A 55,940-nucleotide genomic window follows, 5' to 3' on the forward strand; every position below is an offset into this window, starting at 1 on the left:
CCCCCCCCCCCGCGCCCCCCCCCCCCCCCCCCCGCGCGGCCCCCGCCCCCCCCCCCCCCCCCCCCCCCCCGCGGCCCCGCGGTTTTCCAAACACACCCCCACAAAAAAAAACCGGGGGCCCCCCCCCCCCCCCCCCCCCACCAGCCTTGGGAGGCTTTAGCTAGCGGGCCGCGGTCCAGCCCTTATAGTCCTTCAGGTTCTCTGCCGTGATCAGCTGCGGGTCGAGCAGCACCGTGGCCTCGGCCGGCTTTTTGCCGGCGAGCACTTCAGCTGCCATCTGCAGCGATTGGCCGGCCATGACGTAAGGATCCTGCGAGGCCGAGGCCTTGATCATCGAGGTGCCGGAAGAGAGTTCCTTCTCGATGTCGGGCGCGCCGTCAACCGCGGTGAAGATGAACTCCGAGCGGTTAAGCTGCTTGGCCGCAAGCTGGGCGCCGATCGCCGTCGGGTCGTTGATGGCGAACACCGCGTCGATCTTGTCGAAGCGGGTCAGCAGCGACTGGAACACCTTCAGGCCGCCGTCGCGCGAGCCTTCGGCATTCTGGTCGTCGGAGAGGATCTTGATGTCCGGGTGTTTTGCCAGCACATCCTTGCAGCCGTTCACCCGCTCGAGGATCGACGACGATGCCGGCCCGTTCAGGATGACATAGTCGCCCTTGCCGCCGGTGTGGTCGACCAGATACTGGCAGGCCGCTTCGCCGGCCTTGACGTTGTTGGTCATCACGGTGACGTCGGCGCCCGGCGCCGAAACGTCGAATGCGGCAACCACGATGCCGGCCGCCTGCGCCTTCTTCACCGCCGGCGCGATCGCCTTGGCGTCGACGGCGTTGAGCATGATCACGTCGACGCCGGCGGCGATGAACGAGTCGACCTGCGAGACCTGCTTGTTGAGGTCGTAGTCGGCCGACACCGACGTCACCTCGACATTCGGGTTGATCTTCCTGGCGGCGTCCTCGATGCCCTTGATGGTGGCGACGAAGAACGGGTTGCCGAGCAGGCCGACCGAGATGCCGACCTTGTTCAGGTCCTTGGCCGAGGCCGGTGCGACGGCGACGGCGACGGCCGCGAGGGCTACGCCGCAGAGCAGTTTAGCGATGGTCTTCATTGTTTTCCTCCTGATGCCCCGCGCCTCTCACGGTGCGTTAAATGAAACCGGGTCGTTGACGCCGGCGACGAAGGTCAATCACGTTCTTGCTCCCGCCTGGAGCCTGTAGCGGTCGAGGGCGACCGCCACGATGATGACCAATCCCTTGATGATGTACTGCCAGATGTCCGAAACACCGGCCAGGATGAGCCCGTTGGAGAGCACCGCAATGATCAGGCCGCCGATCAGCGTGCCCCAGATCGAGCCGACGCCGCCGACGAAGCTGGTGCCGCCGAGAATGACCGCGGCAATGGCGTCGAGTTCGTAGGACTGCCCAAGCTGCAGCCCGTTGGCCGCATAGAGCCGGGCCGCCGACATGGCGCCGCCAAGGCCGGCGAGAAGGCCTGAAACGCCATAGACGAAGAGCAGCACCAGGGGCACCTTGATGCCGGTGAGGCGGGCGGCCTCGGCATTGCCGCCGACGGCATAGATCCAGGTGCCGAGCACGGTGCGCTTGAGCACCAGCCAGGACAGCACCACGACCGACAGAGCGATGATGACCAGCCAGGGGATGCCGAACAGCGACCCGTTGCCGATGAAGTCGAACGGCAGGTCCGAGTTGAACACCGTGGTGTCCTGGCCGAGCAGGCGGGCGACGCCGCGCACGGCGGTCAGCGAACCCAGCGTAACGATGAAGGGCGGCAGCTTGATATAGGCGACGAGCAGCCCGTTGATGACGCCGAAGCCGAGGCCGACCAGAATGGCCGCCGGCACGCCGAGCATGCCCCACTCCGGCACCAGCGACACCATCACCGCCACCATCGCCGAGGCGGCAAGAATGGAGCCGACGGACAGGTCTATGCCGCCGGTCAGGATGACGAAGGTCATGCCGGCCGCGAGCACGATGTTGATCGATGACTGCTGGGTGACGATCAACAGGTTGGTCTCGGTGAGGAAGCGCGGGTTCATGATCTGGAAGCCGGCCGCCAAAAGGATCAGGACCGGCAGCATGCCAAGCGCGGCGAAGGCGGTGCGCAGCCGCCGGCTCCTGCCGACCGCGTGGTCACCCGCGCTCATCCCGGCTGCCTTGTCGGTCATCCCCAGGCCGCTCTTGTCGGTCATCCCCAGGCCGCTCTTGTCGGTCATCCCTTGGCCGCTCCCGTTGCGAGTTCCATGATTGCCTCCTGTCTGAGCGGCTGGCCTTCGGATGCCGTCACCTCGCCAGCGATAGTGCCGTCGCGCATCACCAGCACGCGGTCGGCGACGCCGATCACCTCCGGCAGTTCGCTGGAGATCATCAGGATGGCGATGCCCTTTTTGGCAAGATCGTCGATCAGCCGGTAGATTTCCGACTTCGCCCCGACATCGACGCCTCGGGTCGGTTCGTCGAGGATGAGGACCCGCGGCTCGGTTTCGAGCAGGCGGGCAAGCAGCACCTTCTGCTGGTTGCCGCCCGACAGCGAGCCGGCATTGGCCTGCACCGACCTGCTGCGGATGGAGAGGTCGGAAACGGCCTTGGCGGCGCGCCTTTCGGCCGTGGCGAAGTCGCGCAGGCCGCCGGCCTGCGCGTCCCTGGCGAGCACGCCCATGCTGATATTGTCGGAAATCGACATGTCGAGGAACAGGCCGAGTTCCTTGCGGTCTTCGGTAAGATAGGCAATGCCGGCATCCAGCGCCTCGCGCGGCGAGCCGATGGCTACCGGCTTGCCGTCGAGTTCCAGCGTGCCTGATGTGTGCCTGTCGGCGCCGAAGATCAGCCGCGCGAGTTCGGTGCGGCCGGAGCCGACCAGGCCCGCCAGCGCCAAGACTTCGCCCTTGTGCAGGTCGAAGGAGCAGCCTTTCAGGAGATTGCCGTCCGACATGTCGCGCACCGACAGTGCGATCGCGCGTTTGCTGTCCGGCGGGCGGTGATCCTTCTTGTAGAAGGCGGACAGGTCACGGCCAACCATCATCGAGACGAGGCGCGAGGCGTTCAGATCGGCGCGTTCGAGCGTGCCGACATAGCCGCTGTCGCGCAGCACGCTGACGCGGTCGGCAAGCTGGTAGACCTCCTCCATGCGGTGGCTGATGTAGATGATGGCGATGCCCTGCGCCTTCAGCGTCGCAATCACCTCGAACAGCCTGTCGGTCTCGCGCGAGGTCAGCGAGGTGGTCGGCTCGTCCATGACGATGATGCGCGCGCTGGTCGACAGCGCCCGGGCGATCTCGACCATCTGGCGCTCGCCGAGCGACAGGCTGGAGACAAGGGCGCGCGCCGAGAAGGAGACGCCGAGCCGTGCGATGATTTCCTTGGCGCGCCGATTGCACTGGTCGCGGTCGACGATGCCGAACCGTCTCGGCTCGTTGCCGAGGAAGATGTTCTGCCCGACCGTCAGGTTGGGCGCCAGCGACAGCTCCTGGTAGATGACGGCAATGCCGTTGGCGCGTGCCTTGATCGGATCGCCGGTGGCGACCGGTGTGCCGTCGATCAGAATCTCGCCGCCGGGATCAGGCCGATAGGCGCCGGACAGCACCTTCATCAGCGTCGACTTGCCGGCGCCGTTTTCGCCCATCAGCGCGTGCAGTTCACCGGCGTGAACGGTCAACGATACGTCCTGCAAGGCGCGAATTGGGCCGAACGTCTTGGAGATGTGCCGCATCTCCAGCACCGGCTGGCGCACGGTTTCGATCCGGGCAGCGGCGGTCATCGCGCGCCTCCCGCTGCGGCATCAGCGACGCCTCGGTCGGCGGCGAGGCCGCGCCAGCTATCGCGATAGAAGGCAAGCCCGGTGAAGCTCGAGGCGCGTACCGGCTCCGGCGCCTCGGGGGCAAATTCGCGTCCAACACTCTCGAAGGCCAGAGCCGCCGCTCCGGTGGCGCTGCCCTCCAACGTGGCGCCCTGCATGAAGGCCTGGCCGGGACGCAGCTGCGCCAGCAGGCTGGCAAGCAGGCCGCCACTGTTCAGCCCGCCATCGACGATCACCGTGTTGTTCGAATGGATCAGGTCGAGACACAGATCGACCATCAGCGCGACGTAGAGCAGCGCCACGGCCGCGCGCTCCTCCGCGGTGGGTGCGCGCCCGACCAGTTCGCCGCGATGGCCAGGCATCGGCCCACCTGGCGCGAAGCTCGGCAGCGCCATGATGCCGGCGCCGATCACCTGCTGTACTGTGGAGCGGTCGATTGCGCCCTCCCAGCCGGCGCTAATCGTCGCGAATTCGCGGCCGCCCATGAAGCGGATGGTCGGCACCGGGCCGCCGTCGACATCGACATTGACCAGCATGTCGCGGTCGCGATCGAGCGCGTCGAGCGGGCAGTGCGGATTGAGCACGACGACCCAGGTGCCGGTCGAGACGACGGTGACCGGCCCAGGCGCCTGCCGGCGATAGGCATGGAGCGCGGCATTGCTGTCATGGACACCGTTGTGGATGGCGATCGGCCGTGTCGCCTCGCCGAAGCGCTGCTCGCCGATGACCGCGCCGGCACGCTCGAAGGCGGGCATCTGGCGGCGCCATCCCTCGGCGTCGACCAGCTTGGAGAAATCGCGCTTGCGCGGCGCCCACAGATGCGAGTGGCAGCCGAGATAGGACACCTCCGAGACCGCCCGGCCGCCAAAGCGCCAGCTCCAGTACTGGGGATAACCGAGGATCGATTTGACGGCGGCGAACACGCTTGGTTGCACCGTCTTCAGCCACAGCATGTGGCGACCATAGTTGAAGCCGAGCGGCAGGCGCGGCGAGAAGGTCTCGGCGAAATCCGGAATGCGGCGATCGATCTGCGCGGCAATCTCGGCCGGCGGCTCCTGCTCGTAGTCGAGTATCGGATGCGTCAGCGTCGCATCGTCGACCAAGGCAAAGGTGCAGCCATGGCCCGAAACCATCAAGCCCTCTATGCCATGGATGTCGACCGCTTCGCCGACGGCGCGCGCCGCCCAATCGTGAAGCGCGGTTTCGTCAAGCACGCTGAAGCCGCCTTCGCGCGTCCAGTTCGGCTGGGTCCGGCGCTCACCTAGAATCTGCCCGTCCTGACCGAAGACGAACAGCTTCGAGTTGGTCTTGCCGAAGTCGAGGACAGCCACCTTCACTGGACGGCTCCCGAGGCAGAGGCGATCCGCACCATGACGCCGGCGTTTTCGAGCATGCGTGCGTCGGCATCGGAAAGGCCGTCATCGGTCACCAGCGTGCCGATGCGCGACAAGGGCAGCGCGACGTTGCGCGCATGGATCGACAGTTTGCGGCTGTCTGCCAGCACCACGATCTGGTCGGCGCACAGGCTGAGCTCGGCGATGGAGCGGACCAGCAGCGGATGCGATTCCAGCACGCCCTCCGGGCCGATGCCCTGCGCACCAAGAAAGAACTTCGATGCGTAGAAAGGCACCGTCTGGGTGAGCGAATGGATGATGCCAGGCTCGCGATGCAGTTCGCCGCCGGCAACGGTCAGGCTGCAATGGCCGTGGTCGCTCAAATAGGCGATGAGCGGCATCGAGTTGGTATAGAGCCGGATGTTGCGGTCAGCGAGCTTTACGCCGAGATGGAAGCAGGTCGAACCGCCATGCACGATGACGGCGTCGCCATCGCGCACCATGGTCGCCGCGAGAGCGGCGATCTGCCGCTTGGCTTCGACCGCGAGATCGCGGTTCTCGTCGTAGGGCCGGGCATAGGCGACGCCCGCCTGCGCAGCGCCATCGAGCGCCGAGATGCCGCCATAGACCTTGCGTGCTTCGCCGGCCTCGTCGATCTTGTCGATATCGCGCCGCACAGTCGCCGCCGAGACACCGAGGCGCTCCTGCAACTCGCGCACCGAGGCGAAGGGGCGATCCCGCAACAGCTCGACGATCTGACGCTGGCGGCCGGAGTCGCTCAACGGATACCCTCCCGAAATGCCATTTTGCCACGGCAATTGGTGTAAGTTACTCAGCACGGATCAGATTGCAAGCTCGATTTGGTGGGACAAGATCACTCTTGACGTAACTTACTCGCATCTGCAATACCAGCGTCACTCGTCTGTCCCGGCTACCGGGATCCAAAGCCGTGGCCTAGGCGGCCGGTTTGTGAAGGAGTTTCGATGGCAATCAATGCGGATGCGCAGGAACTGGCTGCTTTGCGGTCGCTTTCGGCCAGCATCGGGCGCGACCCGCACTTGACCCAGGCCGCGGGCGGCAACACGTCGCTGAAAGCCGGCGACACTCTCTGGATCAAGGCTTCCGGCACCTGGTTGAAGGACGCGCTCGCCGAGGACATCATGGTCCCGGTGGCGATCCCGCCGCTGCTCAGGGCTGTCGAACAGCGCGACCCGGCCGCCGATCAGCCACAGGGTTTCGCCATCGAGGCGCTCAACGCCCGCAAGCTGCGTCCTTCGATCGAGACCACGGTTCACGCGCTGATGCCGCAGCGCGTCGTTCTGCATGTCCACTGCGTCGATACCATTTCGCTTGCCGTGCAGGCCGACTGCGAGGCTCAAGTCGCCAAGCGCCTCGATGGCCTCGAATGGGCGTATGTTCCCTATCGCCGGCCCGGCCTGCCGCTTGCCCAGGGCATTGCCGAGCGCCTTCGGCCTGGGGTCGATGTGCTGATCCTTGCCAACCATGGCCTGGTCGTCGCAGCCGAGACCGTCGCCGGCGCCGAGGCGCTGCTGCGTCGCATCACACGACTTCTGGCGCGGCAGCCACGCGAGGTGGCGGAGCCAGACATCGCGGCATTGACGGCGCTCATCGGACGCAGTGGTTACAGGCTGCCGGCGGATGGCGAAGCGCATGCTGTCGCGATCGATCCTGAAAGCTGCAGCATGGCGTCAGGAGGCAGCCTCTATCCCGATCACGTCATCTTTCTCGGCCAGGGTTCGGTCGTGGCGAGAGCCGGTGAGGACGTGATGCGTGTCACCGAACGGTGCGGCACGGCACCGGTGGCGATCCTGTTTCCCGGGCTTGGCGTGCTGATGCGCGGCGACGCCAGTGCCGGCGCCAATGCCATGCAACGCTGCCTCGCCGACGTGACGGCGCGGGTCGACGTCGAAGCGAAGCTGAACTATCTGACATCAGCCGAGAACGACGAACTGATCAACTGGGACGCCGAGCAGTATCGCCAGAAACTCAATGCAGCCGGCAGCTGAGGTGGCGTTGTCAACCGGCCCGCTTTCGATCGGAATCGACATCGGCACATCAGGCGCCCGCGCCGTCGCCATGCGGCCGGACTTTTCGATTGCCGCGCGTTCCGCCGTTCCACTCGACAGATTTGGCCAGAATGCCCGCGACCCGTCCGTATGGTGGTCAGCGGTCGGCGCGGCGCTGACGGAACTGCTTTCGAGCATCGATCGTGCGGCGGTTCGGTCGATCGCCGTCGACGGCACTTCCGGCACGCTGCTGCCGGTCGACGGCGCCGGGCGGCCGCTGGCCGAGCCGTTGATGTACAACGACAAGGTCGACGACGACGCCATTCTGGCGATGATCGCGCGCGAGGCGCCGGCCGCGAGCGCAGCCCGTGGGCCGACGTCCGGTCTCGCCAAGGCGCTGTTGTTCCTGCGCCTGCCCGGCGTCGCCGCGGTGCTGCATCAGGCCGACTGGATCGCGGGAAATTTCTCCGGCCGCTTCGATATCAGCGACGAGAACAATGCCCTGAAGACCGGCTACGACGTCGAGGCGCGGCGCTGGCCGGACTGGATCGCGGCGACCGGCATGCGCATGGAATTTCTTCCTCGTGTCGTCAAGCCGGGCGTCGTCACGGGAACGCTCACCGCGAGCGCCGCGGACCGGTTCGGCCTGGCGCGCGACGTCGCCGTGGTCGCCGGCACGACGGATGGCTGCGCGTCGTTCCTGGCGACAGGGGCTGCGGCTGTTGGCGACGGCGTCACCGCGCTGGGGTCCTCGCTGACCATCAAGATCCTCTCCGACCGGCCGATCTCGGCGCCGCAGTTCGGCATCTATAGCCACCGGCTGGGAGATGCCTATCTGGCGGGTGGTGCGTCGAATTCGGGCGGCAAGGTGCTGGCGCAGCATTTTTCTCTTGCGCGCATCATCGAATTGAGCGCGGCAATGGACCCCATGACCGAGACCGGCCTCGACTATTATCCGCTTCCCGCGGTTGGCGAACGCTTTCCCGTGGCCGATCCTGCTCTGCCGCCACGCCTGACGCCGCGGCCGGCCGACGACGCCGACTATGTGAAAGCCATGTTCGAGGGCATCGCGGCGATCGAGGCGCTCGGCTATCGCCGGCTTGCCGAACTCGGCGCCCCCAAATTGACGTCGGTCAGGAGTGTCGGCGGCGGTGCGGCAAACGCCGCCTGGACCGCGATCCGGCAGCGCAAGCTGGGTGTCGATTTTCTGCCGGCGCTTTCGGACGAGGCGGCCGCCGGCACGGCGCGGCTGGCGCTGATGGGCGCAATCGCAGCGGGGCTGTTGTGAGCACGAAACCAGTCGACCATCTCGACGGCATCGGAGCGCTGGTCGAGCGCTATCAGGTGTTCCTGCTCGATCAGTTCGGCGTACTGCACGACGGCACGAACCCCTATCCGGGCGCCGTGGAGGCGTTGTCGGCGCTGAAGCGAGCAGGCAGGACGATCGTGCTGGTCTCGAATTCCGGCAGGCGGGCGCGGCCCAACGAGGCCCGCTTGCTGAAGCTCGGCTTCGAACCAGGAAGCTGGGATCGATTTGTCTCTTCCGGCGAGATCGCGTGGCGGTCCTTCCACGAAATGGCGATATCCGGAAAGCTGCGCCCAAACACAAAGTGCCTGCTGATCAGCCGCGAAGGCGACCGCTCGGCGATTGAAGGCCTGCCTTTCGTGTTGACCGGGGGCGGCGACGATGCCGAGCTGGTGCTGATCGCCGCCAGTGAGGGCGATCGCTACGACATCGAGCACTATCGCCGGCTTTTTGCGCCGGCAGCGATGCGGCAGGTGCCGTGCTTCTGCACCAATCCCGACAAGATCATGCTGACGGCAGTCGGGCCTCGCTTTGGCGCCGGCCAGCTTGCGGATCTCTACGAGAGCCTCGGCGGTAGCGTCACCCGCATCGGCAAGCCCTACACGCCGATCTTCGACGCCGCGCTGGCGCTGGCGGGCAACCCGGACCGCAGCAGCGTGGTCTGTGTCGGCGACAGCGTCGAACACGATGTCGCCGGTGGAATTGGTGCCGGCGTGGCGACAGCGCTGGTCTTGTCCGGAATATTGGCGGATACCCGTGACCTGGCAGAGCTTTTCGACAGTCTGGATGCCTACCCCGATTACACCACGGACAGTTTCAGATTCGCTGATTGAGATCGGCAGCTTCCGAGGGTTGAGCGCTGCCATGGTGATCGTTCCGTCGTTGGTGCTGCTTTCGCTGGTGCAGCCCTTTGGCTGCTGTTGCCAGTTCACATCTGGTTGGTCGGAGGCTATTGAACTGCATGCGTGATTTCCAACTCCCCGGACGGTCGCCGGTTCGTGCGACGGAAGCGATGGCCGCGACATCGCACCCTCTGGCGACATTGGCGGCGATCGAGATGCTGCGGTCCGGCGGCAATGCAATGGACGCAGCCGTGTGCGCGGCGGCGGTGCAGGCGGTGGTCGAGCCGCAATCGACGGGTATCGGCGGCGACTGTTTCGTCCTCTATTGTCCCAACGGTCAAGGCGAGGTTCTGGCCTTCAACGGCTCCGGCCGCGCACCGGCAGCAGCTGAGGCGCAGTGGTATCTGGACAAGGGGCTCGACGAACTGCCTGAGTCCGGTCCGCATGCGGTCACCGTGCCGGGCGCCGTCGACGCCTGGTGCCGGCTGCTCGAGGATCACGGCAGAAAGGGCATCGACGCCGCGCTCGCTCCGGCCATACATTACGCCGAACAGGGTTATGTCGTCCAAGACCGCGTGGCCTTCGACTGGGCCGAAAGTGCTGCCTTGCTGGCCGCCGACGAACATGCCGCGCGGATCTTTCTGCCGGATGGAAAGGCGCCGCTGGCCGGCGAGCTGCACCGGCAGCCGCAACTGGCCGAGACCTTGCGCATCGTCTCGCGCCGTGGCCGTGCCGGCTTCTATGAAGGCGAGGTCGCCGACGACATGGTTTCGCGTCTGCGCGTGCTTGGCGGGCTGCATGCGCTCGAGGATTTTTCGGCGACGAAGGGCGACTATGTCAGGCCCGTCGGCACATCCTACCGAGGCTACGACATTCATCAGATGCCGCCGAACAACCAGGGGCTGACGGCACTGATCATGCTGAACGTGCTGTCGGGCTTCTCGCTCGGTTCGCTGGAACCGAACGGCGCCGAGCGCTTTCATCTCGAGATCGAGGCGGGGCGGCTTGCCTATCAGGACCGCGACAATTTCATCGGCGACCAGAACCAGGTCCATGTCCCCGTGCAGCAGTTGTTGTCCAGATCCCATGCCGATCAGCTTCGCGCCGAGATCGATCCGGCGCGCGCGATGACGCATCTGCCACGGCTGGAGCTTCAGCCGAGCGATACCGTCTACATCTCCGTGGTCGACCGCGACCGTAATGCGGTCAGCTTCATCAACTCGACCTTTGGTTCGTTCGGCAGCGGCGTGGTCGGCCCCAGGACCGGCGTCGTCCTGCAGAATCGCGGCAGCAGCTTCCGCCTGGCCGCGGACCACCCAAACCGCATCGCACCGGGGAAACGCCCGATGCACACCATCATGCCGGGCATGGTGACAGCCAAGGGCAGGGCAGTCATGCCGTTTGGCGTGATGGGCGGCGGCTATCAGCCGTTCGGCCATGTCCATTTGCTCACCAACATGATCGACTTCGGCATGGACCCGCAGGAGGCGCTGGATGCGCCGAGAGTGTTTTACCGCCAGAACGCAGTGGAGGCCGAGCGTGGCGTTCCGGCCGAGGCCATCGCCGGCCTGCGCGAACGCGGGCACGACGTGTCCATCCCAACCGAGCCGCATGGCGGCGGCCAACTGGTGCTGATCGACTGGGACAAGGGCACGCTTACCGGCGCGTCCGATCCACGCAAGGATGGTTGCGCGCTGGGTTACTGACGATCGGCCGCGTCGCCCTGCGTGCCGGTCCTGTTCAGTCTTGGCGCTGCCGCCACCAGCGCCTTGCCGATCGCCGACTGCGGGGCACCGATGACCGCACGGGCCTTGCCGCTTTCGGCGACGCGGCCGGCATCGAGAATGACGACACGATGGGCGATGGCGCTGATGACGCCGAGATCATGCGAAATGAACAAATAGGCGATCCGTTGCTCGCGTTGCAGATCGAGCAGCAATTGCAGGATCTGCCGGCGCACCGATACGTCGAGCGCGGACACCGCCTCGTCGAGGACGATCAGCGACGGGTTTGAGGCGATGGCGCGCGCGATCGCGATGCGCTGGCGCTGGCCGCCCGAGATCTCGTGGATGGCACGAGCGGCGAGATCAGCGCTCAGGCCGACGCGCTCCAGCAGAGCAGCGATACGGCGCGGGCGTTCTGATCGGGCTGCGATGCCATGGATGCGCAAAGGATCGTCAAGCACGCGCGCCACGCTGGCGCGCGGATTGAAGGCGGCGAGCGGGTCCTGGAAGACCATTTGCACGCGCGCGCGCCGGGCGCGCAACGCAGTATCGTTCAGGGACAGGAAATCGCCACCTTCGAACTCGATGCGGCCGGCGTCCGGTTCGATCAGCCGCAGCAGCAGCCGCGCGACCGTCGACTTGCCGCTGCCGGAAGGGCCGGCCAGCGCCAGCGTCTCGCCGGCCTCGATATGAAAGGAGACATCATCGACGGCGGCTATTGTTTTGCCGCCGCGGCGATATCGTTTGGTCAGGCCGGAAACAGCCAGCAATGGACTGCTCACCGCGACGCTCCTGACTGCTGCAGCAGCGGTTCGGCGTCGAGGCCGAGATGGGCGTTAAGCAGCGCTCTTGTGTAGGCGTGGCGCGGACTAGCGACGATCTGCGCCGTCGTGCCGAGCTCGACCAGCTCGCCGTGCCGGAACACGGCGATGCGCTCGGCCAGCTCGGCGGCCAGCGCGATGTCGTGGCTGACGAACAGCAGCGTCATGCCGTCCTCGGCCACCAATTGCCGGATCAGCGCGACGATCTCGGCCTGCACGATGGTGTCGAGCGCGCTGGTCGCCTCATCGGCGATCAGCAGTTTCGGGCCGGCCGCGATCGCCGCGGCGATCGCCACGCGCTGTTTTTGGCCACCGGAAAGCTGGTGCGGATAGGAGTGCAAGGCGGCGTCCGGGTCGGGCAGGCGGACGCGTTCGAGCAGGGTTTTTGCCTTGGCATAGGATTGCGACCAAGTAAGACCGAGATGCGTGTGCGCGACTTCCGCGATCTGCTCGCCGACTGCCATTACCGGATCGAGGCTGGCCGACGGGTCCTGGAAGACGAAGCCGATGTCGCGACCTCCGAGGGGGGTGCCTTGGCACCAAAGGATGGCAAAAACCACTCGATCGAGCCTCCAACCTTGGAAGAACCCGGCAGCAGCCCGGCAATGGCCAGCGCCAGAGTGCTCTTGCCCGAGCCGCTCTCGCCAATGATGGCGAAGCGCTCGCCGGCGTCGACATCGAGGCTGACATGGTTCAGCGCCGCCACCTCGCTGCCGTCGCGGCGATAGGTCACCGTCAGATCGCGGATCGAAAGCAGCGTCGTCACGACAGGCTCCTTCTCACCGCAGCCGTTTCGACGACGCCTTCGCCGGCGAGGTAGACGCCGAGCACGGTCAGCACGAGTGCTATGCCGGGAATGATCGACAGGAAGGGCGCGATGCGCAGCACGGCGCGGCCTTCGGCGATCATGCCGCCCCAGGTCACGCGGTTGGGGTCGCCGAGGCCGAGAAACGAAAGTGCCGCCTCGGTGAGGATCGCCGCGGCGACGATCACCGACGACAGCGCCAGCACCGGCGGCAAAGCGTTGGGCAGCACTTCGCGAAAGGCGATCTCCAGCGGATGCATGCCGATGACACGGGCGCCGGCGACAAAATCGCGCTCGCGGATCGACAGCACTTCGGCGCGCGCAACGCGCGCCGGCCCCGTCCAGGCGCCGAGCGCGATCGCCGCGACGACGACGCCGAGCGACGGCCCGACGACGCTGACGAAAGCCAGCGCCAGCAGGAAGCTCGGCACGGTCTGGAAGGCGTCTGTGATGCGCATCAGCACCTCGTCGACGAGGCCGCCGGCAAAGCCGGCCAGCGTGCCGACTATCGAGCCGACGGCAAGGGCTGCGGCTGCCGCCGCCAGCCCGACCGCCAGCGAGGTACGGGCGCCGTGAAGAAGCGCCGCCAGCACGTCGCGGCCGAGCCGGTCGGTGCCGAGCGGCAGCGACCAGTCCTGAAAGGGCGGCAGCAATGCCGGCCCGGCAATGGCTTGCGGATCGCCGGGAAAGAACAGCGGCGCTGTCAGCGCCATGGCGAACAGCGCTACCAGGATGATCGCGCCGGCGACCGCTTCCGGCGTGCGAAGAAAGCGGCGAAGCCGGCTCACGCGCTGGCCTCGCTGGCGCCGACGCGCGGATCGAGGAAGGCGTAGCCGATGTCGACAAGAAGGTTGATAACGATGACCAGAACGGCGCTGACCAGGATGATGCCGAGCAGCAGCGCCGTGTCGCGCGCTGCCACCGCTTCCTGCGCCAGCCGGCCGAGCCCGGGAACGGAAAAGACGCTTTCGATGACGACGCTGCCGCCGAGCATCTGCGCCGATTGCAGGCCGAGCATCGTGACGAGCGGCAACAGCGCGTTGCGGGCAACGTGGGCGAGCACGATGCGGCGGCGGGAGAGCCCTTTGGCGCGGGCGGCGAGGACAAAATCCTGTCGCCAGACCTCGGCCATGCCGGCGCGCATCATGCGCAGATAGAGTGCCAGATAGATGAAGCCGAGTGCCGACACCGGCAGCACGAGATGGCGGGCGATATCGGCCGAGCGGTCAAGGCCGGTCTTGCCCGACGCGATGCTCTCGATGCCGCCGATCGGGAACCAGCGCAGGTCGACGGCAAAGACGATGATCAGCACCAGCCCGAGCCAGAAGCCGGGAACGGCATAGAGCGCCAGCGAGCCGATCGACAGCAAGCGGTCGCGAAAGCCGCCGGGCCTGGCGCCGGCATAGATGCCGAGCGCCGAGCCGAGCCCGAAGGAGAGCGCGGTGGCGCTGCCCATCAACAGCAGCGTGTTGGGCAGGCGCTCGAGGATGACGTCGCGGATTGGCCGCGAAAAGGTCACCGACTGGCCGAGGTCGAGATGCAGCAGCGCCCAGAGATAGGTCGCCAGCCGCGTCAGCGCCGACTGGTCGAGGCCCCAACGATGGCGCAGCAATTCGATCATGCCGGCGTCTCCGCCGGTCGAGACGATGTAGGCGTCGACCGCGTCACCGGGGGCGGCTTCCAGCAAAAGGAAAGTGCCGATCACGACAATCAGCAGCACGAAGACGCTGCCGACGAGCCGACGGCGAAGGAGGAGAAGCGCGCGGGTCATGGCGGCACCGGCTGCTTGGCGATGTGCCGATCGTGAGAAATGCCCCGCCCAGGCACCCCCCTCTGTCCTGCCGGACATCTCCCCCGCAAGGGGGGAGATTGGCTGGCCGCAACGTCGGCTCGTCTGCCTGCTGCGTTGAAGATTGGCGAAATCGCCGATGACATCCGATCTCCCCCCTTGCGGGGGAGATGTCCGGCAGGACAGAGGGGGGTGTGAAGGAACTCGGCATCTGACCAAGTTTCCACACAGACTTCGCTGCGAATTCTCATCCGAGCGAGTGTGTCACGATTCCAAATAAGTGTCCGCCCAGTTCGACACCGCCCAGCGTGGGTTGTTGGCGACATTCCCAACCGTGTCTCTGACTACGCTGATGAAGCTCCATTCGGCGACGTTGATCAGCGGCAGATCGGCTGCGACCTTTTTCTGAAACTCCTTGTAAAGTTCCGTGCGCGCGGCGGGGTCGAGTGTCTCGGACGCCTTGGCGATGAGGGCGTCGAGTTCGTCGTTCTTGTAGCCGCCCTGGTTGGAGAACGGCACCCCGTCCGGGATGCCGCTCTGCACCAGGATGGTGGTCGAGATCGCCGGATCGCCGCGGAACACCGGCGGCCCGACCGCAAGGTCGAAGGCGTGGTCGGTGTAGACGGCCTTGATATGCGCGGCCGAGTCGTTGTTGACCAGCTGGGCTTCGATGCCGATGGCGGCGAGCGCCTGGCGCAGATAGTCGCCGAACTGCCTGGTCTCGTTGAAATAGGGCGCCGGCAGCAGCTTCAGCGAAAAGCGCTTGCCGTCGTCACCCTTGCTGTAGCCGGCTTCGTCGAGCAGGGCGTTGGCCTTGGCCACGTCGAAGGCATAAGTCGGCACATCGGCCGTATAGAACTGCGGATCGTTTTTCGGCACCGGGCCGGTGGCGGTGGCGGCATAGCCGAGGAACACCGTCTTGACGACGAAATCCTTGTCGATGGCGTGGGCGATCGCCTGGCGCACCTTCAGGTCGGCCAGTTCCTTGCGGCGATGGTTGATCTCGACGACGAGCTGATAAGTCAGCGCCTCATAACCCTTGGTGATCACCTTGAGGCCAGGCACTTTTGAGATGCGGTCGAGATCGGCCAGCGGCACCGCGGAAAAGGCGGCGAGCTGGATCTCTTCCGCCTCGAGCGCGCTTGCCGCCGAGGTGCGGTCGGGCAGCACCTGATAGATGATCTCGTCGAGGTAAGGCTGGTCCTTGCCCCAATAGTCCCCATTCTTCTCCAGCCGGTAATATTCGCCTGGCTTGTGTTCGGCGAATTTGAACGGGCCGGTGCCGATAGGCGCATTGTTGGCCGGGTTCTCCTCGATCTTGCCTGTCTCGTAGATGTGCTTCGGTACCACGCTGGTCAGCGCCGGCAAGGCGTTGCGGATCAGCTGGAATGGTGTCGGCCTGGCGAATTTGAACACCGCCGTCAGTTCGTCCGGCGTGTCGACCGTCTCCAGATCCTTGAACACGGTGCGGCCGAGATTCTGCAGCGGCTTCCAGATCTGCAGCGCCGAGAACGCGACGTCGGCGGAGGTAAAGGGTTTGCCGTCATGCCATCTGACGCCTTCGCGCAATTTGAACGTTACCGACAAGCCGTCGGCGGCGCCCTCCCAGCTTGTCGCCAGGCGCGGGTCGAGCCCGTCCTTGCCGTCAAAGGACGCCTCGGCCAGCGGTTCCACGATCTTGCTCGAAATGAAGAAGACGCCGTTGGACGCGACGATCGCCGGATTGAGGTTGCGCGGCTCGGAATCGGCGGCGACGACCAGTCGCCCGCCTTTCTTCGGCGTCTGTGCCCAGCCGATCGTCGGCTGCGCCGTCGAAGCCAGCAGGAGTGCCGAACCGGCAAGCACGCTGCGTCTGGAAATTGTGACCTCTGACATGATCGAACTCCGTCCCTCTCAGCCACTCGGCCGCGTGGCCACTACCCTCGGACGCCGGACGGCATCCTTGCAAGGGTGATTATGAGCCTTGCCGAGGGTTTCGCCAGCGACGGATTTGGCGCATCCTCATGTGGCTTTGAAAATTTTGTCCGCTGGACCAGTTACAGGGAAGCGGTTCAATCCGACCTTATCTGGTAGGACCAGACTTGTCTCGGCAAGACCAGACTGGAGACTGCCGCGATCCGATCGGCCGGTCAGGGAATTCAGGGAGAGAAAGATGTACGTCGTTCCGGGCAAGAATGCCGTCAGCACCATCCCGTTCGATCATGCCAGGGTCGACCGGCTGATGGAGGAAGCCGGCATCGATGTGCTGCTCGCCACCTCCAAGCACAACACGCAGTATCTGCTTGGCGGCTACAAGTTCATCTTCTTCGCTGCCATGGATGCGATCGGCCACAGCCGCTATCTGCCTATCGTGGTCTACGAGAAGGGCGGCCCGGACCACGCCGCCTATATCGGCAACCGCATGGAGGGCGCCGAGCACCAGAACAACCCGTTCTGGACGCCGACCTTGCACGCCGCCTGCTGGGGCACGCTCGACGCCGCCAATCTCGCGGTCGAGCACCTGGCGAAAATCGGCAAGGGCGACGCCCGCATCGGCATCGAGCCGGCTTTCCTGCCGTCGGATGCCTACACGCTGATCCGCAAGGCGCTGCCGGATGCCAGGCTGATCGATGCGACCGATATGCTGGAGCGGATGCGGGCGATCAAGACGGATGCGGAGCTGGAGAAGTTGCGCATCGCCTCCGAACTGATCACCGATTCCATGCTGGCGACCATTGCCTGGGCCCGCGAAGGCACGACCAAGACCGAGATCATCGAGCAGCTGCGGCGCGAGGAGACCAATCGCGGCGCGCATTTCGAATATTGCCTGCTGACGCTCGGCTCCAGCCACAACCGCGCCGGCTCGCCGCAGGCCTGGAAGAAGGGCGAGGTGATGTCGATCGATTCCGGCGGCAATTATCACGGCTATATCGGCGACCTCTGCCGCATGGGCATTTTGGGCGAGCCGGATGCCGAACTCGAGGATCTGTTGGCCGAAGTCGAGGCGGTGCAGCAGGCGGCCTTTTCCATGGTGCGCGCCGGCACGCTGGGTGGTGAGATGATATCCTACGCGGAAGGCGTGCTGAAAGCGTCGAAGGTCGCGCCGTATACCGATTTCTTCGCCCACGGCATGGGGCTGATCACCCATGAAGCGCCGTTCCTGATGACCAATCATCCGGTGACCTATGAGGGCACCTATGCCGAAAAACCGCTGGAGAAAAACATGGTGCTCTCGGTCGAGACGACGATGCTGCACCCGACGCGCGGCTTCATCAAGCTTGAGGACACGCTGGCGGTCACCGATAGCGGCTACGTCATGTTCGGCGACCGGGGCAGGGGCTGGAACCGGGGCGGGGTTTGACAGCACTGCAATGAAGGCGCTGCCCCCTCACCCGGATTGCCAACCGAATTGCAAAGGGCAATTCGGGACAATCCGACCTCTCCCCGGAGGGAGAGGAGATCGCCAGCGACGGCGTCTATCTCTTCTCCCCTCGGGGAGAAGGTGGCCGCGAAGCGGCCGGATGAGGGGGCAACTACAAATGCGATTAGCCCTGCCGCAAACAAGGAGGCGGGTGTGCAGAGATCACTTCCCACCCGGCGGCAGCAGCCTGAAGTCCGGCAGGTCGCGCAGCGCCAGTTCCGGCCCGGCCGGCGAATAGACGACGAAAAGCTGCATGGGCGCATCGCCGGTGTTCAGTGTCGAGTGGAAGCGGCTTTCCGGCACATAGATGGTGCAGCCGGGGCCGACCTTCTCAACGACCGGATTGCCGTCCTCGTCCTCGACCATCTGCTCGCCATTGCCTGATATGACGAAGATGATCTCTTCCGCGCCCGGATGGTTGTGGCGCGTGTGGCCCTTGCCGGACGGCAGGTCGACGACGCCGCCGGAAAAGCGCGCAGCACCATTCACCTCGGGAGCCACCGTCAACGACAGCCTGCCCCAGTCGAAGCCGAAGGCGCTGACATCCTTCGGGTAGACAAACACCTTGCTCTTGTCGGTCATCGTCTCATCCCTTCTTTTTCTTCGCGGTCGTCTTGGCGCCGCTTTTTTTCGTTTGCGCATCGGATTTTCCCAAAACCGGTTCCGACTTTTGGGTCCGATGCTCCAGCGAGACCGCCTTGAAATCGGCAGTCTGCCTGGCGATCGCCGCTTCCGCCGGCAGCCGCTCCATCGAGCTTGCCCCGTAAAAGCCGTGCAGGCCCTTGCAGCGTTCGAGGATATAGCGGGCATCGTCCGGCATCGAGATCGGCCCGCCATGGCAAAGCAGGATGACATCCTTGCGTACCGCACGCGCCGCTTCAGCGATGGCGTCGATCTCGGTCACGCAGTCGTCGAGCGATTTGGCCGACGTCGCACCGATCGAGCCGCCGGTGGTCACCCCCATATGAGCGACGACAATGTCAGCACCGGCCTTGGTCATGGCGCGCGCCTCATCGGGGTTGAATACATAGGGCGTCGTCAGCAGATCGAGTTCGTGTGCCGCGGCGATCATGTCGACCTCGAGCCCGAAGCCCATGCCGGTTTCCTCAAAACTCTGCCGCATCTGGCCGTCGAACAGGCCGATGGTCGGAAAGTTCTGCACGCCGGAAAAACCCATCGTCTTTAGCTCGGCCAGCAGCAGCGGCATGATGACGAAGGGATCGGTGCCGTTGACGCCGGCCAGCACCGGCGTCTTCTTCACCACCGGCAGCACCTCATAGGCCATTTCCTTGACGATCTCGTTGGCGTTGCCATAGGCGAGCAGGCCGGCAGCCGAGCCGCGGCCGGCCATGCGGTAGCGGCCGGAATTGTAGATGATGATCAGGTCGATGCCGCCGGCCTCCTCGGCCTTGGCCGACAGCCCGGTGCCGGCGCCGCCGCCGACGATCGGCACGCCGCCGGCAATCATTTTGCGGAACTTTTCCAGGATCTTCTTGCGCGGTATGGCGGGCATGGCTTCGTCTCTCACTGTCTGGCGATGTCGAGAAAAGCCGCAACCGCAGCCTTGGCGAATTCGGGATCGTTGACGTGCAGCGGCAAGCGGACCACGCGACGTGTGTTATCCGGCATGATCGTGCGCTCGATGGCCTCGAAGAGTGCTGCATCGGCTTCAGGGTCGAAGAAGGCGCCGCCTTCGATGTCGAGCGCCGAAACGCCTTTTTCGGGAATGAGGAAGCGGACCCGACCGTCGCAGAGGCTCAGTTTGGCGCCGATCCATTCGCCGATCCTGCGGCTTTCGTCAGGCGTCGTGCGCATCAGCGTCACGTTCGGATTGTGCTCGTAAAACAGCCGTCCGCTATAGCGTTCCGGAATGGTCGGCGGCGCCCAGAAATTCACCATGTCGAGCGCGCCGACCGAGCCGACATAGGGCAGTTTCGTGCGGGCGATCGCGTCGAAACGGTCTTCGGTTGCCGGCAGAACGCCGCCAAACAGGAGGTCGCAGACTTCTGTCGTCGTGATGTCGATGACGCCGGACAGCAAGCCGCTGTCGGCCAGCTTCTCCATGGTGCGGCCGCCGGTGCCGGTGGCATGGAAGACCATGCAGTCATAGGTCGAACGAAGCTCGTCGGCGATCGAAGTCACGCACGGCGTGGTCACGCCGAACATGGTGAGCCCGATCGATGGTTTGCCGTCGGGCGGCGGTGCCGGTTTTGCAGACATGGCTGCTATCGCCTGGGCAGCGTTGTGCAGCACCACGCGAGACAGCCGGTTCAAGCCGGCCATATCGGTCACCGACGGCATCATGACGATGTCGGAGACATCGACATAAGGCGCGGTGTCGCCCGAGGCGAGCGTCGAGACCATGATCTTGGGCATGCCGAGCGGCAGCGCGCGCATGCCTGACGTGATGATCGAAGTGCCGCCACCACCGCCGATACCGATCACTCCTGATATATCGGTGCGCGACTGGACAAACAGGGCGAAGGCGATGGCCATTGCCGCCACCGCGGTGCCGCGGTCGTCGACGCCCAGCACGGCGGTGCTGCCGTCGGGATGGTGGCCGGCGACCTCTTCGGCCGAGACATCGACCGGCACGGTCGCGTTGCGCGTTCCGACGTCGACGCGGGCGACAGCAGCTCCGGTGGCGGCGACCGCATCGGCCAGAAAGGCAAGTTCCTCACCCTTGGTGTCGGCGGTGCCCACCACATAGACGCGCTTCATTGCGTTTCCCCGGTTCGAGGCGCACTCGGCGTTGCTGCCGGCCGCTCTTTTGCCCCGGCCGTTCGGCAGCGCGAAAGGCCATTGCAATTTTTTGAGACGTGCGTATCATATTGACATGAATGTCTCACGTCAACCAGCCGCAGTGCCCGACGACGCCGGTTCTGGAGCAGCGCGCGGGCCGCGCGCCCGCACAAGGCGGCTGATGCTGGAGACGGCGACAAGGCTGATGCAGGCGGGCGCCACGCCTTCGGTCAGCGAAGTCGCCGAAGCGGCGGAAGTCTCCCGCGCCACCGCCTATCGGTATTTTCCAAGCCAGGCGGCGCTGGTGCAGGCGGTGGTCGACGAAGGGCTCGGGCCGATCCTCACCTGGAAATCGGCCTCAGCCGATCCCGAGCGCCGCGTCGTCGAACTGTTCGACACGGCCATGCCGCGCATCGAAGCCTTCGAGGCGACGTTCAAGGCGGCGCTGAAGCTGTCGCTCGATCAGTGGGCGCGACGGCAGGCCGGCACGCTGGACGGCGAGCCGGCCTTCACGCGCGGCCATCGCATCGATCTGCTCAAGGACGCGATCGCACCGCTCAAGCACCGGCTGCCGCCACGCGAATTCAACCGCCTGGCACAAGCCCTGTCGCTGATCTTCGGCGTCGAAGTGCTGATCGTGCTGAAGGATATATGGGGACTGGACAGCCGCAAGATGATGTCGGTAGCGCAATGGGCAGCCGGCGCGCTGGTGCGGGCTGCAGTGATGGAATCGATGGCTGGAGGAAACAGACCTGCGCCGGCGACAGCTGCGGAATAGTATCGATCTGGTTCGACCAGATGGGGATGCCTACTACTGACAATAGTCGGCGTTTCGTAGCGCGAACAAGGGCCTTGCGTATCAACGAGTAGGAAAATTTAAGAAAAACAGACAGATGTTGCTGAAATCTGCTTGTCTGAGGCCCCGCCATCGTCCAAGAAAGAGCTTGACGTGCGTCCGAAATTGGTAATACCAGATCAGGACGATATAGCGGGTCGAATGTGGGGGCTGCGAGCCATTTCCGGTTGGGCGAGGAGGCTCGAAAACCGGAACGGCGCCATCACGGAAGGAACTACCAGGGCCGGCCTCGCCGCCGGCTCGGATGATACGGTAGAATGCGCACAAGGGAGGAAATCATCATGCGCAAGACAATGACCAGCATGCTTGCTGGTATCGGCTTAGTGCTCGCCTGCGGAACGTCCGTCTACGCGCAGGATAAGGAACTCACCATATTCTGGGCTGAATGGGATCCGGCGAATTATTTGCAGGAACTGGTCAACCTTTATGAGGCCGAGAGCGGCGTGAAGGTCACGGTCGAGACGACGCCGTGGGGGGATTTCCAGACCAAGGCGTTCACCGAATTCAACGCCAAGGGCAGCGCCTACGACATGGTCGTCGGCGATTCCCAGTGGATCGGCGCCGCCTCCGAGGCCGGTCACTATGTCGACCTCACCGACTTCTTCAACAAGCACAATCTGAAGGAAGTGATGGCGCCGGCGACGGTGAAATACTACGCCGAATATCCATCCAACTCCGGCAAATACTGGTCGATCCCGGCCGAGGGCGACGCGGTCGGCTGGTCCTATCGCAAGGACTGGTTCGAAGATCCGAAGGAGATGGAGGCCTTCAAAGCCAAGTACGGCTACGATCTCGGCGTGCCTAAGGACTGGAAGCAGCTGCGCGACATCGCCGAATTCTTCCACCGTCCCGACGAGAAGCGCTACGGCGTCGCTATCTATACCGATAACTCCTACGACGCTCTAGTGATGGGCGTCGAGAACGCCATCTTCTCCTTCGGCGGCGAGCTTGGCGACTATGCCACTTACAAGGTCGACGGGATCATCAACTCCGAGCAGAACGTCAAGGCGCTCGAGGCCTACAAGGAGCTCTATTCCTTCACCCCTCCTGGTTGGGCCAAGAGCTTCTTCATCGAGGACAACCAGGCGATCACCGAGAACCTGGCGGCGATGAGCATGAACTACTTCGCTTTCTTCCCAGCGCTGATCAACGAAGCCTCCAACCCGAATGCCAAGGTCACCGGCTTCTTCGCCAACCCTCCTGGACCGAACGGCGACCAGTTCGCCGCGCTCGGCGGCCAGGGCATCTCCGTCGTCTCCTATTCCCAGAATCAGGAAGAGGCGATGAAGTTCCTGGAATGGTTCATCAAGGACGAGACGCAGAAGAAATGGGCGGAACTCGGCGGTTACACGGCAAGTGCCAAAGTGCTCGAGTCGCCTGAATTCCAGAACGCCACGCCATACAACAAGGCCTTCTACGAAACCATGTTCAAGGTGAAGGACTTCTGGGCGACGCCGGAATATGCCGAGCTGCTCATCCAGATGAACCAACGCGTCTATCCCTACATCACCGGCAATCAGGGCACGGCCAAGGAAGTGCTCGATGCGCTCGCCGCGGATTGGAACGCGACGTTCAAGAAATACAACCGCGTGAAGTAAACGGCACTAACGCTCGGAGGGGGCGGGAGCCGCCCCTTCCGTTTTCTTTTCCGGACAAGGAAGGAACGGGCCTTGGCCACTGCAGTCATGACCACGCTGGATCCCAACTCGCGCTCCGCCGCCCGCGGCATGAGCGACCTCACGATCCGCAATCTCTTCATCATTCCGACGATCGTTTTCCTGATCGTCTTCAACATCTTTCCACTGCTCTATTCGCTCGGCTATTCGTTCACCGACTTTCGCGCGTCGAGCCCCGCGGCGGCCAATTTCGTCGGACTGCAGAATTACCGCGAGCTGCTCAACGACCCGTTCATCTGGTCGAATTTCGCCATCACCGCCAAATATGTCATCGTCTCCGTAGTCGGCCAGGTCATCGTCGGCTTCGGCGTGGCGTTGCTGCTCAACCGCGATATCCCGTTGAAGGGCCTGCTGACGACACTGCTGCTGTTGCCAATGATGCTGTCGATGGCTGTCGTCGGCCTATTCTGGAAACTGCTCTACGATCCGTCCTTCGGCATCATCAACTATACGCTTGGCCTCGGCTCCTTCGAGTGGCTGTCCAACCCCGACATGGCGCTCTACGCGGTTGCCATCACCGACATCTGGATGTGGTCGCCCTTCGTCATGCTGCTGTCGCTCGCCGGCCTGTCTGCAGTGCCGAAGCACCTCTACGAGGCGGCCGCGATCGACCGCGCCGGGTCGTTCTATACCTTCTTTCGCATTACGCTGCCCCTGGTCGCGCCGATCCTGATGATCGCGATCATCTTTCGCACCATGGAGGCGTTCAAGACATTCGATCTCGCCTACATCCTGACCAGCCAGCCGACCACCGAGGTGATCTCGATCCGGCTCTACAAGATGGCGTTCCAGGAATGGCAGACCGGGCGCTCCTGCGCGCTCGCGTACATCGTGCTGATCATGATCCTGGCGATCACCAACATCTACGTCAAATACCTGAACAAGGTGAAGGAGCGCTAGCATGGCCGCTGTCACCACCTCTGCCGAGCGTTCGCTCAACAAGCTCGCCATCGTCGGCGTGCTGATCGTCACGATCATCTTCCTGGCGCCGATCTACTGGATAGCCTCGACGGCGTTCAAGCCGCGCAACCTCGCCACCACCATCCCGCCGACGGTGGTCTTCCAGCCGGAGATATCGCCCTTCGTCAAGCTGTTCACCAAGCGCTCGCAACTGCGCACAGCGCCGACGCCGGAACAATACGCCGCCGCCCCGTGGTGGGAGCGGCTGGTGTTTGACGGCGGCGAGAAGGTGGTGCGTTCGGGCAGGGGCGAGGTGCAGTGGTCCGGCTATCCGAGCCGCTTCATGAATTCGCTGATCGTCGCCATCACCTCGACGATCCTCGCCGTCGGCATGGGCACCTTCACGGCTTACGGGTTCTCGCGCTTCAAGATAAAGGGGGAACAGGACCTGCTCTTCTTCATCCTGTCGACGCGCATGCTGCCACCGGTAGTGGTGGCGATCCCGATGTTCCTGATGTACCGGGTCGTCGGCCTCAACGACACGCATTGGGGCCTGATCATCCTCTACACCGCCTTCAACCTCAGCTTCTCGGTCTGGCTGATGAAGGGGTTCATGGACGAAATTCCGAAGGAGTACGAGGAGGCGGCGCTCGTCGACGGCTATACGCGCATGGAGGCCTTCTTCAAGATCGTGCTGCCGGAGGCGGCCACCGGCATCGCCGCCACCGCCGTATTCTGCTTCATCACCGCGTGGAACGAATATGCCTTCGCGCTGATCATGACCAACCGGCGTGCCCAGACGGCGCCGCCGTTCATTCCCAGCCAGGTCGGTTCCGGCCTGCCCGACTGGACGGTCATCGCCGCCGGCACCTTCCTGTTCCTGCTGCCGGTCGCCATCTTCACCTTCCTGTTGCGCAAGCACCTCCTGCGCGGCATGTCCTTCGGAGCGATCCGCAAATGATCCGCCACGCTACAATCCAGCGCACGGCCGAGATCGTGATGGTGCTCGGCATCATCGCGCTCTGCCAGCCGTGGAACCTCTTCCTGCACCGTTACGGGCTGACGATCATCATCGTCGGGCTGCTGACGTTCATGATGACGGGCTGGGTCGGTCCAAGGCAGGAGCCGAAGGCGACCGGCGCACCGGAAAAAGAAGGTCACGCATGACCCAGATCGAGCTTCGTGGTGTCCAGAAATTCTTCGGCGCCGTCCAGGTCATCAAGGACCTCAACCTCAAGATCGACGACAACGAGTTCATCGTGCTGCTCGGCCAGTCGGGCTGCGGCAAGACGACGACGCTTCGCGCAATCGCCGGGCTGGAGACGATCGACGGCGGCGACGTCCTCATCGACGGCAAGCCGGTCCAGCATCTCAAGGCTGCCGACCGCGACATCGCGATGGTTTTCCAGTCGTTCTCACTCTATCCTCATATGAGCGTCTACGAGAACATCGCTTTTCCGTTGCGCGCCATGCGCAAGAGCAAGGCGGAGATCGACGGCGAGGTGCGCTCGGTCGCCAAAGTGCTGCAGATCAACGATCTGCTCGGCAAGAAGCCGTCGGCGTTGTCGGGTGGCGACATGCAGCGGGTGGCAATCGGCCGGGCGCTGGTGCGGCGGCCGAAGGCGATGCTGATGGACGAGCCGATCGGCGCGCTCGACGCCAAGCTGCGCGAGGAGATGCGCGCGGAGATCAAGCGGCTGCACATCAAGCAGGGCTCGACCACCATCTACGTCACCCACGACCAGATCGAGGCTATGAGCCTTGCAGACCGCATCGTCATCATGCATGAGGGCGTTCTGCAACAGGTGGGCAGCCCATCGGAAGTGTATAAGCACCCGGCCAATCTGTTCGTCGCGCAATTCGTTGGCTCGCCGGTGATGAACGTTGCCAACGCAGCGGTGACGATGAACGGCTCGGGCGCCAGGGTCACCGTCGACGGTGCCGCGGAAGGGTTCGTTTTCCCGGCCGAACTGGTCGGCCAGCTCGACGCCGCGAACGCCGGGCAGGACCGCCTCTCACTCGGCATTCGCCCCGAAGGCGTGATGGTCTCGCGCGACCCGGCGGACGGTTATCTGCCGGTCGAGGCGCGCATCATCGAACCGCTCGGCTCATACGATATCGTCGACCTCAAGGTCGGGACACAGATGCTGCGCGCCCGAACCCGTTCCGGTTTCGTCGGCAAGGCGGGGGTCCAGGTCTTCGCCAAGCTCGACCCGGCGCAGGCGCATTTCTTCGACACGGCAAGCGGCAATTCGCTGGGGGTGAGACTCTGATGGCCCATATCCAGCTCAAGAACATCTCAAAGGCATTCGGCAATCACACCGCATTGACCGGGCTCAATCTCGACATTGCCGACGGCGAGTTCTTCGTGCTGCTCGGCGAGACCGGCGCCGGCAAGACGACGACGCTGCGCATGATCGCCGGCCTGGAAAAACCGGACGAAGGGCAGATATTCATCGACGGCGCTGATGTCGCTGACTGGGGTGCGGCCGAGCGCGACGTGGCGCTGGTTCTGCAGCAATACTCGCTCTATCCGCGCTACACGGTGCGCGAAAATCTCGAATTCCCGCTGAAGCCGAAAATCCGCCGCATCGAGCCCGACGAGATCAAGAGGCGTGTCGACCGCGTTGCCAAGACCTTGCGTATCGAGCATCTGCTCGACCGCAAGACGGATCGCCTCTCTGGCGGCGAGATGCAGCGCGTCTCGATCGGTCGCGCCATCGTCAGGAAGCCGCGCGTGTTCCTGATGGATGAGCCGCTGTCTGCGCTCGACGCCAAGTTGCGCGAGGCGCTGCGCACCGAGCTGAAGAACATCCAGATGAACCTTGGCCAGACCTTCCTGTTCGTCACGCACGATCAAATCGAGGCGATGTCGATGGGCGACAAGGTTGGCGTGCTCAACCATGGCCGCATCGTCCAGACCGGCACGCCCTATGAGATCTACAACAATCCGCGCGACACCTATGTGGCGAGCTTCGTCGGCTCGCCGCCGATGAACCTCATCGACGGCAAGCTCGTCAATGGCCGCGCGGTGATGGCACCGCTGAATTTCGAACTGCCTTTTGCAGGGGGGGCCAGGACGAGCGGCGAGACCGACGGTCGCCCGCTCGTCTTCGGTATTCGTCCCGAGGATCTCTATCTCGAGAGCGGGGCGCCGGTGGAAGCGCGCGTCCATGATGTCGAGAACCATGGCGTCGAAAAGATCCTGACGCTGCGGGTCGGCGACGCCATGTTGCGGGCCACGGTGCCGGCCAGAACCGATGTCGAGATCGAGCAGCCGGTGCGCTTTGCCTGGGATCCGGACAAGGTGGTGCTGTTCGACAAGGGTACCGGGATAAGCCTCCGTCACGCAGGCTAAGCCGCGTCGCGCAAAAATGCGCGTCTGTTGGGCGGCAAATTGCTACGCGGCTTGAAGCCTGTGGCCAGGTTTAGCCGGCTTGGCGGGTCTCAGCCTGCTCCTCGGCCCGGAAATGGCTGGGAGCCGATCCGATGACGCGCTTGAACGCCCGACTGAACGACGCGTCGGATTCATAACCCAGGCGTGCGGCGACGACGGAAATCTTCAACCGGTCGCGGACCAGCCATTGCCGTGCCTGGTGCATTCTCACCTGGGTGACATATTTGGCCGGCGTTTCGCCGACGATCGTCGCGAAGCGCTCGGCGAAGCCCGACCGAGAGGCGCCCATCATCCTGGCCAGGGTCTCCACCGTCCAGTCTCGGTCTGGTTCGAGGTGGATCGCGGCCAGCACGCGCCCGATCTCGCGGTCCCTCACTGCCGCAATCCAGCCGGACGAGTCGCCGCAGCCGCGCTCGACCCATGAGCGGATGACGGTGGCGGCCAGCACATCGGCCAGCCGTGCCAGAATGCCGCCGGAGCCGACGCGCTCCATCGTCACCTCGCGTGCCATGGCCTCCAGCAGATGCGGGATACCAGGTTCATAGGCTTCCAACTCGTGCGCGCGCATGACGTCCGGCATCATGCCGAGCAATGGGTGCAAACCGTCGAGATTGAAATACATGCTGCCAAAAAACAGCAGCGTCCCCGGCCGGCAACCTTCATTGGACAGGCAGTAGACGTTCTTGCAGAGTTCCGCGACCTTATAGCCCTGGATCGGCGAAGTCTCGGTGCCCGGCTCGCTCGCCAGGACGTGTGCGGCGCCGCGCGGCAGCAGCACCGCGTCGCCCGCCTTGAGCTCGACCCATTCGCCGGACGGCTGCAGCAACCAGCATCCCTTGCGGCCGATGAAATGAAACCGCGCCGCCGTCTGGGCCGGAAACTGGAGGCCCCAGGGCTCCTGCATCTCACAGCGGCCGTATTCGACGCCGTCGAGCCGTAAACCGCGCAATATGTCTGTCAGCGGATCGCCGGTGACCGGAATTTTGGACGAATGGTCAAGCATGATGGTGTTTCTAGCATGGAAACGCCAGGCGGTCACTCCCTATGTTGCACTGCAGCCAAATGTTGCGCTGCAACCAGATCGGAGATCCCATCATGACCGAACCCGCGACAGGCGTCATGCCAGCCGTTCTCGATCCGGCGGAAACCGACGAACGAGCCGAGCCGGCGTGGGGAGCGGTCGTATCTCTCGCGCTCGGTGTGTTTGGGCTGGTGACCGCGGAATTCCTGCCTGCCAGCCTGTTGACGCCGCTGGCGCAGGATCTCGGTGTGACCGAAGGCACGGCCGGCCAAGCGGTGACGGCAACCGCCGTTGTCGGCGCGATAGCCGCCCCGACCATGGCCATCATCACCAAACGGCTGGACCGCAGGCTCGTCATGTGGGGACTGAGCGTGCTGCTGATCCTGTCGAACCTGTTGGCGGCGTTTGCGTCCTCGCTTCCCGTTCTTCTGATCGCCCGCATCATGCTCGGGATCAGCCTCGGCGGCTTCTGGTCGATGTCGGCGGCCATGGCGATGCGGCTTGTCCCGATGCGGCTGATGCCGCGCGCCATGTCGATCATCCTCACCGGCGTTTCGGTGGCGACCGTCTGTGCGGCCCCGGTCGGTGCCTATGTCGGTGACGTCTGGGGATGGCGAACGGCCTTCATGATCGCAGCTGTTGTCGGCGCCCTGGCGCTGCTGGTGCAGATCGCCACCCTTCCGAAGCTGCCGCCGGCGGGCGTGGCAAGCTTTCGGACCTTGCTGGAGGTGATAAAGCGGCCGATGATCAGGGTTGCGCTCCTGGTGGTCCTGTTGGTCGCCTCGGGACATTTTGCCGGCTTCACCTATGTCCGCCCGTTTCTCGAGAAGGTGCCCGCGCTGGACATCGAGACGATCTCGCTTGTGCTGCTCGCCTACGGCATCGGTGGCTTCTTCGGCAACTTTGCCGGCGGGTTCATGGCTGAACGAAGCCTCAAGACCGCGGTAGGCCTGGCGCCACTGCTGATTGCGGTCGCGGCACTTCTGCTGCTGACCATCGGCGCTTCGCCCGCGGTGGCGGCGATAGCGGTGGCCGCCTGGGGTTTTGCCTTTGGCGCGGTGCCGGTCGGGCTGCAAACCTGGCTTGTGCGAGCCGCTCCCGACCAGGCAGAAAGCGCTGGCGGGCTGATGGTCGCCACATTCCAGGTGGCCATTGCACTGGGCGCCGTTTTCGGCGGCCTGCTGGTCGACAATGCCGGCGTTGCCAGCGCTTTCGCCTATTGCGGGATCGCGACGTTGCTGGCGGCCTTGGCGGCGTTTTTGCTTGGCCCGAGGAGCGCATCCTAAGCACGTAGGAAGCCTCCAACAAATGGCCCGAAGACGTTATGGTTTTCGGGCCGTGGCGATTGCGGCGACAAAACGGCCCAGACTGTCTTCGACATAGGTTGCAACTTCGACTTTCGGGTCGAAACTCCACCAAAGCAGCGAACCCTGCCAGTGCGATGCCATCAGCAGGCCGATGTCCAACGGCGTGTTGACGACCGAAGCAAAGCAAGAGTCGAGGATGCTGCATAGCGATGTCTTCCACGACGCCCCCCGCGCGCGAAGCACCGGATCGCGGAGATCTTCGCGCAGGACGAGCAGGCCTTCGGCATAGGATTCGATGCCGCCATAGTCGCGTGACAGCGCCACCAGCAATTCGATCGCGCCAAAAGGGGTTCTCGGCGTCGCGTCTGCGAGCTTTGTCGTCTTCGCGTCCAGCCTGTCCCATGCCTGCAGCAAGGTTCTTTGCCTGAGCGTGGCCTTGTTCTTGAAACGCTGCACCAGGGTCGAGCCGGAGAGCCCGCAAGTTTGGGACAGCCGTTCAAATGTGAGTGCCTCCGGGCCATGCCTGTGGATCAGCCGGTGTGCCGCTTCCAGCACGACCTCGTCGGATTGCGTTTTTTGCCGAGGCATCTTGACATCCATTTATAACCGAATGATCATTTATATATCTTAACTTTGAAGAAGGCCAGCATTGGTTGGTCAGAGCATTGGTTGGTCAGAGTCTGGGGAGGTTCAATGACGCTTGAGGGAAAGGTCGCTTTGGTCGCTGGCGCCACGCGCGGTGCGGGGAGAGGCATTGCTGTCGAACTGGGTGCCGCGGGCGCGACGGTCTACGTCACCGGGCGGACGACACGCGCGCATCAGTCCGAATACGCCCGCCCGGAAACCATCGAGGAAACGGCGGAGCTTGTTTCAGCGCAAGGCGGCCATGGCATCGCTGTGCAAGTCGACCATCTGGTTGCCGAAGACGTGCGCAAGCTGGTCGACCGGATACGTGCCGAACAGGGCCGCCTCGATGTGCTGGTCAACGACATTTGGGGCGGCGAGAAACTGTTCGAATGGAACAAGCCGGTCTGGGAACATGATCTCACGAATGGTTTGCGCATGTTGCGGCTGGGCATCGACACGCATCTGATCACCGCACACTACGCGCTGCCGCTTCTGATCGAGCGCCCGGGCGGCCTGCTGGTCGAAGTCACCGACGGCACCGCGGAGTATAATGCCGAGCATTATCGGCTCTCGCCGTTCTATGACCTCGCCAAAGTGTCGGTGACCCGTATGGCCTGGGCCCATGCCAAGGACCTCGCCCCGCACGGCGCCACCTCGATTTCGCTGACACCCGGCTGGCTGCGTTCGGAAATGATGTTGGAAGCTTTCGGGGTGACCGAGGACAACTGGCGTGATGCGACAGCAAAAGTGCCGCATTTCGTCATTTCCGAGACCCCGCGCTTTATCGGGCGCGCAGTGGCGGCGCTTGCGGCGGACCCGGACCGTTCGCGCTGGAACGGACAGTCGCTGTCGAGTGGCGGGCTGGCGCAGGTCTACGGCTTTACTGATCTCGACGGCTCGCGGCCTGACGCGTGGCGCTACGTTCCCGAGGTTCAGGACGCCGGCAAACCAGCCGATGCGACTGGCTATCGCTAGAGCCATCGACGTCAGTGTGCTGGGCTGTTCGGGCGACAATAAAAAAGTAGACTGTGCCATGCAATCAGCCCGCGACCGCCTCGAAGCCGTCCTTTCGCGTCTCGCCGTCCGCGCCGACAATGAAAGCGTATTCGTAAAACTCTATCCGGAAGCCGCACGAGCAGCAGCCGACGCCGCCGATGCCAGGCGCAGAGCCGGCGTGACGCTCGGGCCGCCCGACGGAACAATTCTGTCGATCAAGGACCTGTTCGATGTCGCCGGCGAGCCGACCACGGCCGGTTCGTTGTTGCTCTGCCCCGCAGCGCCGGCGCTGCGGGATGCCGTCATCGTGCGGCGGCTGCGGCAAGCGGGCGCGGTGATCTTCGGCAAGACCAACATGACCGAATTCGCCTTCACCGCAATCGGCGTCAACCCGCATTACGGCACGCCCGGCAATGCGACCGACGCCAGCCGGATCGCAGGCGGCTCTTCCTCCGGCGCCGGTGTTTCCGTTGCCGAAGGCACGAGCGAGATCTCGATCGGTTCCGACACCGGCGGCTCGGTGCGTATTCCGGCGGCGCTGAACGGTGTCGTCGGCTTCAAACCGACGGCGCGGCGCGTGTCTCGCGTTGGCGTCTTCCCGCTGTCCGACACGCTCGACTCCATCGGCCCGCTTGCGCGCACCGTCGCCGAATGTGCGGCAGCCGATGCGGTGATGGCGGGCGAGCAGCCCGTGGCTCTGGTTCCGCTTCCGTTTGCCGGACTGCGCATCGGCGTTCCCCACGGCGTGCTCTTCGAGGATACCGAAGAAGAGGTCGCGGCGGCGTTCGAGCGATGTGCTCGCAAGCTTGAACTCGCCGGTGCACGCCTCGCCGATCTGTCCATCGATGACCTGCTTGCCGATTTGCGCGCGGCAACCAGGCGGGCCTCGATCGCGGCAATGGAGGGCGCCGCGGTCCATGCAGATTGGCTGGCGACAGGTCCGACGACGCCGGTCGATCCGCGGGTGAGTGAGCCGTTGTCGCGCGCCGCCGCCGTTCCGGCCACGGCCTATATAAGGGCAATCCGCCGCCGCACGGCGCTTGTCGCCGCCATGGACGAGCGGCTGGCGTCTGTCGATGTGCTGGCCCTGCCGACCACGCCGGTCACCGCGCCGACCATCGTGTCGATGACCAGCGACGAAGCTCTGTGTGAGCGTACGGAAGGCCTTCTGCTGCGCAACACGCAGGTCGCCAACCAGTTCGACCTCTGCGCGATCTCGCTGCCGATGCCGGGAATGGCGCGCCCGGCCGGGCTGATGCTGGTGGCACGCCACGGCGACGACCACCGTCTGCTGCGCATCGCGGCGGAAGTCGAGGCACTGCTTGGCCGCTGAAGATGTGAACGTTATTGCGACGAACAGTGGCCGCGTTCGCTGTCCCTGGACGCGCGTTCGATACCGGTCGCGACCAGCCATGGCAGAGTGTATTGCTTGCCGTTGAGGGTCTGGGTTCGGTTCTCGACGGAGCCAACAACGACAACCTTGCCGGCGTAGAGCTTGTCCGAAAGATCGAGCGCCTTGTCCTGCGGCGGCAATTCCTCGATGTCGATCGACACGCCCTTGATGATCTTGCCCGTGGCAAGATCGAGCGCGCTGTTCGACGGACAAGGCGCCATCACGCACCGCAGGCCGTTGTCGCAATAGACATAACTGCTGTCGGCTGCAGCGACCGAGGGCAGGACGCAGATCGAAACGATCGCAACGAGCAGCGGGGTGCGGCGAAAAACGAGCATGGGTGCAGCGTCGTGGAGAAATTGGGCGAAACGGCGGTAGCGTTACGCGTCGGCCGGGAACCGCCGCCGGTAATGCTCGACGACTTCGGGATTGCGCAGGTTGACCGGCAATTTGTTGGCCAGCACCAGCAAGGTTTCAGCAGCCGAACCGACGCCCATGCGCATCATCGACTGCTCGGTGATGCCGGCCATATGGGGCGTGACAATGACATTGTCGAAGCCGAAATAGGGGTGATTGGGCGGCAGCGGCTGCGTCGCAAAGACATCGAGCGCGGCACCGCCGATACGGTCCTTCTGCAGGGCTTCGATCAGCGCGTCGTCGTCGATCACCGGCCCGCGCGAAATATTGATCAGCAGCGCGTGCGGCTTCATTCGACCGATGCGCTCGCGGTTGATCAGGCCGCGCGTCTCCGCTGTCAGCGGGCAGCACAGAACGATGATGTCGCTCTGCTCGACCAGCGCATCGATCGACAGGAACCCCACCCTGTCCGGCGCCGGCCTCATGCTGCGCGTCGTCGCCACCACGTTCAGATCGAAACCTTGCGCCGCGATGTGGCCGACTGCCTGTCCGATGGCGCCGAAGCCGACGATGCCGATGGTCTTGCCGGCGAGCTCGCTGGCGAGAATGGTGTGATCGCGGCCGGCCAGCCAGCCCTTCGCCCGCAAGTCGCGGTCGACTATACGGAAGCGCCGCAGCAGTGCCAGCGCCGCGAACATCACGTATTCGGCGACCGAGCGCGCATTGACCGCCGGCACGTTTGCCACCAGCACGCCGGCTGCCGTGGCCGCTTCCATGGGAACCATGTCGAGCCCGGCGCCATGGCGGATTGCGGCCCGAAGCTTCGTCGCCCCTTCGAAAAGCGCTGATGGCAGCGGGGCGCGAACGATGATGATATCGGCATTCCCAGCCTCAGTCGCCAGTGTGTCGGCATCGAGCGCGGAGGCGACGACGAGTTCGCCGGCGCCGGTCAACATGGCGGAGGCGCGCGGGTGCAGCGTGTGTGTCGTCAGGATTTTAGGCATATCAGACCGCCTCGAGCGCTGGACCGTGAGGCTCTGCCCCACCCTCGATCAGGCCTTTCCAATAGCTTTCCGCGCCTTGCAGATGGGCGCTCATCAGCGCCTGGGCGAGGTTGCCGTCGCGGCGCAGCAGCGCCTCGTAGATCTGGATGTGCTCGGCATGCGAACGCACGTTGCGTTCGGGATCGTTGAAGTAGATCGGCAGGCGTTGCTCGCCCATCAGGTAATAGAGGCTGCATATGTTGTGAAAAACGCTGTTCTTGGTCGCCCGCACGATCTCAAGGTGAAATTCGCGGTCCTCCTTGGCGAGGCCCTCGCCTGCCGCAATGCGCTCTTCCGAAGCTTTCAGGATTTCGCGCAGCCGTTCGAAATTTTCCTCGGTGGCGCGCGAGCAGGCAAGCTCGGCCGCCTTGATCTCGTGGATCTTGCGCAACTCGACGGTCTCGTAGATTTGGATCGGGTCGAGCGGCAGGCCGGCCCGCGCAAAAAGCGCCATCGCCTCGACACTGGCCTGCTTGGTGTCGATGTAGATGCCGGACTTGGCCCGGCGCTCGACGATGCGCATGGCTTCGAGGATGGCCAGCGCCTCACGGATCTGGCCGCGGCTGACGGCGAAATGCTCCGCCAGTTCTCGCTCCGACGGCGTTCGGCCGGTCGCCTTGTCGGAGTGCGAGAACAGATAGGCGGCGAGTTCCGCGAGAAGGTTCTTTTCTTTCATGATCAGCCGCGTAGCGCGTGCGCCTCCAGGAAACGTTCCGAAAGGGTGAATCCCAGTCCAGGCTTCTCGGGGATCGCTATCATACCGTCCTTTGCTTCGACAGTCTCCTCGATCAGATCGTGGATCATCGGATTGGCGCCGAGCGAATATTCGACGGTAAAGCTAGCCGGCGAAGCAGCGCAGACATGCAGCCCGGCAAAGAAGCAGGGCGCGCCGGCCCACAGATGCGGCGCGAAGCGCAGATTGAAGGCGCTGGCGATGGTGCCGATCTTCATTGCCTCGCTGATGCCGCCGCAGAAGGCCGGGTCAGGCTGGAAGATGTCGGCAGCCTTGAGCGTGGCGAGGTCGCGGAAGGCGTAGCGCGTCGCTTCGCTTTCGCCGGTGGCGATCGGGATGGAACCGGACGCCCGCACTTCGGCCATGCCGGGCTTGTCGTCGGCGATGACCGGCTCCTCGAACCAGGCCAGATCGAGATCCCCGGCGAGATGGATGAAGCGTTTGGCTTCCGCCACCGTATAGGTGCCGTGCGCATCGACCATCAGGTCGACTTCGGGGCCGAGCGCCTGTCTTGCGGCGCGGACGCGGGCGGCAGAATGGTGCGGAGCGCCGTCCATCGCGCCGATCCGCATCTTCAGCGCCTTGAAGCCGCCCCTGGCGATATAGGATTTCAACTGCTCGCCGATCGCCTCGCTGGAGGCCCAGCCGCCGGAAGCATAGGCCGGCATGCGGTCAAGCTTGCGGCCGCCGAGCAGCCGCCAGACCGGAAGCCCCAACGACTTGCCCAGAATATCCCACAACGCGATATCGACAGCGCTGATTGCGGCGACGCTGATGCCGCGCCGCGCCAATTGCGGCATGGCGTGGCCGTTTTGCGCGGCGCTGTCGTGGCGCACGCCATTGTAGAGCATCTCCCAGATCACCCCGATGTCGGCCGGATCGCAGCCGATCAGCTGCGGGCCGACCTCGTGGTTCAGCATGTGGACGAGGGCGCCATAGCTGCCGGTGCTGCCGGCGGCATTCTTGCCTTCGCCCCAGCCGACCAGCCCATCGGCGGTCTCGATACGCAGGATTGCGGCGTCGAACGTCGCCACCTGACCGAAGTCGCTGCGGTGCTGCCGCGCGGCTTCGATCGGTATGCGGACCCACCAGGCTTGGACCGTCTTGATGCGCATGTTCTTCCTCTGCCTTGCCGCCGTTAGGGGCCGCCGTCGGAAAGGCTCGTTTCCAGAGATCGATTACTTGATCAGCGGCAGCAGCGTTTCGGCGGTGATGCGCATCTGGTCGGTGTAGAATTTTTCCGTGAGCACGCTGGAACCGTGGTCCTGGATGAATTTGAGCTGCTCCGGCGAGATGTCGACCGGGTTGCGATCGACCATGTCGGGATAGGGAGCAGCCGGCGTGCGGTCGACAGGGGCGACGAACTCGTTGGTCAACGCGCCGTCGTAACCGGCCTCTTTCAGGGTGTCGACGATCTTCGGCCAGTCGATCTGTCCGAGACCGGCGGCGAAGCGGTTGTTGTCGGCGACGTGGAAATCGAACAGGCGGTTTCCGACCTGCCGGATGGCATCGTAGACGTTGAACTCCTCCATATGGAGGTGATAGGCGTCGAGGCAGACACCGCATTCAGGGCTGACCGCATCGGCCAGAGCCAGCGCCTGGGCGCCGCGGTTGAACAGGTAGGTCTCGAAGCGGTTGAGCGGCTCGACCGCGATCTTGACGCCCACTTTCCTGGCATGGGTAAAGCATTCCCTGGTGGCGTCGACGACCCATTTCCATTCTTCTTCCTCGGTGCCGTCCGGCACCACCTTGCCGACGGTGGCGGGAACGAGCGTGATGATCTCGCCGTCGAGCTCGCTGACCATCGTCAGCACCTCTTTGACATACTGCACCGAGCGCTCGCGTTGGCCCTGGTCCCTGGCGGCCAGATTGCGCTCGCCCAGCATCAGCGTCACCGCCCCCCAGCAGCGGATGCCGTGCTCCTTCAAGAGCGTGCGCGTCTCGTTGGTCTTGTATTGCGCGGGCTCGCCGGAAATCTCGATCGACTCATAGCCGAATTTCTTGATGCGCTTGAGCGTCGTTTCCAGCGGTTCCGCCCGCATCCAGTTGTGCGTTGAAAGATGCATGGTCTGTCCTTCCCAGAATTCGCCTGTAACAATTCGCCTGCGACGCACCCCAGATTGCGTTGCATGGGTCCTCCCCAAGGCGCTCCAGCATTCGTCGTAACTGGTTCGACCAATTGGGCGTGAAAAGAGGTCTACAGCAATTTCATCTGGACGGCAAGAAATCCTGCAAGGCAGCCCCGGCCCATGATTATTTCTTTGATTAAACTGGCATATTTGCCCGCTGACCGGCAATTTTCGCAGCGCCGGTTGTGCGCGGCGGCGCTTGACCAAATGAGCATATTTGGTAATACCAGAATGGCGGTGCGCACCAGCGCCTGTCGAGAAAAGACCAAAGAGGCTGGCCCTGCTTTCAATCGGCGCTATGCTTGGTCGTGGATAATTAGGGAGGATGCCGATGCCGTCGACAATGAAAGGTCCTGGGCTGTTTCTGGCGCAGTTCGCGGGCGATGCCGCACCGTTCAATTCGCTGCCGTCGATCACCAGATGGGCGGCCGGGCTGGGCTACAAGGGCGTGCAGATCCCGACCTGGGACAGCCGGCTGTTCGACCTCGAGAAAGCGGCGTCTTCCCAGGCCTATTGCGACGAGGTGAAGGGCATCTGCAGCGATGCCGGCGTCGAGATCACCGAGCTGTCGACGCATTTGCAGGGGCAGTTGGTGGCGGTGCATCCGGCCTATGACGCGCAGTTCGACGGCTTCGCACCGCCTGCGGTGCACAACAATCCGAAGGCCAGGCAGCAATGGGCGGTCGAACAGATGAAGTTCGGCGCCAAGGCTTCGAAGAACCTCGGGCTCAAGGCGTCGGTGTCGTTTTGTGGAGCGTTGGCTTTTCCCTACCTTTATCCGTGGCCGCAACGGCCGGCGGGATTGATCGAGGAAGCGTTTTCCGAATTGGGAAAGCGCTGGAAACCGATCCTCGACGTCTATGAGGACAATGGCGTCGATGTTGGCTACGAGATCCATCCGGGCGAGGACGTCTTCGACGGCGCGACATTCGAGATGTTCCTTGACGCGGTCGGCGGCCACAAGCGCTGCAACATCAATTACGACCCGTCGCATTTCCTGCTGCAGCAGCTCGACTATCTCGAATTCATCGACATCTATCACGAGCGGATCAAGGCCTTCCACGCCAAGGATGCCGAGTTCAATCCGACCGGCCGGCAAGGCGTCTATTCCGGTTATCAGAGCTGGACGAACCGGGCCGGGCGTTTCCGCTCGCTCGGCGATGGCCAGGTGGACTTCGGCGGCATCTTCTCCAAGCTCGCCCAGTATGACTACGATTCATGGGCGGTTCTGGAATGGGAGTGCTGCCTGAAGCACTCCGAGGATGGCGCGGCCGAAGGCGCGCCCTTCATCCAGCATCACATCATCAGGGTGACGGAAAAGGCATTCGACGACTTCGCCGGCAGCGCGACCGATAAAAAGGTGCTGCGCGCCATGATGGGAATCTAGCACCGCTTTCCCTCCCCCTCGAGGGGAGGGTGGCCCGAAGGGCCGGGTGGGGTCGGTTCATCCCGAGCTCCACGCCCGGCGACCCCACCCCGGCGCTACGCGTCGACCCTTCCCCGCAAGGGGGAGGGTAAGAAACAACGAGGGAGAAAAATCATGGTCGGCGCATCGAAGTCGGAAACGGGAGGCGGCCCGATCCGCTACGGCATGGTCGGCGGCGGGCAAGGCGCCTTCATCGGCGCCGTGCATCGGATCGCGGCGCGCATGGACAATGAGTTCGTGCTGGTCGCCGGTGCCCTGTCATCCGACCCGGCGCGTGCCAAGGCCTCGGCCGAGGAGCTCGGGCTCGATCCGGCGCGCAGCTACGGCTCGTTCGCCGAGATGGCCAAGGCCGAGGCCAAGCGGCCGGACGGTATCGAGGCGGTGGCCATCGTCACGCCCAACAATGTGCATGTGCCAGCGGCGAAGGCGTTTCTCGAAGCCGGCATCCACGTTATTTGCGACAAGCCGCTGGCGACGACGTTGGCGGAAGCGAAGAAGCTGGCGGCACTGGTTGAAAAGACCGGCAAGGTCTTTGTCCTCACCCACAACTACACCGCCTATCCGATGGTGCGGCAGGCGCGCGAGATGGTGGCCAAGGGGCAGCTCGGCGACATTCGCATCGTGCAGTCGGAATATCCGCAGGACTGGCTGACCGAGGACCTTGCCGCCACCGGCCAGAAGCAGGCAGCGTGGCGCTCGGATCCCAAACAGGCCGGCGCCGGCGGCGCGCTGGGCGACATCGGCACGCATGCCTACAATCTGGCACGCTTCGTCTGCGGGCTTGAGCTTGATGCGCTTTCCGCCGATCTCGACGCCTTCGTGCCGGGGCGGCAACTCGACGACAATGTCAATGTGATGCTGCGCTTCAAGCCGGTCGGCAAGTCGCACCCTGCCAAGGGCATGTTGTGGGCGAGCCAGGTGGCGCCCGGCCACGAGAACGGGCTGAAGCTGCGCATCTACGGCTCGAAAGGCGGGCTTGAATGGGTGCAGGCCGATCCGAACTACCTCTGGTACACCCCGTTCGGCCAGCCAAAGCAGTTGATCACCCGAAATGGCGCCGGCGCGCTGCCCGTCGCCGGGCGCGTCAGCCGCGTTCCGTCAGGCCATCCGGAAGGCTATCTCGAAGGCTTCGCCAACATCTACCAGGAGGCGGCCCGCGCCATCCGCGCGGCGCGCCGGAAGGGTGGCAAGCCGGCTAAGGATGTCATCTTCCCGACCATCCAGGACGGTGTCGAAGGCATGGCCTTCATCGAGGCCTGCGTGAAATCGTCGAAGAAGAACGCAGCCTGGACGAAGCTTTGATCGCTGCGCCCCCTCACCCGGATTGCCAACCGAATTGCAAGGGCAATTCGGGGCAATCCGACCTCTCCCCTCGGGGAGAAGGTGGCCGCGAAGCGGCCGGATGAGGGGGCTTATGGCGAAGTCGGCGGAGGAGCCAGCCGGCCGTCAAAAAGGGAGGGGGCGTCGATGAAAATCGGCATGTGCATGTTTTTGTGGACGACGGCCGTGTCGAAGAAACACGAGCCGCTGCTCAGGGATATCAAGGCGACCGGCTTCGACGGCGTCGAGATACCGATCTTTGCCGGCACGCCGGACGATTACAAGAAGCTCGGCACGCTGCTCGACCGCATCGGGCTAGAGCGCACCGCCGTTTCGGCGATGGGCGATCCGGCGATGAATTTGATCTCGGCCGATGCCTTAACGCGCAAGGCCGGCATCGATTATATGAAATGGGCGATCGACTGCACACATGCGCTTGGCGCCAGAACGCTGAGCGGCCCGCTGCATTCGACGCTCGGCGCCTTTTCCGGCAGTGGGCCGACAGCGGCGGAGAAAAAGCGCTCCGTCGCCTCGCAACGCGCCATCGGCGACCATGCCGGCAACAAGAACGTCACCATCGGGCTGGAGGCGCTCAACCGCTTCGAGTGCTATCTGCTCAACACGATGGACGATCTGTCGGAGCATGTCGACGCAATCGGCCGGCCGCACATCAAGGCGATGTACGACACTTTCCACGCCAATATCGAAGAGACGGACGCGATCGGCGCCTATACGCGCAACCGCAAAAATGTCGTTCATATCCATATTTCGGAGAATGATCGCGGCGTGCCGGGGCGCGGCCATATTCCGTGGCAAGAGACGTTCTCGGCCATCCGCAAGAGCGGCTATGACGACTGGCTGACGATCGAGGCCTTCGGCCGCTCGCTGAAAGATTTGGCGGCGGCTACCAAGGTGTGGCGCGATTTTTCGGAAAGCCCGGAAGCCGTCTACCGCGACGGCTACAAGCACATCAAGAGCGGCTGGAAAAAGGCTGGTGCCTGGACGCAGCCTTTCTCTCAGGCGATCTGAACTGCCGGCGGCCGGGCGGAAACGCGCCGCTCATCATTGCTGTTTGCGACGGTCCCCATCAGCTTGCGGCGGAGATAGCTGGAGATGCTGTCGAAGATAAAAACGACAAGCAGGATCAGCAGAACCATGTAGAAAACATTGGCCCAGTTGGTGTTGGTGCGCATGGCCTCCCACAATTTCAGGCCGATGCCGCCGGCGCCGACAGCGCCGATGATCGTCGCTGACCGGATGTTCGATTCCCAGAAATAAAGGGATTGGCTGAGGAATACCGGCAGAACCTGGGGCAGCACGCCGTAGCGCTGCACCATTGCCGGGGTGGCGCCAACCGAGCGGATGCCCTCGCGCTGCTTGTCGTCGATGTTCTCCAGCGCCTCGGAATAAAGTTTGCCCAGGGTTCCGGTGTCGGTGAAGAAGATAGCCGACATGCCGGCCAGCGGCCCAGGACCAAAGCCGCGCGTAAAAAACAGCGCCCAGATCAGCATGTCGACCGAGCGCAGGAAATCGAAGAAGCGCTTTGTCACCTGGTTGGCTATGCGGCTCGGTGTGACGTTGCGCGCAGCCAGGAATGCGAGTGGAAAGGCGACGATCGAGGCCAGCACGGTGCCGACGAAAGCCATGACGATGGTCTGTAAGAGTTTCAGCCAGACGTCGCCGTGCTGCCACTCGGCGTTGTTCAAAATGTTGTCCCAGGCGAGCGCCGCGTTTGACCGCGACGGGTCGATGCGTGCCCCGGAAACGATCAGTGAAGCGACCTCGCCGAACGGCTTTCCCCAGAATGGCGAGTTCGTGTCAAACACGAAATTGGCCCAACCGAAGAAACGTCGCCAGGCGACCACCTCGTCGTTCTGCACCTCAGCGCGGCCGAGAAATCCGAACGAGACATAGGCTGTCGAGCCTGGCCTGCGTTGCTCGATCCAGTCAGGCAGCGGTGTGCGCGGTGTCACAGAGCTGCCCTTGGCGATGTCAAAGACGACGCTTTCGGCGCCGCGCGTCACGGTGACCAGGTTTGGCGTGACGGCGATCCGGCCATTGCCAAGGGTGACGGTCGCCGCCACGACGGCGTTTTCGCGCACCGTTTCAGGCACCGCAGGAGCGGATTGGCCCGAGGGGGCGGTCGGGTTCTCGGCAGTTGGCGCACCAGGCGCCATGAACGAATCCTGCGACGACTTGTTGGTCGCGGTCGCCGGTGCCGGCGCTGCCTCGACCTGCCGCTCGATGACGGCGATCTGCTTGGCCACCCAGTCGGGATCTGGATTGGATCCCAGCTTGGAGAAGCGGGAGTAGTCGATTGTCAGATGATTGTCCTTGAATTCGATGTCGGGCCGGATTTCGTAAGACACCCAGTCGGCGAGATAAGCGCCGGCAAGGTTCCAGTTCGCCTTTTCCAGAACGGCGGCGACCGAGAAGAACCAGGCGCAGTAGAAGGTGTAGAGAATGCAAAGAAGGATGCCGATCGGGGTGGCATAGCGCTTCCACAGCGAGCGCCGGAACGCGTCCGGGTGGCGAGCGGCGATGTCGTTGATGGCATCGGCTTTCATTTTCTTATTCTCCGCGCCCGTACGCGAACGCCTGCCGGCCGACAAGACGATGTCTCAGCCATGCCGAAAGCTGGTCGACGGCGACAATCGTGCAGAACAGCAGGAAGACGATGGCGATGGTCTTGGCCTCATGGCCCCGGCCGATCGAAAGACGCAGGGATTCGCCGATGCCGCCGGCGCCGACGGCGCCAAGTATGGTCGAAGCGCGCACATTGATCTCGAAGCGGAGCAGGAAATAGCTGATGAAGTTGGGCAGGACCTGGGGCACGATGCCGAACCACACCCGCTCGACCCAATTGGCGCCCACGGCGCGCAAGCCTTCCTCAGGTTTCATGTCGGCATTTTCGACGACTTCGAAGAACATTTTTCCGAGCGCGCCGACGGTATGGATGCTGACCGCAATGATCGCAGGAATCGGCCCTAGCGAGAAAATCGCCAGAAAAAAGCCGGCAATGACAATTTCCGGAAACGCGCGGACAATTTCAAGGAAGCGGCGGATAGCGAAACGGAGCCAGCGGCTGGCCGTGATATTGCCTGCAGCGAAGAAGCAGAGCAGGAAACCGAATGTGGCGCCCACCAGCGTCGAAAACAGGGCGATGTTCAGCGTCTCGATCATCCGGTGGAAATACTCCGGAATGTAGATGCCCTGGGTCAGGTAGACCCGGCCTTCCGGGTAGTCGAACTTGAGGCTGCCGTCGTCATAGGGGGACGGCAGGTCGAACAGCGCACGCGCCGGGTCGAACCAGTCGCGCGGCTTCAACTCGGCGAAAAAGTCGGCGACGTAGGGAAGGCGGTCGAAGAACTTTCCGGCGTTGGTTTCGTTGGCAAACCAGAGCGAGCCGGAGAGTGCAAGAAACAGGAAAACCAGGCCGCCGATCGTGTAAAGGCGCCGGCGGGCGGCAAGATCGCGCCAGTGCCGCTCAACGGTGGCTCCCTCCGGTGAAAGCGCGGGCGCGCGGTAAATTTCGGTCGCACTCATCGATGTTTTTCCCGGCCCCTGATGCGGCAACGCCGCCGGCGGCACATGGCCCCGGCGGCGTTGTGGCAGTTTGTTTCTACGAGCCGATCTTCGCCTTACGGGCGTCGATGATCGGCTGGTAGAATTCCGGGGTGACCGGTGAATAGCCCTTGTAATCGCCGCCTTGAATTGCCGAGAAACAGGCCGGATCGGTTTCCGGAAGCTTGGTCAGGAAATCGGTGATCTTCTGCCTGGTGCCGGCGTCGATCGACGTACGCAATACCAGCGGGCCGTTCGGGATCAGGGGCGACTGCCACAGTTCGACGAGGTCATCCATCTTGAGGACGCCCTTGTCGACCATCTTGCGCAGATTGCCCGAGCTGTAGCCGTCGTTGAAGTCGCCGACGCCGGAGGCCCAGGTGGTGCCGGCATCGAACGTGCCCTTCAGGACTTCAAGGACAAGCTGTTCATGGCCGCCGCCGAAACCGGTCGACGCGAAGTAGCTCTTCACATCCATGCCGATGTCCTTGGGCAGTGACGTGACCGGGATCAGGTAACCGGAGGTCGAATCGGGATCGGCGAAACCGAGTTTCTTGCCCTTCATGTCGGCGAGCGTCTTGATGCCGGAATCAGCCCGAGCGACCATGACCGCACGGTAGCCGGTCGAGCCGTCGGTCTGGATCGTCGTCAGGATCGGTTGAACCGCGTCCTTGTTTTCGAGATAGACCTTGGCGTAGGCGGAAGCGCCGAGTTCGGCAAAGTCGAGCGTGCCGCCGAGCAGGCCCTGGATGACGCCGTCGTAGTCGGCGGCCGGGAACAGCGAAACTTTTTCGACGCCGAGGACTTGCTTGATGTGGTCGGCGAAGCACTGGTAGTTGCGCAGGCGGTCGGCTTCGTTCTCGCCGCCCAGAATGCCGACGCGGAATTCTTTCAGGTCCTGTGCCTGGACTGCGCCCATCGCCATGGCGAGGATGGAAACGGCACCGAAAAGTATTTTTCTAAACATTTCGCGTCTCTCCTGTTGGTTCCGGCATCGCGCCGGCAGCGTTCGAATTTTGACGGCGCTTTGTTATGCCCGGCCTTGATGCGGACTGGCGGTCCAGGCGCTCTTTCGTCGTCTGCTTTCGTATACTCGTATACCGGTATCCATTTGCCGGATCGTGGACCTAGTAGCCGGGAAATGCGGGCTCGAGCGGTCCGGCGGATGCGACGATCTTTTGCTTGATGGTGACGCTGGTCGAAGTGATCGCCTCGGAGATTTCGCCGCCATTGCTGTCGGCGCCATAGACCATGCGCACGGCCTCCCGATTGAGCTCTTCGGGCGGGCCGTCGAACACCACCTTGCCGGCGGCCATGCCGATGATGCGGTTGCAATAGGTGCGCGCGGTATCCAGCGTGTGCAGATTGGTGACCACGGTGAGGCCCTCGCGCAGATTGATGTCCTGCAGCGAATCCATCACCACCTTGGCGTTGAGCGGGTCGAGCGAGGCGATCGGCTCGTCGGCGAGGATGACTTTCGGCTGCTGCATCATGGCGCGGGCAATCGCGACGCGCTGCTGCTGGCCGCCGGACAAGGTGCCGGCCGGCTGCAGCGCCGTGCGGGCGATGTCGAGACGCTCGAGCGCCGCGATCGCCTCGGCCCGTTCCTCGCGGGAGAAGACACCGAGCAGATTGACAACGGTCGAGCGGTGATTGAGCCGGCCGAGCAGCACATTGGTCAGCACGTCGAGGCGCGGCACCAGGTTGAATTGCTGAAAGATCATGGCGCAATCGCGCTGCCAGCGCCTGAGCAGCGAGCCGCGCAGGCTGGAGACTTCGGCGCCGTCAAAGAAAATCGAGCCCTGGCTCGGATCGATGAGGCGGTTGATCATGCGCAAAAGCGTCGACTTGCCGGCGCCCGAGCGGCCGATGATTCCGACCATTTGGCCGTGCGGGATCGAGATGTCGACATTGCTGACGGCGGTGTTCCTGCCAAACCGACGGGTGACGCCGCGGATTTCGAGCGTGGCTGAGATTGCTGGCATAGAGCAGGTTCCAGTCCAGTCGCAGTTGAAGGTCTGTTAACCTTGGCTAGCGCAGCCGCGTGAAACCGCGGTGTCGGATTGATGTCAGTTTTGTTACCGTCCACAGCCTGGAAGGGGCGAGCCGGCGGACGCGGTTCGATCAAGTGAATGGTGAATGGTGAATGGTGAATGGTGAATGGTGAATGGTGAATGGTGAATGGTGAATGGTGAATGGTGAATGGTGATAAGAACGGCTTCCCTGCCGCCATTCACTATTGACCATTCACCAACTGCCGTATTTTTCCAGAAATGCTTCCGCCGAAAGCGCGCGAAAATCGTCGAGCGCGGCGCGCAGGCGGGCGTGGTCCCAATCCCACCAGGCAAGTGCCCGATAGCGTTCCGCAGTGCGGCGGTCGAAGCGTTCGCGGATCGGTTTGGCCGGCACGCCGCCGACGATGGTGTAGGGCGCGACGTCTTTCGACACCACGGCGCCGGCGCCGACCGCCGCACCGTCGCCGACGCTGACGCCGGGCAGGATGGTCGAGCCGTGGCCAAGCCAGGTGTCGTGGCCGATGGTGACCCGTTTGGCGCGGCGCTGGGCAAAGAATTCGCTCTCGTGCTCGGCGTCGTCCCAGTAGTCAGAGGCGCGATAGGTGAAATGGTGCAGCGTCGGCCGCCAGGTCGGATGGTTGGTGGCGTTGATGCGCACGCTGGCGGCGATGTTGGCGAATTTGCCGATCGTCGCGCACCAGGCGCTGCAGTCCTGCATCATGTAGGAATAGTCGCCGAGCGTACTTTCCGAAAGCCGGCAGCGTTCGGCGATCTCGGTCCAGCGGCCGAGCGTCGAGTTGTCGACTTCCGCTGTCTCGTGGACAAGCGGCGTTTCCGACAGTTTTCTGGTCATGCGGCGATTTTCCCGGCGGCAAAAGCGGTCACGTCGATGACGCGGTCGGCCACTGCCTCGCGCACGTCGTGGTCGTGGAAGATGCCAAGTAGGGCGACGCCGGCCGCCTTCTTGGCCGCGATCAGCGCAATCACCACGTCACGGTTGCTGGCGTCGAGCGAGGCGGTCGGTTCGTCGAGCAGCAGGATCGGGTGCTCGGTGATGAAGCCGCGCGCGATGTTGACGCGCTGCTGCTCGCCGCCGGAAAAGGTCGCCGGCGGCAGTGCCCAGAGCTTTTCCGGCAGGTTGAGTTGCGCCAGCAAGGCGCGTGCCTTGCCGCGCGCGACCTCGCGGTCCTCGCCGCGCTCGACCAGCGGTTCGGCGACGACATCCAGCGCCGAGACGCGCGGCACTGTGCGCAGGAACTGGCTGACATAGCCGATCGTGAGCCGGCGCACGGCAAGCACGGTGCGTGGGCTGGCCGTCGCCAGATCGATGAGCCCGTCCTCGTGCTGGACGATGATCTGGCCTGCATCGACGGCATAGTTGCCGTAGAGCATCTTCAGGATCGAGCTCTTGCCGGCGCCGGAGGGGCCGCCGAGCACGGCGCATTCGCCGCTCCTGATCGAGAACGACACGCCGGCGACGACCGGCAGTCTGATGCCGTCGCGCAGATGCATGGTGAAGCTCTTGGCGACATCGGAGACGACGAGCGGGGTTGCCATGATCACACCTGCAGAATGGAAGAAACGAGAAGCTGGGTGTAGGGCGCGCGGGGATCGTCAAGCACGCGGTCGGTGAGGCCGCTTTCGACGACGCGGCCGTCCTTCATCACCATCATGCGTTGCGACAGCAGACGCGCCACCGCAAGGTCGTGGGTGACGACGATCGCCGCCAGGCCGAGATCGGTGACCAGGCCGCGCAACAGGTCGAGCAGGCGCGCCTGCACGGAAACGTCGAGGCCGCCGGTCGGCTCGTCCATGAACACCAGCCGCGGCCCGGTGACGAGGTTGCGGGCGATCTGCAGGCGCTGGCGCATGCCGCCGGAAAAGGCCCGCGGTTCGTCGTCGATACGGTCCTCGTCGATCTCGACGCGCGACAGCCAGTCGACGGCGGTAGCGCGGATTTTGCCATAGTGGCGATCGCCGACCGCCATCAGCCGCTCGCCGACATTGGCGCCGGCCGAGACCGTCATGCGCAGCCCGTCGGCGGGGTTCTGATGGACAAAACCCCAGTCGGTGCGCATCAGGAAGCGGCGCTCGGCCTCGCTCATGCGGTAAAGCTCGCGGAACTGGCCGTCGCGCATGCGGTAGCTGGCGGTGCCGGAGCTCGGCAGCAATCTGGTCGACAGGCAGTTGAGCAGCGTCGTCTTGCCGGAACCGGATTCGCCGACCACCGCCAGCACCTCGCCCGGCCACAGGTCGAAGCTGACGTTCTCGCAACCAATGCGCGAGCCGTAGAACTTGGACAGCGCGGAAACGCGCAGCAGCGGTTCGTCGGTCATTGCGCCGGCTCCCTTTTTTCCAGGGCAGGAGGGGTCTCGGGCGCAAGGTGGCCGCGATGGCCTTGCTCGCGCCGCTTCTCGCAATGGTCGGTATCGGAGCAGACGAACATGTGGCCACCATGGTCGTCGAGGATGACCTCGTCGAGATAGACGTTCTCGGCCGCGCACAGTGCGCAGGGCTGGTCGAAGGTCTGCACCTCGAACGGATGGTCCTCGAAGTCGAGGCTGACTACGTCGGTGAAAGGCGGCAGCGCATAGATGCGCTTTTCGCGGCCGGCACCGAACAGTTGCAGGGCCGGCGAACGGTGCATTTTCGGGTTATCGAACTTTGGCGTCGGCGACGGGTCCATCACATAGCGACCCTCGACCTTGACCGGGTAGGCATAGGTGGTGGCGATGCGGCCATGCCGGGCGATGTCTTCGTAGAGTTTTACATGCATGAGGCCGTATTCCTCCAGCGCATGCATTTTGCGCGTTTCCGTCTCGCGCGGCTCGAGGAAGCGCAGCGGCTCGGGAATCGGCACCTGATAGACCAGCACCTGGCCTGCGGTCAGCGGGTGCTCGGGGATGCGGTGGCGGGTCTGGATGATGGTCGCCTTCGCCGTGTCGGTGGTGACGGCGACATTGGCGACCTTCTTGAAGAAGGCGCGGATCGAAACCGCATTGGTGGTATCGTCGGCGCCCTGGTCGATGACCTTCAGCACATCGTCGGGGCCGATGATCGAAGCGGTAACCTGGACGCCGCCGGTGCCCCAGCCATAGGGCATCGGCATTTCGCGCGAGGCGAACGGCACCTGATAGCCGGGAATGGCGATGCCCTTGAGGATCGCGCGGCGGATCATCCGCTTGGTCTGTTCGTCGAGATAGGCGAAGTTGTAGGTGGCGATGTCGGTCGGTTGTGCGGTCATTCCGCGGCCTCCCTTTTTTCTTCCATCTTGCCATTCTCGCGGGCGTCGTGCTCGGCGCGCATGCGGCGCACCAGGTCGAGCTCGGCCTGGAAGTCGACATAGTGCGGCAGCTTCAGATGCTCGACGAAGCCGGTCGCCTGGACATTGTCGGAATGCGAGATGACGAATTCCCCGTCCTGGGCAGCGGCGACGACATCTTCGCCGAATTCGGTTGCGCGAAGCGCCCGGTCACATAGCGCCATGGCCATCGCCTTGCGCTCGCTCTGGCCGAAGACGAGGCCGTAGCCGCGGGTGAATTGCGGCGGCGCCTTGGCCGAGCCCTTGAACTGGTTGACCATCTGGCACTCGGTGACACGCGCAGTACCCAGCGGTACGGCGAAAGGCAGCTCCGGCACGTCGAGTTCCAGCTCGACCTCGCCGATGCGAACCTCGCCGACGAACGGATGGTTGCGAGCATAGCCGCGCTGGGTGGAATAGCCGAGCGCCAGCAAAAAACCCTCGTCGCCGCGTGACAGCGCCTGCAGGCGGATGTCGCGCGCCATCGGGAATTCCAGCGGCTCGCGGGTGATGTCGCCGGGGATATGGTCCTGCGGCATGTCGCCGTCGGGCTCGATCAGGCCTTCGCGGGCGAGGATGGCGGAGACGCGCGGCATGGCTTCCGCGTCGCTGGCGCGCTGCAGCGGCTCGGCGACATCGCCGCCGGCGGCAAGCTCGGGATCGAGCAGCCTATGCGTGTAGTCGAAGGTCGGGCCGAGCAACTGGCCGCCGGGCAGATCCTTGTAGGTCGCCGACACGCGCCGCTCGACCAACATCGCCCCGGTGTCGATGGCCCTGGTGTAGCCGAAGCGCGGCAGCGTGGTGCGATAGGCGCGAACCAGGAAGATCGCCTCGATCATGTCGCCGCGCGCCTGAACGATGGCCAGCGCCGCCAATTCACGGTCGTAGAGCGAACCTTCGCTCATCACCCGGTCGACGCCGAGCGCCAGCTGCTCGACGATCTGGTCGAGGCGCAGCGCCGGCACGGAACGGTCGCCGCGGCGGCGGTCGGCGAGCAGGGCGTGGGCGTTGGCAATGGCCGCTTCACCGCCTTTTACCGCGACATACATATCACGCCTCCATCGTCTTGATGCGCGTCGTGCGCGGCAGGCAGGCAACGCCTTCCGGGGTGGCGAGGATAATGTCGACACCACGGGGGAAACGCTGATTGTTCTGCTTCCATTGTTCGACGAAGTGGCGCGGCATCTGCGCCGGCGCGATTGTCGCGGTTGTTTCGATGCCGGGACCTTCGAGCAGCAGCGGGGCGCCTGAGACAAGATCGCTGACCTGCAGGATCAGCGTCGTCGAGCGGTCGGGATAGTCCTGGGTGCCTTGTGAAAAGCCGTCGAGCGCCATCATCTCGGCCGGCGTGGCGATCAGCGCGAAATGCGCATCGGCTGGCGTGTGGGCTAGTGGCGCGCCGGTGTGGAAGCCGAGCCAGGATTTCACCGCTGCCGGGGCCTGCAAGACGAGGTCGAGCCAGAGCGGCGTGTCGTTGTCGCACAGCGCCAGCGCGATGGCGCCTGCGGTGGCCGACAGCGGCGCCGGCGGGCGGGCAAAGACCGGCAGAGGCTGCAGGGTGCCCGGCCGCGCCATTGCGTCCATCACGGCGCGGAACACCGTCTGGGCGTCGAACACCGGATCGGCAAAGCCGCCCTCGATCGCCTGGGTTGCGATATCCATCAGTCTTCTCCGCGTACCATCGTGAAGAAATCGACCTTCGTTGCCGCCGTCTCGGCGCGCCGCCGCTCACGTCGGCTGGCCAGTGCGGCCTGCAGCGGCGCAATGAGTTTGGTTTCGACCTCGTTGCGGCGGGTGGGATCCTGCCAGAGCGCGTCGGCGATCGCCGCCAGTTTTGCTTTCTGCTTGTCACGGCCCAGCGCGTAGCAGTGGCCGACTTCTCCCGAGGCAAGCCGCACCGTCGCGCGGGTGACTGTCGCCTCGCCGACGTTGAACGGCGCGCCGCCGCCGCCGATGCGGCCACGCACGGTGACCAGGCCGGTTTCGGGGCCGCGCAGGAGCTCTGCTTCCGAAGGCAGGCCGGCTTCGTTCCAGAGGCGGACGATATCGTCGCCGGTCGATTGCGCCAACGTCGCCATGACGGCCTTGCGCTCAAGCTGCTGATCGCGCGCTTCCTGTCCTCGCATGGTTAACATTCCCTTGCATCGAAAATTCGTCTATTGATATAGACAATTATACAAATTATAACTATTTTCTAAAGCGTGTCCATGACGGATGGATGACAGCGCGAAAAAGATCGGGGCAAAGAGATGATCGGTCAGCAGATGGCCAGCAGCTTGGAGCGGCGCAGCGGCGTCGCGCTGTGGCGGCAGATCGCCGACCAGATCCTGCAGTCGATCGCCGTCGGCGACTTTGCCGAGAATGCTGCGTTGCCACCGGAAGTTGCACTGGCCGAGCGCTATGGCGTCAACCGCCATACGGTGCGCAGCGCCATCGCCGCACTGGTGCAGGATGGCGTGCTCAGGGCCGAACAGGGGCGCGGCACTTTTGTGCTGTCGCGCAAGCGCCTGTCCTATCCGATCGGAGCGCGCACCCGTTTTTCGGAGGGCTTGCAAGGGCAGGCGTCGGAGCGCCGCAGCGTGCTGCTCGAATCGGCGGTCGAGCCGGCGAGCCGGCGCGTCGCCGAAGGGCTGGGGCTTGCCCGGGGTTCTGATGTAATTCGCCTCGAGACACGCGGCGAAGCCGATGGACAACCGGTCTCGCGTGCCACCGGCTGGTTCGATGCGGCTCGCTTCGCCGGCATCGATGCCGCCATGGCTGAAACCGGATCGGTGACCGCCTCATTCCAGCGTTTCGGCATCGGTGACTATCTCAGGCAATCGACGGTGCTGTCGGCCCGCCACGCGGACGCCGCCGACCTTGCCGATCTCGATCTGCAGCCCGGCGCCATCGTGCTGGTAACGGTCGCCGTCAACGTCACGCCGGACGGCCAGCCGATCCAGTTCGCCGAAACGCGGTTTCCGGCCGAGCGCGTCGAGCTCAAGATATCGGCGCTTTAGGTCCGGTCTTATCCGACCTGGATGACAGCCTTGATCAGGCCCGATTTCTCGTGCGCCCAGCGGGCGAGGTCGCGCGGCGTGTCGCCAAGCGTCGTGCGATGGGTGACGAGCTTTGCCAGCGGCACAGCACCGTCGCGGATCGAGGCGGCGACATGGTCGAAGTCGGCGCGCAGCGCGTTGCGGCTGCCGATCAGCGTCATCTCACGCTTGTGGAATTCGGGATCGGAAAAGACGATGTCATCCTTGACGACGCTGACCAGGACCAGCGTCCCGCCATGCGCGACATGGGCGAAGGCTGACTGCACGGACTGGGTGTTGCCGGTGGCATCGAAAATCACGTCAAAACCTTCGCCGTTGGTCGCCTCGCGCACCAGATCGGTCGCAGACTGCCGCGAACCGTCGAGGGTGGCGAAGCCGAGTTCGCTTGCAGCAAAACCCAGCCTCTCCGCACTCATGTCGAGCAACGTTACGTCGAGGCCGGCGATGCGGGCAAACAGCGCTGTGCCGAGGCCGATCGGCCCGGCGCCGATGACCAGCGCGCGCGCGCCGGGATCAGCCAGCGAGCGCCGCACGGCATGCGCCCCGATCGCCAGGAATTCGACGGCGGCGGCATCGGCCAGCGACAGGCCGTTGGCCGGATAAAGATTTTGCGCCGGCACCAGGATCCGTTCGCACATGGCGCCGTCGCGGTGGACGCCGAGCACTTCGATCCCGACGCAGCAATTCGGCTTGCCTTGCCGGCAGGCGATGCATTTGCCGCAAGCGAGATAGGGATTGATGATCACCGGCTCACCGACGGCCAGATCGACGCCTTCGCCGGCCTCGATCACGGTGCCGGAGACCTCGTGACCCATGACGCGGGGATAGGCGAGGAACGGATGCTTGCCCTCGAAGATGTGATAGTCGGTGCCGCAGATGCCGACATGACTGACCGCGACCAGCGCCCAGCCCGGCGGTGGTGTGCTCGGCGCCGGGCGGTCTTCCACAACAAGATCGCCGGGCGAACGGCAGATGACGGCTTTCATGCTTTGATCCAGTCGGTTCATGGCGCCGCCGGCCCGATCGCCGGGCCGGCGGTTGTTAAGATGGTCTATTTGCCGCGGCGGCGCAGGCCGTCGAAATAGACGATGACGATGATCAGCACGCCGGTAATGATGCGCTGCCAGAAGGCATTGACGTTCAAGAGATTGGCGCCGTTGTTGATAGTGGCGAGGATGAAGGCGCCGAGCAGCGGCCCGTGCACCGAGCCGACGGCGCCGAACAATGAGGTGCCGCCGATCACCGACGAGGCGATCGCCTGCAACTCCCAGCCCTCGGCCTGCGTCGGATTGCCGATGCCGATGCGCGAGGCAAGCAGCACGCCGACAAAAGCCGCGCAGAGGCCCGACAGCGTATAGGCCATGTAGATGGTGCGCTGGACGTTGACGCCGGACAGACGCGAGGCCTCGGCGTTGGAGCCGACCGAGAACAGATACCGGCCCCAGCGGCTGTGATGCAGGAAGATGTAGGCGGGGATGCCGACCAGGATCACCATCCAGAACAGATTGGGGACGCCGAGGAACGAGCTGCGCGAAAACAGCTGGAAGGCGTCGTTGTTGATCGAGATCGAGTTACCGTTGGTCATCAAAAGGCCGATGCCGCGCAGCGAGGTCAGCGTCGCCAGCGTGATGATGAAGGGCGGCAGGCCCATCTTGACGATGCCAAAGCCGTGGAACAGGCCGATGGCGACGCCGACCAGCAAGGTGATCAGGATGGCGAGGTAAATCGGCACGCCGGCATTGATCAGCATCGCAACGATGACGGTGGCGAAGCCAACCACGGCGCCGACGGAAAGGTCGATGCCGCCGGTGATGATGACGAAGGTCTGGCCGACTGCCAGGATGGCGATCATCGAACCTTGCCGCAGCAGGTTCGAGATGTTGTTGGCGGAGGCGAAGCTCGGCGTCGCCACCGACAGGATAACCCACAAAAGAACCAGCAGCGCCAGCAGTGTCAGCCCGAACAGGGCGTTGTAGTTGCGTTTCGGCCTTTCGGCCGCGATCGCCTCGGTGCTCATATCTGTCCTCCCGTTTTTTCTTGTTTCTCGGCCAGCGCCTGGGTGAGGATCTCCTCATGGTCGGCAGTGTGGAAACCATGAGTGGCCACCAGCTTGCCGCGCCGGAACACATGCAGCGTGTCGGCGAGTTCATAGACCTCGGGCAGGTAGGACGAGATCAGGATGATGCCGGCGCCCTTGGACAACAGTTCGCCGAACAGGCGGTAGATTTCTGCTTTGGTGCCGACATCGACGCCCACTGTCGGCTCGTCGAAGATGAACAGCTTGGCGCCGTGCGCCAGCCATTTGCCGATGACGATCTTCTGCTGGTTGCCGCCGGACAGGCTGGAGGCGAGCGCGTGACGCGTCGGCGTCTTGATCCTGAGATTGGCGATCTGGCGATCCGCCTCGGTCTTCTCCTGTGCGCTGGAGATCAGCAGATTGCTGGAGATGCGCTTGTAGATCGGCAGGTTGAGATTGAGGCCGACCGGCAGGTTGAGGCAGAGGCCCTGGTCGCGGCGGCTTTCCGGCGCCAGCGCCATGCCGAGCCTGATGGCGTCATGCTCGGAGTTGACCTGAACCTCCTTGCCCTCCCAGAGGATCTGGCCGGCCGACTTGCGGTGACGGCCGTAGAGCGTGGTGACGAACTCGCTGCGCCCGGCGCCGATCAGGCCGTAGAGCCCGACGATTTCGCCGGCACGGACCGTCATCGAGACATTTTCGAAGCCCTTGCCGGAAAGATTCCTGGCTTCGAGCAGCGTCGCGCCCGGGGTAAAATGCTCCTTGTGATAGACTTGCTCGATCGAGCGGTTGATCATCATCTTGACCAGCTCGGCGTCGTTGGTCTCGGCGATGTTCCTGGTGCCGACAAGCGTGCCGTCGCGCAGCACCGAGACGCGGTCGGCGAGCTCGAACACCTCTTCCATGCGGTGGCTGATGTAGATGATGGTGACGCCTTCGCCCTTCAGCCGGCGGATCAGCGTGAACAGCTGGTCGGCTTCCTTGCGGGTGAGATAGGCAGTCGGTTCGTCGAAGATCAGGAACTTGGTGCCGCGCACGGTGGCGCGGGCGGCGGCGATCAGCTGCTGCTGGCCTATGGTCAGGTCACCCAGCACGACATGCGCCGGCAGATCGAAGCCGAGATCGTCGATGATCTTCTGCGCTTCCCTGACCATGGCCCGCTGCTGCAGGATGCCGAAGCGGGAATCCTCCTCGCCGAGGAACATGTTGGCCGCGACAGTGAGATGGCGGCACAGAACGACCTCCTGGTGCACGGCATTGATGCCGAGCGCCATCGCCTCATGCGGCGTCGCCAGCGCTGCCGGCTTTCCCTCCCAGATGACATCGCCGGAGGTGCGCGGCATGACGCCGGTCAAAAGCTTGATCAGGGTGGATTTGCCGGCACCGTTCTCGCCGACAATGGCGTGGATTTCGCTGGCCTTGAAGGCGAGGTCAACCGGCTTCAGCGCGTGCGTGCCGGGATATCGTTTTTCCAGTCCCTTGAGTTCGAGGATCGTCCTGCCCGGTTCCAGCGTTGGGGCGGGATGCAGTTCCTGCGCCGTCGACGTCATGACGTTCCTCCCAATTGGCCTCCCAGATTGGCCTCCCAGATCGGCCTCACGAGTGGCACGCGTGTAGGTCGTTTCCGGGGCAAAAAGCCCCGGAAACGGTGCGCCAATGCCGGTGCTCAGTCGAGCTTCGGATTGAGCAGCGCGTCGATCTTCGGATCTTTCATGTTAGCCTTGGTGACGAGGTTGGCGCCGGTATCGACATTGGCCTCTACCTTCTCGCCCTTCGAGGCAGCGAGCGCCGTCTTGATGCCGTCATAGCCCATCCGGTACGGATCTTGGACGACGAGGCCGGAAATGACGCCGTCATTGAGGAACTTGACCAGCTTCTCGTCGCTGTCGAAACCGATCAGCCCGACCTTGCCGGCAAGGCTGTTCTCGGCGATCGCCTGACCGACGCCCTGCGCCATGATCAGGTTGGAGGCGAAGATGCCCTTGAGGTTCGGGTTGGCGGTGATCAGGTCGGTTGCGATGTTGAGGCCGGTGGTGGCCTGGCCGTCGGCGTATTTGTCGGCAATGAGCTTGAGGCCGGGATATTTGGCGGCAAGCTGTTCCTTGAAGCCCTGGGCGCGCTGCTCGAGCGAGCCTGCACCCGGAAGCGCGGTGATCAGGGCGACGTCGCCCTCGATTTTGCCGCCATTGGCTTCGCCGATCGCGGCCGCCAGCCCGTCAGCGGC

At 64.1% G+C, this 55,940-nt stretch carries 54 protein-coding genes and 1 pseudogene (1 of these 55 running past the window's edge); 19 read left to right on the forward strand and 36 right to left on the reverse strand.

The genetic code is table 11. The features are described from left to right. Nucleotides 1-160 precede the first annotated feature (160 nt). The 5 genes from AC0L2V_RS27975 to AC0L2V_RS27995 form a co-directional block, all read right to left on the reverse strand. Complete coding sequence (locus tag AC0L2V_RS27975) at nt 161-1,105, reverse strand: ABC transporter substrate-binding protein (protein ID WP_473510900.1); 945 nt, start codon at nt 1,103-1,105, stop codon at nt 161-163. A gap of 78 nt (nt 1,106-1,183) precedes the next feature. Beyond that, nucleotides 1,184-2,182 (reverse strand): ABC transporter permease subunit, encoded by a 999-nt coding sequence (locus AC0L2V_RS27980; RefSeq protein WP_473510930.1) that lies wholly within the window; start codon nt 2,180-2,182, stop codon nt 1,184-1,186. A 44-nt stretch (nt 2,183-2,226) separates the two neighbouring features. After that, nucleotides 2,227-3,771 (reverse strand): sugar ABC transporter ATP-binding protein, encoded by a 1,545-nt coding sequence (locus AC0L2V_RS27985; RefSeq protein ID WP_473510899.1) that lies wholly within the window; start codon nt 3,769-3,771, stop codon nt 2,227-2,229. Continuing rightward, nucleotides 3,768-5,147: an FGGY-family carbohydrate kinase gene (locus AC0L2V_RS27990; RefSeq protein ID WP_473521765.1), complete on the reverse strand. Its 1,380-nt coding sequence runs from the start codon at nt 5,145-5,147 to the stop codon at nt 3,768-3,770. The genes AC0L2V_RS27985 and AC0L2V_RS27990 overlap by 4 nt, the downstream gene beginning before the upstream one ends. Beyond that, complete coding sequence (locus tag AC0L2V_RS27995) at nt 5,144-5,926, reverse strand: DeoR/GlpR family DNA-binding transcription regulator (protein WP_128170895.1); 783 nt, start codon at nt 5,924-5,926, stop codon at nt 5,144-5,146. Before AC0L2V_RS27995 ends, AC0L2V_RS27990 begins: the two co-directional genes overlap by 4 nt. Nucleotides 5,927-6,127: 201 nt before the next feature. Between AC0L2V_RS27995 and AC0L2V_RS28000 the strand changes: the two genes are divergently transcribed. From AC0L2V_RS28000 to ggt, 4 genes are all read left to right on the forward strand, one after another. Continuing rightward, a complete protein-coding gene (locus AC0L2V_RS28000; protein ID WP_473510896.1) occupies nt 6,128-7,171 on the forward strand; it encodes a class II aldolase/adducin family protein in 1,044 nt (347 codons plus the stop codon). Then, nucleotides 7,155-8,459: an FGGY-family carbohydrate kinase gene (locus AC0L2V_RS28005; protein WP_473510894.1), complete on the forward strand. Its 1,305-nt coding sequence runs from the start codon at nt 7,155-7,157 to the stop codon at nt 8,457-8,459. Before AC0L2V_RS28000 ends, AC0L2V_RS28005 begins: the two co-directional genes overlap by 17 nt. After that, nucleotides 8,456-9,310 (forward strand): TIGR01459 family HAD-type hydrolase, encoded by an 855-nt coding sequence (locus tag AC0L2V_RS28010; protein WP_473510892.1) that lies wholly within the window; start codon nt 8,456-8,458, stop codon nt 9,308-9,310. The genes AC0L2V_RS28005 and AC0L2V_RS28010 overlap by 4 nt, the downstream gene beginning before the upstream one ends. A 128-nt stretch (nt 9,311-9,438) precedes the next feature. Then, on the forward strand, nt 9,439-11,025 hold the full coding sequence (ggt, locus tag AC0L2V_RS28015; protein WP_473510891.1) for a gamma-glutamyltransferase: 1,587 nt from the start codon (nt 9,439-9,441) through the stop codon (nt 11,023-11,025). On the opposite strand, the gene AC0L2V_RS28020 is transcribed toward ggt, so the two are convergent. The 5 genes and pseudogenes from AC0L2V_RS28020 to AC0L2V_RS28040 all read right to left on the reverse strand — a co-directional run bounded on the left by AC0L2V_RS28020 (nt 11,019) and on the right by AC0L2V_RS28040 (nt 16,333). Next, on the reverse strand, nt 11,019-11,825 hold the full coding sequence (locus AC0L2V_RS28020; protein WP_473510889.1) for an ABC transporter ATP-binding protein: 807 nt from the start codon (nt 11,823-11,825) through the stop codon (nt 11,019-11,021). The genes ggt and AC0L2V_RS28020 overlap by 7 nt on opposite strands. Further along, a pseudogene (locus AC0L2V_RS28025) lies at nt 11,822-12,630 on the reverse strand (ABC transporter ATP-binding protein). The gene AC0L2V_RS28020 and the pseudogene AC0L2V_RS28025 overlap by 4 nt, the downstream one beginning before the upstream one ends. Beyond that, complete coding sequence (locus AC0L2V_RS28030; protein WP_473510885.1) at nt 12,627-13,457, reverse strand: ABC transporter permease; 831 nt, start codon at nt 13,455-13,457, stop codon at nt 12,627-12,629. The pseudogene AC0L2V_RS28025 and the gene AC0L2V_RS28030 overlap by 4 nt, the downstream one beginning before the upstream one ends. Further along, nucleotides 13,454-14,440 (reverse strand): ABC transporter permease, encoded by a 987-nt coding sequence (locus AC0L2V_RS28035; RefSeq protein ID WP_473510883.1) that lies wholly within the window; start codon nt 14,438-14,440, stop codon nt 13,454-13,456. Before AC0L2V_RS28035 ends, AC0L2V_RS28030 begins: the two co-directional genes overlap by 4 nt. A gap of 282 nt (nt 14,441-14,722) precedes the next feature. Next, entirely contained in the window at nt 14,723-16,333 is a 1,611-nt protein-coding gene (locus tag AC0L2V_RS28040; protein ID WP_473521766.1) for an ABC transporter substrate-binding protein, read from the reverse strand. 277 nt (nt 16,334-16,610) lie between these two features. Here AC0L2V_RS28040 and AC0L2V_RS28045 point away from each other — a divergent pair, with 277 nt between their 5' ends. Further along, nucleotides 16,611-17,798, forward strand: a complete 1,188-nt coding sequence (locus AC0L2V_RS28045) for a M24 family metallopeptidase (protein WP_473521767.1) — start codon at nt 16,611-16,613, stop codon at nt 17,796-17,798. Nucleotides 17,799-18,020: 222 nt separating this feature from the next. On the opposite strand, the gene AC0L2V_RS28050 is transcribed toward AC0L2V_RS28045, so the two are convergent. The 3 genes from AC0L2V_RS28050 to AC0L2V_RS28060 are packed head-to-tail and all read right to left on the reverse strand — an operon-like array spanning nt 18,021 to nt 20,579. Beyond that, nucleotides 18,021-18,440, reverse strand: a complete 420-nt coding sequence (locus AC0L2V_RS28050; RefSeq protein WP_473510878.1) for a cupin domain-containing protein — start codon at nt 18,438-18,440, stop codon at nt 18,021-18,023. A 4-nt stretch (nt 18,441-18,444) separates the two neighbouring features. Continuing rightward, nucleotides 18,445-19,371 carry a phosphoenolpyruvate hydrolase family protein gene (locus tag AC0L2V_RS28055; protein ID WP_473510877.1) on the reverse strand — a complete coding sequence of 309 codons (927 nt, stop codon included), beginning with the start codon at nt 19,369-19,371 and terminating at the stop codon, nt 18,445-18,447. Nucleotides 19,372-19,382: 11 nt separating this feature from the next. Then, a complete protein-coding gene (locus AC0L2V_RS28060; protein ID WP_473521768.1) occupies nt 19,383-20,579 on the reverse strand; it encodes a Tm-1-like ATP-binding domain-containing protein in 1,197 nt (398 codons plus the stop codon). A gap of 115 nt (nt 20,580-20,694) precedes the next feature. Between AC0L2V_RS28060 and AC0L2V_RS28065 the strand changes: the two genes are divergently transcribed. The 7 genes from AC0L2V_RS28065 to AC0L2V_RS28095 all read left to right on the forward strand — a co-directional run bounded on the left by AC0L2V_RS28065 (nt 20,695) and on the right by AC0L2V_RS28095 (nt 27,390). After that, nucleotides 20,695-21,378 (forward strand): TetR/AcrR family transcriptional regulator, encoded by a 684-nt coding sequence (locus AC0L2V_RS28065; RefSeq protein WP_473521769.1) that lies wholly within the window; start codon nt 20,695-20,697, stop codon nt 21,376-21,378. 359 nt (nt 21,379-21,737) lie between these two features. Next, nucleotides 21,738-23,054, forward strand: a complete 1,317-nt coding sequence (locus AC0L2V_RS28070) for an extracellular solute-binding protein (RefSeq protein WP_287194626.1) — start codon at nt 21,738-21,740, stop codon at nt 23,052-23,054. 72 nt (nt 23,055-23,126) lie between these two features. Then, the gene (locus AC0L2V_RS28075) at nt 23,127-24,032 is read left to right on the forward strand and encodes a carbohydrate ABC transporter permease (protein ID WP_027153143.1); all 906 of its coding nucleotides are present in this window, start codon (nt 23,127-23,129) and stop codon (nt 24,030-24,032) included. A 1-nt stretch (nt 24,033) separates the two neighbouring features. Then, complete coding sequence (locus AC0L2V_RS28080; protein WP_473493351.1) at nt 24,034-24,993, forward strand: carbohydrate ABC transporter permease; 960 nt, start codon at nt 24,034-24,036, stop codon at nt 24,991-24,993. Then, entirely contained in the window at nt 24,990-25,199 is a 210-nt protein-coding gene (locus AC0L2V_RS28085; RefSeq protein ID WP_473521770.1) for a hypothetical protein, read from the forward strand. Before AC0L2V_RS28080 ends, AC0L2V_RS28085 begins: the two co-directional genes overlap by 4 nt. Next, on the forward strand, nt 25,196-26,305 hold the full coding sequence (locus tag AC0L2V_RS28090; protein WP_473521771.1) for an ABC transporter ATP-binding protein: 1,110 nt from the start codon (nt 25,196-25,198) through the stop codon (nt 26,303-26,305). The genes AC0L2V_RS28085 and AC0L2V_RS28090 overlap by 4 nt, the downstream gene beginning before the upstream one ends. Continuing rightward, complete coding sequence (locus AC0L2V_RS28095) at nt 26,305-27,390, forward strand: ABC transporter ATP-binding protein (protein WP_473521772.1); 1,086 nt, start codon at nt 26,305-26,307, stop codon at nt 27,388-27,390. Before AC0L2V_RS28090 ends, AC0L2V_RS28095 begins: the two co-directional genes overlap by 1 nt. 70 nt (nt 27,391-27,460) lie before the next feature. Here the strand turns inward: AC0L2V_RS28095 and AC0L2V_RS28100 are convergent, their stop codons facing one another. Then, entirely contained in the window at nt 27,461-28,432 is a 972-nt protein-coding gene (locus AC0L2V_RS28100) for an AraC family transcriptional regulator (protein ID WP_473521773.1), read from the reverse strand. Between the two features lie 92 nt (nt 28,433-28,524). On the opposite strand from AC0L2V_RS28100, the gene AC0L2V_RS28105 reads away from it, so the two are divergent. After that, on the forward strand, nt 28,525-29,736 hold the full coding sequence (locus tag AC0L2V_RS28105) for an MFS transporter (RefSeq protein WP_473521774.1): 1,212 nt from the start codon (nt 28,525-28,527) through the stop codon (nt 29,734-29,736). 36 nt (nt 29,737-29,772) lie between these two features. Here AC0L2V_RS28105 and AC0L2V_RS28110 read toward each other — a convergent pair whose 3' ends face one another. After that, a complete protein-coding gene (locus AC0L2V_RS28110) occupies nt 29,773-30,345 on the reverse strand; it encodes a TetR/AcrR family transcriptional regulator (protein WP_473521775.1) in 573 nt (190 codons plus the stop codon). Between the two features lie 105 nt (nt 30,346-30,450). Between AC0L2V_RS28110 and AC0L2V_RS28115 the strand changes: the two genes are divergently transcribed. After that, on the forward strand, nt 30,451-31,359 hold the full coding sequence (locus AC0L2V_RS28115) for an SDR family oxidoreductase (RefSeq protein ID WP_287067002.1): 909 nt from the start codon (nt 30,451-30,453) through the stop codon (nt 31,357-31,359). 58 nt (nt 31,360-31,417) lie between these two features. Next, nucleotides 31,418-32,713, forward strand: coding sequence for an amidase (locus tag AC0L2V_RS28120; RefSeq protein WP_473521776.1), 1,296 nt, complete (start codon nt 31,418-31,420; stop codon nt 32,711-32,713). A gap of 11 nt (nt 32,714-32,724) precedes the next feature. On the opposite strand, the gene AC0L2V_RS28125 is transcribed toward AC0L2V_RS28120, so the two are convergent. From AC0L2V_RS28125 to AC0L2V_RS28150, 6 genes are all read right to left on the reverse strand, one after another. Continuing rightward, a complete protein-coding gene (locus AC0L2V_RS28125) occupies nt 32,725-33,111 on the reverse strand; it encodes a hypothetical protein (protein WP_473521777.1) in 387 nt (128 codons plus the stop codon). Between the two features lie 42 nt (nt 33,112-33,153). Then, nucleotides 33,154-34,134 (reverse strand): hydroxyacid dehydrogenase, encoded by a 981-nt coding sequence (locus AC0L2V_RS28130; RefSeq protein ID WP_473521778.1) that lies wholly within the window; start codon nt 34,132-34,134, stop codon nt 33,154-33,156. Between the two features lies 1 nt (nt 34,135). Beyond that, nucleotides 34,136-34,849, reverse strand: coding sequence for a FadR/GntR family transcriptional regulator (locus tag AC0L2V_RS28135; protein ID WP_287054406.1), 714 nt, complete (start codon nt 34,847-34,849; stop codon nt 34,136-34,138). 2 nt (nt 34,850-34,851) lie between these two features. Beyond that, nucleotides 34,852-36,021: a mandelate racemase/muconate lactonizing enzyme family protein gene (locus tag AC0L2V_RS28140; RefSeq protein WP_473521779.1), complete on the reverse strand. Its 1,170-nt coding sequence runs from the start codon at nt 36,019-36,021 to the stop codon at nt 34,852-34,854. Between the two features lie 63 nt (nt 36,022-36,084). After that, nucleotides 36,085-36,972 (reverse strand): sugar phosphate isomerase/epimerase family protein, encoded by an 888-nt coding sequence (locus tag AC0L2V_RS28145; RefSeq protein ID WP_473521780.1) that lies wholly within the window; start codon nt 36,970-36,972, stop codon nt 36,085-36,087. Nucleotides 36,973-37,103: 131 nt separating this feature from the next. Beyond that, on the reverse strand, nt 37,104-37,325 hold the full coding sequence (locus AC0L2V_RS28150; protein WP_473521781.1) for a hypothetical protein: 222 nt from the start codon (nt 37,323-37,325) through the stop codon (nt 37,104-37,106). Between the two features lie 41 nt (nt 37,326-37,366). On the opposite strand from AC0L2V_RS28150, the gene AC0L2V_RS28155 reads away from it, so the two are divergent. From AC0L2V_RS28155 to AC0L2V_RS28165, 3 genes are all read left to right on the forward strand, one after another. Further along, entirely contained in the window at nt 37,367-38,422 is a 1,056-nt protein-coding gene (locus tag AC0L2V_RS28155; RefSeq protein WP_473521782.1) for a sugar phosphate isomerase/epimerase family protein, read from the forward strand. A gap of 153 nt (nt 38,423-38,575) precedes the next feature. After that, nucleotides 38,576-39,763, forward strand: coding sequence for a Gfo/Idh/MocA family protein (locus AC0L2V_RS28160; protein ID WP_091595405.1), 1,188 nt, complete (start codon nt 38,576-38,578; stop codon nt 39,761-39,763). Between the two features lie 165 nt (nt 39,764-39,928). Next, on the forward strand, nt 39,929-40,810 hold the full coding sequence (locus tag AC0L2V_RS28165; RefSeq protein ID WP_473521783.1) for a sugar phosphate isomerase/epimerase family protein: 882 nt from the start codon (nt 39,929-39,931) through the stop codon (nt 40,808-40,810). Here the strand turns inward: AC0L2V_RS28165 and phnE (AC0L2V_RS28170) are convergent. The 11 genes from phnE (AC0L2V_RS28170) to phnG all read right to left on the reverse strand — a co-directional run bounded on the left by phnE (AC0L2V_RS28170) (nt 40,798) and on the right by phnG (nt 50,787). Next, nucleotides 40,798-42,348: a phosphonate ABC transporter, permease protein PhnE gene (gene phnE / locus AC0L2V_RS28170; RefSeq protein ID WP_473521784.1), complete on the reverse strand. Its 1,551-nt coding sequence runs from the start codon at nt 42,346-42,348 to the stop codon at nt 40,798-40,800. The genes AC0L2V_RS28165 and phnE (AC0L2V_RS28170) overlap by 13 nt on opposite strands. A gap of 4 nt (nt 42,349-42,352) precedes the next feature. Next, the gene (gene phnE / locus AC0L2V_RS28175) at nt 42,353-43,327 is read right to left on the reverse strand and encodes a phosphonate ABC transporter, permease protein PhnE (protein WP_473521785.1); all 975 of its coding nucleotides are present in this window, start codon (nt 43,325-43,327) and stop codon (nt 42,353-42,355) included. Between the two features lie 76 nt (nt 43,328-43,403). Beyond that, the gene (gene phnD, locus AC0L2V_RS28180) at nt 43,404-44,312 is read right to left on the reverse strand and encodes a phosphonate ABC transporter substrate-binding protein (protein ID WP_202365879.1); all 909 of its coding nucleotides are present in this window, start codon (nt 44,310-44,312) and stop codon (nt 43,404-43,406) included. 160 nt (nt 44,313-44,472) lie between these two features. After that, complete coding sequence (gene phnC, locus AC0L2V_RS28185; RefSeq protein WP_473521786.1) at nt 44,473-45,330, reverse strand: phosphonate ABC transporter ATP-binding protein; 858 nt, start codon at nt 45,328-45,330, stop codon at nt 44,473-44,475. Between the two features lie 262 nt (nt 45,331-45,592). Continuing rightward, on the reverse strand, nt 45,593-46,213 hold the full coding sequence (locus tag AC0L2V_RS28190) for a DapH/DapD/GlmU-related protein (protein ID WP_473521787.1): 621 nt from the start codon (nt 46,211-46,213) through the stop codon (nt 45,593-45,595). Then, a complete protein-coding gene (phnL, locus tag AC0L2V_RS28195; protein WP_292554734.1) occupies nt 46,210-46,917 on the reverse strand; it encodes a phosphonate C-P lyase system protein PhnL in 708 nt (235 codons plus the stop codon). The genes AC0L2V_RS28190 and phnL overlap by 4 nt, the downstream gene beginning before the upstream one ends. Nucleotides 46,918-46,919: 2 nt before the next feature. Next, on the reverse strand, nt 46,920-47,696 hold the full coding sequence (phnK, locus tag AC0L2V_RS28200; RefSeq protein ID WP_091595419.1) for a phosphonate C-P lyase system protein PhnK: 777 nt from the start codon (nt 47,694-47,696) through the stop codon (nt 46,920-46,922). After that, a complete protein-coding gene (locus tag AC0L2V_RS28205; protein ID WP_287245869.1) occupies nt 47,693-48,604 on the reverse strand; it encodes an alpha-D-ribose 1-methylphosphonate 5-phosphate C-P-lyase PhnJ in 912 nt (303 codons plus the stop codon). The genes phnK and AC0L2V_RS28205 overlap by 4 nt, the downstream gene beginning before the upstream one ends. Then, complete coding sequence (locus tag AC0L2V_RS28210) at nt 48,601-49,710, reverse strand: carbon-phosphorus lyase complex subunit (protein WP_473521788.1); 1,110 nt, start codon at nt 49,708-49,710, stop codon at nt 48,601-48,603. The genes AC0L2V_RS28205 and AC0L2V_RS28210 overlap by 4 nt, the downstream gene beginning before the upstream one ends. Before the next feature lies 1 nt (nt 49,711). After that, nucleotides 49,712-50,323, reverse strand: coding sequence for a phosphonate C-P lyase system protein PhnH (gene phnH / locus AC0L2V_RS28215; protein WP_091595426.1), 612 nt, complete (start codon nt 50,321-50,323; stop codon nt 49,712-49,714). Then, complete coding sequence (gene phnG / locus AC0L2V_RS28220) at nt 50,323-50,787, reverse strand: phosphonate C-P lyase system protein PhnG (protein WP_473521789.1); 465 nt, start codon at nt 50,785-50,787, stop codon at nt 50,323-50,325. The genes phnH and phnG overlap by 1 nt, the downstream gene beginning before the upstream one ends. Before the next feature lie 123 nt (nt 50,788-50,910). Between phnG and phnF the strand changes: the two genes are divergently transcribed. Beyond that, entirely contained in the window at nt 50,911-51,660 is a 750-nt protein-coding gene (phnF, locus tag AC0L2V_RS28225; protein ID WP_473521790.1) for a phosphonate metabolism transcriptional regulator PhnF, read from the forward strand. 8 nt (nt 51,661-51,668) lie between these two features. On the opposite strand, the gene AC0L2V_RS28230 is transcribed toward phnF, so the two are convergent. From AC0L2V_RS28230 to AC0L2V_RS28245, 4 genes are all read right to left on the reverse strand, one after another. Next, complete coding sequence (locus tag AC0L2V_RS28230) at nt 51,669-52,685, reverse strand: zinc-binding alcohol dehydrogenase family protein (protein ID WP_473521791.1); 1,017 nt, start codon at nt 52,683-52,685, stop codon at nt 51,669-51,671. A gap of 65 nt (nt 52,686-52,750) precedes the next feature. Continuing rightward, entirely contained in the window at nt 52,751-53,716 is a 966-nt protein-coding gene (locus AC0L2V_RS28235) for an ABC transporter permease (protein ID WP_091595434.1), read from the reverse strand. After that, nucleotides 53,713-55,266 (reverse strand): sugar ABC transporter ATP-binding protein, encoded by a 1,554-nt coding sequence (locus AC0L2V_RS28240; RefSeq protein WP_473521792.1) that lies wholly within the window; start codon nt 55,264-55,266, stop codon nt 53,713-53,715. Before AC0L2V_RS28240 ends, AC0L2V_RS28235 begins: the two co-directional genes overlap by 4 nt. A gap of 116 nt (nt 55,267-55,382) precedes the next feature. Then, on the reverse strand, nt 55,383-55,940 hold the 3' portion of the coding sequence (locus AC0L2V_RS28245; RefSeq protein ID WP_023797365.1) for an ABC transporter substrate-binding protein. It continues 438 nt past the right edge of the window; only the last 558 of its 996 coding nucleotides appear in the window; its start codon lies off the right edge, out of view — the gene reads right to left on this strand; the stop codon is at nt 55,383-55,385.

The organism is Mesorhizobium sp. WSM4814 (assembly GCF_055811595.1).

Coding starts and splice junctions, on each gene's coding strand:
- phnF (WP_473521790.1), top strand. CDS start 50,911: ATGATCGGTCAGCAGATGGCCAGCAGCTTGGAGCGGCGCAGCGGCGTC.
- AC0L2V_RS28080 (WP_473493351.1), top strand. CDS start 24,034: ATGGCCGCTGTCACCACCTCTGCCGAGCGTTCGCTCAACAAGCTCGCC.
- AC0L2V_RS28155 (WP_473521782.1), top strand. CDS start 37,367: ATGCCGTCGACAATGAAAGGTCCTGGGCTGTTTCTGGCGCAGTTCGCG.
- phnG (WP_473521789.1), bottom strand. CDS start 50,787: ATGCGAGGACAGGAAGCGCGCGATCAGCAGCTTGAGCGCAAGGCCGTC.
- AC0L2V_RS28105 (WP_473521774.1), top strand. CDS start 28,525: ATGACCGAACCCGCGACAGGCGTCATGCCAGCCGTTCTCGATCCGGCG.
- AC0L2V_RS28125 (WP_473521777.1), bottom strand. CDS start 33,111: ATGCTCGTTTTTCGCCGCACCCCGCTGCTCGTTGCGATCGTTTCGATC.
- AC0L2V_RS28140 (WP_473521779.1), bottom strand. CDS start 36,021: ATGCGCATCAAGACGGTCCAAGCCTGGTGGGTCCGCATACCGATCGAA.
- AC0L2V_RS28205 (WP_287245869.1), bottom strand. CDS start 48,604: ATGACCGCACAACCGACCGACATCGCCACCTACAACTTCGCCTATCTC.
- AC0L2V_RS28085 (WP_473521770.1), top strand. CDS start 24,990: ATGATCCGCCACGCTACAATCCAGCGCACGGCCGAGATCGTGATGGTG.
- AC0L2V_RS28210 (WP_473521788.1), bottom strand. CDS start 49,710: ATGTATGTCGCGGTAAAAGGCGGTGAAGCGGCCATTGCCAACGCCCAC.
- AC0L2V_RS28145 (WP_473521780.1), bottom strand. CDS start 36,972: ATGCATCTTTCAACGCACAACTGGATGCGGGCGGAACCGCTGGAAACG.
- AC0L2V_RS28055 (WP_473510877.1), bottom strand. CDS start 19,371: ATGCCCGCCATACCGCGCAAGAAGATCCTGGAAAAGTTCCGCAAAATG.
- phnL (WP_292554734.1), bottom strand. CDS start 46,917: ATGGCAACCCCGCTCGTCGTCTCCGATGTCGCCAAGAGCTTCACCATG.
- phnD (WP_202365879.1), bottom strand. CDS start 44,312: ATGTTTAGAAAAATACTTTTCGGTGCCGTTTCCATCCTCGCCATGGCG.
- AC0L2V_RS28135 (WP_287054406.1), bottom strand. CDS start 34,849: ATGAAAGAAAAGAACCTTCTCGCGGAACTCGCCGCCTATCTGTTCTCG.
- AC0L2V_RS28120 (WP_473521776.1), top strand. CDS start 31,418: ATGCAATCAGCCCGCGACCGCCTCGAAGCCGTCCTTTCGCGTCTCGCC.
- AC0L2V_RS28000 (WP_473510896.1), top strand. CDS start 6,128: ATGGCAATCAATGCGGATGCGCAGGAACTGGCTGCTTTGCGGTCGCTT.
- phnC (WP_473521786.1), bottom strand. CDS start 45,330: ATGCCAGCAATCTCAGCCACGCTCGAAATCCGCGGCGTCACCCGTCGG.
- AC0L2V_RS28115 (WP_287067002.1), top strand. CDS start 30,451: ATGACGCTTGAGGGAAAGGTCGCTTTGGTCGCTGGCGCCACGCGCGGT.
- AC0L2V_RS27975 (WP_473510900.1), bottom strand. CDS start 1,105: ATGAAGACCATCGCTAAACTGCTCTGCGGCGTAGCCCTCGCGGCCGTC.
- ggt (WP_473510891.1), top strand. CDS start 9,439: ATGCGTGATTTCCAACTCCCCGGACGGTCGCCGGTTCGTGCGACGGAA.
- AC0L2V_RS28050 (WP_473510878.1), bottom strand. CDS start 18,440: ATGACCGACAAGAGCAAGGTGTTTGTCTACCCGAAGGATGTCAGCGCC.
- AC0L2V_RS28045 (WP_473521767.1), top strand. CDS start 16,611: ATGTACGTCGTTCCGGGCAAGAATGCCGTCAGCACCATCCCGTTCGAT.
- AC0L2V_RS28005 (WP_473510894.1), top strand. CDS start 7,155: ATGCAGCCGGCAGCTGAGGTGGCGTTGTCAACCGGCCCGCTTTCGATC.
- AC0L2V_RS28130 (WP_473521778.1), bottom strand. CDS start 34,134: ATGCCTAAAATCCTGACGACACACACGCTGCACCCGCGCGCCTCCGCC.
- AC0L2V_RS28090 (WP_473521771.1), top strand. CDS start 25,196: ATGACCCAGATCGAGCTTCGTGGTGTCCAGAAATTCTTCGGCGCCGTC.
- phnE (WP_473521785.1), bottom strand. CDS start 43,327: ATGAGTGCGACCGAAATTTACCGCGCGCCCGCGCTTTCACCGGAGGGA.
- AC0L2V_RS28035 (WP_473510883.1), bottom strand. CDS start 14,440: ATGACCCGCGCGCTTCTCCTCCTTCGCCGTCGGCTCGTCGGCAGCGTC.
- AC0L2V_RS28100 (WP_473521773.1), bottom strand. CDS start 28,432: ATGCTTGACCATTCGTCCAAAATTCCGGTCACCGGCGATCCGCTGACA.
- AC0L2V_RS27980 (WP_473510930.1), bottom strand. CDS start 2,182: ATGACCGACAAGGCAGCCGGGATGAGCGCGGGTGACCACGCGGTCGGC.
- AC0L2V_RS28165 (WP_473521783.1), top strand. CDS start 39,929: ATGAAAATCGGCATGTGCATGTTTTTGTGGACGACGGCCGTGTCGAAG.
- phnH (WP_091595426.1), bottom strand. CDS start 50,323: ATGGATATCGCAACCCAGGCGATCGAGGGCGGCTTTGCCGATCCGGTG.
- phnK (WP_091595419.1), bottom strand. CDS start 47,696: ATGACCGACGAACCGCTGCTGCGCGTTTCCGCGCTGTCCAAGTTCTAC.
- AC0L2V_RS28240 (WP_473521792.1), bottom strand. CDS start 55,266: ATGACGTCGACGGCGCAGGAACTGCATCCCGCCCCAACGCTGGAACCG.
- AC0L2V_RS28110 (WP_473521775.1), bottom strand. CDS start 30,345: ATGCCTCGGCAAAAAACGCAATCCGACGAGGTCGTGCTGGAAGCGGCA.
- AC0L2V_RS27985 (WP_473510899.1), bottom strand. CDS start 3,771: ATGACCGCCGCTGCCCGGATCGAAACCGTGCGCCAGCCGGTGCTGGAG.
- AC0L2V_RS28160 (WP_091595405.1), top strand. CDS start 38,576: ATGGTCGGCGCATCGAAGTCGGAAACGGGAGGCGGCCCGATCCGCTAC.
- phnE (WP_473521784.1), bottom strand. CDS start 42,348: ATGAAAGCCGATGCCATCAACGACATCGCCGCTCGCCACCCGGACGCG.
- AC0L2V_RS28235 (WP_091595434.1), bottom strand. CDS start 53,716: ATGAGCACCGAGGCGATCGCGGCCGAAAGGCCGAAACGCAACTACAAC.
- AC0L2V_RS28095 (WP_473521772.1), top strand. CDS start 26,305: ATGGCCCATATCCAGCTCAAGAACATCTCAAAGGCATTCGGCAATCAC.
- AC0L2V_RS28060 (WP_473521768.1), bottom strand. CDS start 20,579: ATGAAGCGCGTCTATGTGGTGGGCACCGCCGACACCAAGGGTGAGGAA.
- AC0L2V_RS28040 (WP_473521766.1), bottom strand. CDS start 16,333: ATGTCAGAGGTCACAATTTCCAGACGCAGCGTGCTTGCCGGTTCGGCA.
- AC0L2V_RS28230 (WP_473521791.1), bottom strand. CDS start 52,685: ATGAAAGCCGTCATCTGCCGTTCGCCCGGCGATCTTGTTGTGGAAGAC.
- AC0L2V_RS28070 (WP_287194626.1), top strand. CDS start 21,738: ATGCGCAAGACAATGACCAGCATGCTTGCTGGTATCGGCTTAGTGCTC.
- AC0L2V_RS28190 (WP_473521787.1), bottom strand. CDS start 46,213: ATGACCAGAAAACTGTCGGAAACGCCGCTTGTCCACGAGACAGCGGAA.
- AC0L2V_RS28065 (WP_473521769.1), top strand. CDS start 20,695: ATGAATGTCTCACGTCAACCAGCCGCAGTGCCCGACGACGCCGGTTCT.